The following is a 43,552-nucleotide window of genomic DNA, read 5'->3' as shown; positions in this document are numbered from 1 at the left end:
AGATCGGCTCAAACTGAAAAAATGAAATGACTGAGTCAGCCGAGAAGAATTTCCCCGCTTATTCGCACCTTCCCTAGGTTTTCAGGCAGAATGAAAGCTGGGGTAAGGTTAGCTAAAAAGACACACCAAAAAGCCAACCTCATTGAAGAAAAAGATGGCGTAGCTAAAACACCACTATTTAAAAAGAAAATTTATGAGCGTTACTCGCATTTGAGCAAGAGAAATTTCATCACCTATGGCCATAAGGCGGCGAATATAATGGGCTCTAATGCGATCAGAAAGCAATTAAAGCCTCTTTGGGGACGCCTTATTAATGAAATAAATGAAAAATAATATTTCATTCCTAAAAAATTATACGTTGACGGCGGCCAATCCCTTCACCGCCGCCATCAATCACTCCCCCAACCTCTCCGCCAGTCCGGAATAACGCTCGGTCTTTTTCCGCACGGCCTGTGCCAGCAGGGCGCGATCGCCGTAGAGATCGAGGCGCGCCTTGGCGCGGGTGATGCCGGTATAGACCAGCTCGCGGGTCAACAGCGGGCTGGAGCTGTCGGGCAGCACCAGCACGGTATGGGCAAACTCCGAGCCCTGGGATTTGTGGATGGTCATGGCATAGACCGTTTCGTGGGGCGGCAGCCGGCTGGGCAACAGCGCCCGCAGGGTGCCATCCGGCTGCTCAAACCAGACCTTGAGCCGGCCGGTTTCATCGGGCAGACAGAGCCCCATATCGCCGTTGTAGAGGCCAACCCCGTGGTCGTTGCGCACCACCATCACCGGGCGACCGGCATACCAGTCGCCGTCGCGGGCAATGAGGCCAGCCCGTGACAGGGCCAGTTCGAGCCGCTCGTTAAGCCCCAGCACCCCGAACGGGCCGTCGCGCAAAGCGCTGAGGATCTGGAAGCTGTTGAATGCCTTGAACACGGCGGCAGGCGCTTCCCCTGCGCGGGCCGCCTTCAGATAGCTGCCGTAACCGGCCACCCCCTGGGCAATCAGGGCGTCGTAAGCCTCCCCCGCCCAGGGGTGCAGGCTGATATCGGCAAAGCCCATGCCCCAGACTGATTCCACCGCCGTGGCATCGCCGCTGTTGCAGGCCCGCGCCAGCTGACCGATGCCGGAGTGCTGATCAAAGCGCCAGCTCTTGGCCAGCAGACAGAGGCTGTCACGTACCGGGGCGCCTGCGGGCGTGCCCTGCAAGCGGTAGCCGGTCTGGCGGGAGAGCCAGTCCGCCTGCGCCGGGCTGATGCCCTGTTCGATAAAGCTGCAGATATCGCCGAGCACGGCACCCGCCTCCACCGAGGCGAGCTGATCCTTGTCGCCAAGCAGGATCAGGCGGGCGTGGCTTGGCAGCGCATCGAGCAGGCGTGCCATCATCGGCAAATCGACCATGGAGGCCTCATCCACCACCAGCAAGTCGAGGTGCAACGGGTTGCCCGCGTGGTGGCGGAACTGGCTGCGCCCCGGGATAACCCCGAGCAGCCGGTGCAAGGTGCCCGCCTCGGTGGGGATCGCCTCGACCCACTCGGGGGGTAGATCGAGGGCCTGCAGGGCAGAGCCGATACTCTCGGTCAGGCGCGCCGCCGCCTTGCCGGTGGGGGCCACCAGCCGGATCGCCGGGGCCTTGTCTGCTTGCAGGCCGGTCTCCACCAGAATGGCGAGCAGTTTGGCGACCGTGGTGGTCTTGCCGGTACCGGGGCCACCGGAGATCACCGCAAAGGGGCGCGCCGCCGCGGTGGCCGCTGCCAGCTTCTGGCCGTTGCAGCAGAGCGCCTCGGGCACCAGCGTATCCAGCTTGCTCAAGTCGCTCGCCGCCTGAGCGCTGGCCAGCAGCGCCTCGATGGCGGGCCAATCCACCTCGCTCGGGAACACCAGATCGAGATACTTCAGGGTAAAGTGTCGGGCCGAGAAGTCGGGGGCGAGGCGGGCCTTGAGCAGCGCCCCGAACACCAGCCCGTAGTCGCGGGCAAACAGTCGCGACAGGGCTGGGGCAATCTCAGGCCATTCGGCGCGTTCACTCAGGGCGCGCAGATGGCGGGCCACCCCCAGTTCAAAATCGTGGTAGCGGGTAAGGTAGAGCCGCCCGTGCCACAGCCGCAGCGGCCAGCGCGGGGTGAGCCCCTCATCCTGCTCGGTGCCAACCAGCGAACTTGCCGCAAATAGGGCGGGCCAGCGGTCAGGATCCGCCAGATCCCCCAGCAGATCCCGGCTCTGCTGGGGATCCAGCCCGAACGGGCGCAGGGATCCAGCGATGAGCATCTCAAGTGGCAAACAGACATGGCCGCGCCCCAGCTCGAAGCAGGCGAGTGCAGCTCCCAGCACCAGCTCGGGGCTGCCGCCAAGATCGGCCACCAGCCTGGCAAATTGCAGATCCAGCTGGCGGATACGCCCAGCCAGCGCCAGTGCTTTTAACCGTTCAACCATCATTGCGCTGGTCGCAGTGCTGATCATGGTGCCGCTCATGCCTCTACCTCGTTTAATTCTGCTGATGAAACACTGCCAGAGCGATCACCGTTTCTAAACAACTCATCCAGCCCCAGCACCAGTTCACGGCTCGGGCGGGTATGGAAAATGCCCCCCTGCGGCATGCCGCGCAGGAACAGATAGAAAACGCCGCCAAAGTGCTGCTCGAAGTCGTAGCCCGGCAGGCGCAGGGTGAGCAGCCGGTGCAGCGCCAGCGAGTAGAGCTGGTATTGCAGGTCGTAGCGGTGCTCCGCCATCGCCCGATCCAGCGCCGGACGGCTGTAATCGGCCGGGCTCATGCCGAGGTGGTTCGATTTGTAGTCGAGCAGATACCAGCACCCCTGCCACTCGAACACCAGATCGATAAAGCCCTTGAGCATCCCCTGTACGGTGGCAAAGCTCAGCGGCTTGTTGCCCCGCGACAGCGGGTCGTGCTGCTGGCAGAGCGCGGTCAGCGCCGGTGCCGTCACCCGCCCCATGGGCAGGAAGAACTCCAGCTCCACCTGCTTGCGCTCGGCACTCAAGTCCCGTAGCCGCACCGGATCACCAAAGCCTGTTTCCAGCGGGGTATCGAGCACCGCCTCCACCTGCTGTTGCAGCACTGGTGCCCAGCTCTCGTCAAAACCATCCTGCGCCAACAGGGTGGCGATATGTTCTGCCAGCGGCTCGCCCGCGGCGCTCTGAAAGTCGATGGTCTCAAACAGACTGTGCAGCAGGGTGCCGGGGCGCGCCCCTTTCGGGAAGGTGAAGATGGAGGGCTGGGGCGCCTCTTCCGGTTGCTCGGAAGCCAATGCAGCCGCCTCGGTCACCACCTCATCATCGAAGCCGGGGTTGGCCAAGACCCCCTTGCTGTGACCGTGACCCTGCGCCGCCAGCCCGGAGTAGGAGCTGATCCACCAGTCCCGCTCAAGGGAGCCGCTAAAGTGGCGCACCAGCGGCTCGCCCAGCTGCTCCTCCTCTGGCTGCAGCGGGGCCGGACGGGTGAGCGAGGGCTCACCGACGGCCACCCCGGGCAGCGCCTGTGACAGCTCCGTCAGGGCGGTCGCCAGCGTCTGCGCATCCCCCTCTTCGCCCTTTTGCAGCAGGTAGCCGATGGCGGTGTGGTGCAGGTCGGTCTTCTCCGACTTGCCCGCCCCAGCCCGCACCGGCGCCAGTCCCAGCCAGGTGGCGTAGACGCCCCGGGTCAGCGCCACATAGAGCAGCCGCAAGTCTTCGGCAAGGCGCTCGCGGTCGGCCTCCGCCAAGGAACCCTCGGCGCCGGTCAGATCGAGAATGGTGCGATTGCCCGCCTCATCCGCCTCGTGATAGAGCGGGGTCTCGGCGGTTCTGTGGCTGCAGATAAAGGGCAGGAACACCAGCGGGTACTCCAGCCCCTTGGATTTGTGGATGGTGACGATCTGCACCAGCTTGCGCTCGGATTCGAGGCGCAGTACCTGCTCCGCATCCTGGCCGTTGGGGCGGCTCACCGCCTCCCCCAGCCAGCGCAGCAGGGCATATTCCCCATCCAGCTCGCTGCTCACCTGTTGCAGCAGTTCGCCAAGATGGAGGAAGTTGGTCAGCCGCCGCTCGCCATAGGGGCTCGCCAGCAGGGAGGAGGCGAGATTGCGCCGGTGCAGCAGGGCCCGCAGCATCGCCAGCACGCCGCGGCGATGCCAGATCTTGCGGTACTCCATAAACTCCTGCACTGCGCTCTCCCACGCCCGCTCGTCGCTGGCCAGCCCATCGAGCGCCTTGGCGTCGAGATCAAACAGCCCGGTCGCCAGCGCCGCCCGCAGGCTGCGCTCTTCGCTCGGGTTCTGGCAGGCGTGCAGGATCAGCAAAATCTCCCGCGCCTCCACCTGCTCCAGCACGCTCTCGCGGTTCGACAGATAGACGGAGGCGATGGCGAGGCGCGCCAGCTCCTGCTGCACCAGCTTGCCCTCGGCGCCGGTGCGCACCAGCACGGCGATATCCCCGGCCTTCACCGCCTTGTCACCGATCAATGCCTTGCCCTCGCGGGCCAGGGTCAGCAGGCGGTGGATCTCGGCGGCGGTGGCGCGGGCCATCTTGCTCTGGTAATCCCCCCGATTGAAGGTGGGCTGGCCGGTCAGCTGCCAGCAGTGGAGCACGGGCGCGGTGGCGCCACCCAGCAGCAGCGCCTTGCTCTTGCCCTGCGCCTCCACCGGCAGGAAGGGGATATCCGCCTCGTAGATAAAGGGATCTTTCGCCCGCTCGAACAGGCCGTTGACCGCCCCCACCAGCGCACTGCTGGAGCGCCAGTTGCGCCCGAGGGTGTAGTGGGCGCTCACATTTCGCCGCGCCTGAATGTAGGTAAAGATGTCGGCGCCGCGAAAGCCGTAGATGGCCTGCTTGGGGTCACCGATCATCAGCAGCGCCGTGTCTGTGTGGCCGCCGTAAAGCCGATGGAAGATGCGGTACTGCTGGGGGTCTGTATCCTGAAATTCGTCGATCATGGCCACCCGATAGGTGGCGCGAATGCGCTCACACAGCCGTTCGCCAAGGCCCGAACCAAGCGCCCCGTCGAGATCCTTGAGCAGGTCATCGAACGAGAGCTGATGGGCCTGCCGCTTGCTGGCCTGCATCCGGCTGCGCACCACCCTGGCCGCCCGTTGCAGGATAAGGTCGCGAATACCGGGACGGCTCGCCAGCAGCGCATCGATTTCGCTGAACAGCGGCAGGGTTGGTAACGCCTTCCCCTTGCTCAGCTTGGCCTCCAATGTTTCCTGGCCGAAGCGCTCGAGATCCTTGGGCAGGGTATAACCGCTGGTCGGATCCTGCGCCCAGTCCCCGATCTTGGCGAGCCAGCCTTCGTAGTTCTTGCCGGTATAGAGCTTGATTTGCCCCTCGGTCTGGCGGCGGATCTCGTCCCCTTGCGCCAGCCAGGCATCTTTCACAGCCCCGATGCGGGCCATGGCAGCCTGATGGCGGGCGGCGAGGGTCTCATCCCCCAAGGCCGGGTGTATCTCCAGCTCGCTATTGTCGAGCCAGCCGTTCATCTCCCGCAGCAGGGCGGCGGGGCTAGGCCAGAGCGCGCGCACCGAGCTCGCCAGGGTTTTATCCACCGGATAGAACTCGGCGCGCCAGTAGTCGCTCACCGCCTGCAGCCGAAGCTGGCTGTCGTCGGTCAAAAATTCGGTTTCAAAGAGGGCGCCCGACTCGAAGGCGTTCTGCTTGAGCATCCGCTGGCAGAAGCCGTGGATGGTAAAGACAGCCGCCTCGTCCATCTGCCGCTCGGCGGCCAGCAGGCGACGGGCCGCCAGCTCGTGATCCTCCACCTCTTCCAGCAACTGGGCCAGCAGGGTGTCACTGCTGTGACCGCGCATAAAGGCGAGGCGCGCCTCGTGGATGCGACCGCGGATCCGCCCGCGCAGCTCGGCGGTGGCCGCTTCGGTAAAGGTCACCACCAGGATCTCGGTCACAGAGAGTGGCCGTTCGTGGGCGCTCGGCTGACCGGCATCGGCCCCCTCTTCAATGAGCGGGCCGTGGCCCAGCAGCAGGCGCAGGTAGAGGCCGGCGATGGTGTAGGTCTTGCCGGTACCGGCGGAGGCTTCGATCAGTCGTTCACCATGGAGGGGAAAACGCAGGGTATTGAGCGGGTTAGCCATTATTTCAGCTCCTCCAGGGTCTTGAGCAGCGGGGTCAGGTGTTCGCGAGCCAGCGCCTGCAACTGCCCCAGCACCTCGTCATCGAGTTCGGGGAAGCAGCGGGCGACGTAAACGTCCTGCCCCTCCCCATTGATCATCCAGCCGCCGTTGAAACGGGTGAGTGCCGCCTTGTCGGCCGCCTCCGGCTTGTCGGGATCCTTCTCGATCGTCTTGAGCCAATCCCAGGCGGTGTTGGGGAAAAACGGCAGCGGCCGCTTCATCCCCTGCGCCCAGAGCGCCACCAGCGCCGCCAGCTTGGGGCGCGCCTCGTCGGCAGCGAGTACAGGCAGGCGCAGACTCTGTTTGGCATCGAACAGCAGGGTGTCGCCGGGGGCGCAGCTCAATGAGAGGCAGAGGTGCTGGATCCAGCCCAGCAGCAGATCCTTGCCGTTGAAGCTGCCGGGTTTGACCACCAGCAAGCGCCCCTTCTGGGTGTCGATCCACCCTTGCAGCTGGCCCTGAGTGAGGGAGATATCGATCTCCACCGCCTGCTTTTCTGACTCATTGGCAGCAACCCATGGCCGCAACCGATCCGCCAGCTTGCCCATCTCGGCATCCAGATCATCCAGCAGCAGGCTGCCGAACCACCCTTGCGGCAACAGGCCGGTGAGCTGTAACCGCTCGCGCCGCGCCGCACTATCACCCTCAGCCAAGTGAGCACCGAGTAGCAGATCTTTCAGCTGATAATGTTGCAGACCATCCAGCTCGAACGGCTCGCTGTCCTCGATGTTGGCTTCGTTGAGTTCAAACCACACCTTGAGGCGACGGTTGAGGAAATATTTGGTGGGCTGGCGATAGAAGCGCAGCAGCTCCGCCAGCTCCAGCCCCTGCTCCTTGCCCCATTCGGGAGGTAAGGGCAGCTCGCCGCTCTGGAAGTTGGCCGCGCCGCGCACCGGATTGAGGGCGGGCAGCCAGTCGGCGGCATAGGTAAAGAGGCGCGAACCCGCCTCCGGGTAGAAGTAGTTGCGGCTGTAGGGGGTGAGCGGATGCGCCACCATCAGGTGGTTGAGCAGCCGCTTGCCGGAGGTTTCGTCGTCCAGATCCTCATCCCCCGCCAGCACGAAGCCCTGCCGCACATAGTCGATCAGTTCCGCCAGCAGCACGGAGGGCACCTTGTCGCTGTTGTCCTGCGCGCTGAAGCCCTGATAGCTGATATAGAGCCCCTGCTGGGCACTCAAGAGCGCCTCGAGGAAGAGGTAGCGGTCATCATCGCGACGGGAGCGATCCCCGCGCCGCGACGCCACCGCCATCAGATCGAACCCCATGGGAGCCAAGGTGCGCGGGTAGACGCCGTCGTTCATGCCAAGCAGGCAGACCTGCTTGAAGGGGATGGAGCGCATCGGCATCAGGGTGCAGAAGTTGACCTGACCGGCGAGGAAGCGCTGGCTGGAGCGGGACTCCCCCAGCACGCTGCCGAGGTAATCCTGCAACAAGTCGGCGGTGATGGGCTGCTCGAAGCGGGCTTCGCCAAGCCGGGTCTGCCACTCGGCCAGCTGGCTGCGAATAAGCTGGAGCTGACGCTCTTCATCCTCGTCGGCCAGATAGAAGCGCTCCAGCAGCGCCAGCAGGCAGGCGTGCCACTCGGCCAGCGGCTGGGCCTGTTGCAGGCGGGGCAGGAATTCAGCCAGCGAATCGACAAACCAGGCGAGCTTGCCAAGCGCCAGACCCTGCTGACCCTCGATATCTGCATAGGGCAGGATGCCCGCCACCGGCTCGCCATCCCCCATGGCAAAGCCGAGCAGCATGCGGCGCAGGCCGAACAGCCAGCTGTTGCCAGAGAGGCGCGGCAGATCGAAGCGTTCGGGGTAGCCGTCGTCCAGCCCCCAGCGGATGCCGGTCTCCTGCACCCAGACCCGCAGCTGGTTGAATTCGTCGTCATCCAGCTCGAAGCGGCGTAGCACGGCGGGCACCTCGAGAATGGCGAGCAGCTCCCCCGCCCCCAAGCGGGCGTTGGGCAGCCTGAGCAGGGCGAGGAAGCTTTGCAGCAGCGGGCTCTCCTGACTCGCCGCCCGATCCGAGACCGCGAAGGGGATCTGCCCCCGCGCCCCATTCTTTTCTTTACCAAAGACGGCCTGAATGTAGGGGCCGTAGCTGTTCACGTCCGGCATCATCACCACCACATCTTTCGGGGTGAGGGAGGTGTCCTGCTCGAACAACGCCAGCAGCCGGTCGTGCAGCACCTCGAGTTCGCGCATCGGGCCGTGGCAGGCGTGGATCTGCAAGGATCCATCCGCCGGATCGATCGGGCTCTTGTGATGGCTGCTGTCGAGATCAAATTGCCCCGCGCCTCGTTCGGCCAGTTCCAGCACATCCTTCTGGACGGCGCGCAGCAGGCTGACATTGCCCTGCTCATCCACCTCGTCGATGTCGACGAAGGCCTCGATTTGCGGCACCTCCAGCTCCATCAGCTGGTGCAGGTAGTCGCGCCCCAGCTTGCCCATGGAGGCGAGCAGCGGGTTGGCGGGGCCCTGCAGAGTTTCAAGATCGGTGCCGGGTTTGAGCTTGTTCTCCAGCCGAGCCAGGGTCTTGCGATCGAGCAAATCCCCCCAGTAGTAGCGGCAAGGGTTGGTGACAAACAGGTGCACCTCCACCTCAGGCCGGCTGCCGAGGGCCAGCAGCGCCTCCACATAGCGGGGCGGCAGCGCCGAGATGCCAAACACGAAGACCCGCTGTGGCAGCTTGCCCGGTAGATCGGTGGTACGCGCCAGCTCGTGGATAAACTCCTCGTAGAGGTTGGCGCGGTGGTAACCGCTCGGGGAGAGCGCCAGGGTGCGGGCCACCAGCTCGCGCCACAGCTCCGGCTGCCAATCCTGACCGCTCACCCCGGCCAGCTCCTGGCTCAATCCTTCCCCCTCTTCCCAGCGGGCGATCCAGTCCGGCCGGTAGACCAGATACTGGTCAAACAGATCCGCTACCTTCTGGCAGAGCTGCCACAACCGAACTTGCTCGGGATCCTGGGCAGGATCCTGCTCATCCCCGCCCAGATAGGCGGCGAGCGGCACGAAGGCGGGCCTGCCGAGCAGAGCAGGCAATATGGTCATCAGCTGCCAGCTCATGGATCCCTTGTTGTAGGGGCTCTGGCGGGGCACGTCCGCCAGCACCCGGGTGAACATCTCCCAGATAAAGCTGGCGGGCAGCGGAAAGTCGATATTGGCGGCGATGCCGAAGGCCTTGGCCAGCTCCAGCTTGAGCCACTGGGCCATGCCAGGACTCTGCACCAGGACCTGCTCCCGATCGAAGGGGTGAGAGAGGGGTGCCTGCCTGATGCGGCTCACCAGCAGCTCCTTGAGCAGATCCAGCTGATTGGAGTGGTAGAGGGTAAACATGGACGACTCCCGCCAATTTCATGAAGAGGGGTGTGCGCCGGAAAAGACGAACCATTTCCGTCACTTCACACGAAATGGGATTGTCGGGGATCGGGGGATAAGATGCAAAAGGCGCTTGCCGCCGCTAGGCGGGCCTCGTCACAGTACCGGCATTCGCCCCCTGGCGGGCATAAAAAAGCCGGTGCTGCTGCACCGGCCAAAAGGCGTTGGAAAACTTGAACTATCAGGGTATTACCAGCACTTGCCGAGGCGGGCATCCAGGCTGAAGGCACCAGGACCGGCTGCCGCCAGCGCCAGGAAACCACCGGCCACCGAGAGATTCTTCATGAACATCAGCATCTGCATCTGTTCGGCAGGCTGATAGTGGAAGATGAAGGCGGCCATCAGGGTGAAACCGGCCAGCAGCACAGAGAGGCTGCGGGTAAAGAGACCCAGCACGATGGCGAGACCGCCACCCAGCTCCAGCAGGATCACCAGGGGCAGCATGAACCCGGGCACGCCCATGGCTTCCATGTAACCCTGGGTACCAGCGTAACCGCCGATCTTGCCCCAGCCTGCCATCACGAACATCAGCGCCAGCAGAACACGACCCGCCAGCAGTGCCACATCTTTCATCTTGTCCATCGTCAGATTCCTTTGATTACCCATCTTGGTAATAACAGTGTAAGAGCTAATTGTTAACTCATTCATTTCGCCGTGATTTATCTATCAGGGCAAGTCAAACAACAGGGCTTCACTCCCCTCGGCGGCGGTGAGCGTCCAGGACGCCTCATCGCGACTGAGCAGGCCGTCGCCGGGTCGGGCAGCCAGACCGTTGCCAGTCAGCTCCCCTGAAATCATATGCAGGTAACCATGACGCCCTTGCAATGCCCATTCGAGGGTTTCCCCTGCGGCAAGTTGCAGCCGCCAGATGCGGGCCTGCTGGCGGATCCTGAAGGATCCATCCTCCCCATCCGGTGACGCGACCAGCGTCAGCCCGGGCTGGGTGGCTATCTTCTTCTGCTGATAACCCGGGGTAGTGCCGACTTCGTTCGGCTCTATCCAGATCTGCAACAGGGAGAGGGGCTCGGTCTGCGAGGGGTTGTACTCGCTGTGCCGGATGCCGGACCCTGCGCTCATCAGCTGGAAATCCCCCGCCGGGATCTGCTCGGCATGGCCGAGGCTGTCCCTGTGCTCTATGGTGCCGCTCAGCACGCAGGTGAGGATCTCCATGTTGGCATGAGGGTGGGTAGCGAAGCCGCCACCCGGCGACACCAGATCCTGGTTGATGACCCGCAAGACGGAGTGCCCCATCCAGTCCGGGTCATAGTAGTGACCGAACGAGAAGCTGTGGCGTGCATCCAGCCAGCCGAAGTTGGCATGGCCCCGTTCTGCTGCGGCTCTCAATTTCATCATGGTGTGCTCCTCCAATACCTTTAAACGGTTGATTAGCGCTGGCGACCGTCACCCAGACCGAACGGGATGCGGTAGCTGCTGCTCTCGTTGCCCAGGCTGACCGTCAGGTTGCCCTGGGTGCGGCTCGGGATCTGTACCTGCTGGGTGCCCATCAGGTTGGCGTGAACGGAGGCCAGCAGATCGCCAGACTCATCGCGCACCTCCAGCATGGGGTTGGCCTTGCCAGCCATGGCGGCAGTCGCGTTCCAGTTCACGAACAGCACGCCCGGAGCGGCATTGATATCGGCCGGTACGGCAGCCTGGGCGAAACCTGCGGTCATCAGGCCTGCAACGGCCAGCATCTTGATTACGTTTTTCATGTTCATTCACTCTCTTGGTTTTTATGTCATTGCCAAGGCCGGTCTGGCCCGAATCAATGCATCCATGCAAGAGGTTATTCAAATAGTGTGTTGTTCTTTCACCTACAGCAGACATCGTTTTTGTGATGTCTCAGCCTGGAACTACCTTTTATTTGGCCGCTTGGCCTTCCTGCCTAAGCGTTGATTGAATATTAAAGTCACTTGCCCTAAGTTGTTAGCGAGATAATCTGGCAAACATGTTCAAAAAAATTGAAGGTTAGATATGGCCAAGGAATCGAACAAGGAGCGGGCGCTGACCCTGGAGGCGATCAGGGTGCTGGACGCCATAGACCGTCGTGGCAGCTTCGCGGCGGCGGCCGACGAGCTGGGCAAGGTGCCCTCGGCGCTGAGCTACACGGTGCAGAAGCTGGAAGACGAGCTGGACGCCATGCTGTTTGATCGCAGCGGCCACAGAACCAAATTTACCCCCGCCGGGCGCATGCTGCTGGAGCAGGGTCGTCTGCTGCTGGAGGCCGCCGAGCATCTGGTGGGAGAGACCCGGGCGCTGGCCCGGGGCTGGGAGACCGACATCACCATCGCCGTCGATGCCCTGGTGCCGCTGCAGGCGCTCTACCCCCTGGTGGAGCGGCTGGCCGAATTGACGGATACCCGGCTGCGGCTGCGGGCCGAGGTGCTGGCGGGCAGTTGGGAGTGTCTGGAAGATGGCCGCGCCGACCTGCTTATCTCCTCCCTCAATCCCGACATCACCCTGACCGGCATCAAGCACCAGTCCTTGCAGGAGGAGGTGATGCTCTACGTCGCCCACCCGGATCACCCCCTGCACGGGGAGCCCGAGCCCCTGGCGGACGAGACCCTGCGCCGCTACCGCGCCATCGCCATCGCCGACACGGCGCGGCGCAAGCCCGCCCTCACCTATCGTCTGCTGGACAAGCAGCCGCGCCTGACCGTCAGCACCATGGGGGAGAAGCGCGATGCCCTGCTGGCGGGCATCGGGGTCGGCACCATGCCCCTGAGCTGGATAGAAGAGGACATCAAGGCGGGGCGACTCAAGGTGATCGGCCCCGAGTATCGCCATCAGGTGCAGGTCGTGCTGGCGTGGCGGCGAGATACCATGGGCAAGGCCAAGAGCTGGCTGGTGCGGGAGATCCCCAAGCTGTTCCCCTGCAAGGGGGAATAGCTTCCAGGGAAGGCGGCGCAGGAGGTGCCAAAAAATGCGCCCCTTCCTTGACGGCGGGCTCAAATTCGGAGAAAAGAAAAAAAGCGGACCTCTTGCGAGTTCCGCTCAATGCCAGGAAAGAATAAAACCTTGCGGTTAAAAAAAACCCTTAAATTGGAAGCAAACAATCGTTTTCTCAACCAGGAAGGTATTGAATCCGATTCGTGTTGGATTATGTGCGATGTAATATGCATCACCAGCAAAATGTTGGAAGGTTGAAGGATATGCACCACCGAGTGTCATTATCTGCCACCTTGCACCACAACTGGTCAGGCCATTTCAGCCGTTATAACCGGGTTACTCTCCTCTGGTTTTTCTAGGTGTCAAAAACTGAGCCCAATACAGATAAATCACTCACTTTTTGACACGACTAAAAATGCAGATAAAGGAATAGTTGCATGACCTACAGCCAGACCCTGGCCAACCACATTCTCGACACCCTGAAGAAGACCCTGACCGACAAGGGGATCCGCTATCAGACCCTGGCGGAAGCCATGGGGGTCTCCATCGCCACCGTGAAGCGGATGATGAACAAACCCTCCCTGCCCTTCGACACCCTGCTGGAGATCTGCCATCTGGTGGGCCTCTCGTTCGAGGAGCTGCTGGATCGCACCCAGGATGCCCAGAGCCGCCGCGCCGTCTTCACCCAGGAGCAGGACGAGGCGTTTCACAAGGAGCCCGGCCTCTACGCCTTCCTCGCCAACATCTTCTGGCGCGACAAGACCCTCATCGATCTCAAGCGCGAATACGGCCTGACCGACGCATCCTGCTACCTCTATCTGCGCAAGCTGGAGAAGCTCGGCATATTGCAGCTCGGCATCGACAACAGCTACCACTTCCTCATCAGCGAGCGCATCAGCTTCGAACAGCACAGTCGCTTCGCCCGCCAGCAGGCACGCCAGGCCATGTCGGTGCTGGGGGACTATCTGGTGGAGAACATGCACAAGTCGAACAACTACATGGCGCTGTGCCAGCTCCACCTGGACGAGAGCGAAGCCATGGCCCTGATCGATCGCATGAAGGAGTACTGGCATCAGGAGCTCAAACTCAACCGCCCCGCCATCGGCCAGCGGGAGGGCAGCAAGACCTACACCATGTCGCTGCAACTGGCGGACTGCGGCTACCAGAGCTTCGACGACCTTATCCCCAATATCGACAACTGATCCCGGCGGATCCTGCGGGATCCGTCCGTTTTCGCTGGCTCGGTCGTTAGCCTTACATCGGCCATTCAGGCCCTCTTGCCGCCTTCGGATGCAGTGCCCGTCAGTGCTCTGGATATTCCCTAGTCAACGAGCCGGGTTTGCTGCAGTGTGCCTGAGAGCGGCTGCAAGACGCGCGTATCCAGACAGATACGGATCGCATCCTGCCGCCAGTGTTCGATATCGCAATCCACCAGCGCCCCCCGCTCGTCGTAGTTGACCCGCACCAGTCTTAGCACGGCACTCCCCTCCGCCAGATTGAGGGCCCGGGCTATCTCTCCGCGAGCCGCCGAGGGGGTGATCTCGAGGCTCGCCCCACCCTGGCCTATGCCATAGCGCTGCTGATAGAGCTCGGTGAGGGAGCTGGCCAGCGGTGCGCTGGCGATATCGGGAAAGCGGCTGGCCAGCAGGTGGTGACTGACGTGCAGCACGGGGCGGCCGTCGATCAGTCGCTGGCGGCGGATTTCATAAAGTGGAGTGAAGGGTTCCAGCCCCATCCGGCTGCACAGCTCGCTGCTGGCAAGCGCGCTGCCGTGGGCCAGCACCCGGGTTTCGGCCACGCGCTGCTGCTCACCGATCCACTGGTGAAAGTGGGTGTGGATGGCGGGATCGTAGGTGAGGCGGGGCGGCGCCACGAACCAGCCGCGCCGCTCGGCCCGGTAGATAAGACCATCCGCCTCGAGGCTGGAGAGCGCCTCCTTGATGGTGATGCGGGTGGTGGCGAAGCGCTCGCTCAGCGCCCGTTCGGCGGGCAACTGCTGCCCGGCCCCCAGCTGGCCGCTGCCAATATAGCGGCGCAGGGTCCGGCAAATCTGTTCGCACTTGGAGGGGCTGCGGCCATCGGTCAGCCCCTGTTCACTCAATCGCTCTGTCACTATCACGTCCCTGTCGGTCATTCCGGTGTGCGCCCCCTGGAGTAGACCAGCGGCTGTCGGTCCCGAGTTGTAACCGCTGTGGATGACAGCGCCATGACAGGACTATTGTCACGAAAACGCCATCAAAGCGCCCCGCCACCGTCATATTTCCCCTCTAGCATCCCTCTCGAACCTTAACTGACCTAGTCCAGAGGGATGGGATGATGAAAAGCGTGATCGCAAGTGCACTGGCCCTGGTGGCCATCAGCCAACCACTGTTTGCCGCCGACAATATCGCGGATCTCGAAAAGGCCGCCCGCGGCGAGGGGCAACTCAGCAGTATCGGCATGCCCGACAGCTGGGCCAACTGGAAGGATACCTGGCAGCAGCTGGGCAGCATCTACGGCATCAAGCATCAGGATACCGACATGAGCTCGGCGCAGGAGATCGCCAAGTTCGCCGCCGAGAAAGCCAATGCCACCGCCGACATCGGTGACGTGGGCGGCGCCTTCGGTCCGGTGGCGGTCAAGCAGGGTGTCACCCAGCCCTACAAACCCTCCACCTGGGCCGATATTCCGAACTGGGCCAAGGATGCTGACGGTCACTGGATGCTGGCCTATACCGGCACCATCGCCTTCCTGATCAACAAGGATCTGGTCAAGGCCGCCCCCACCAGCTGGCAATCCCTGCTGGGCGGTGACTACAAGGTGACCCTGGGTGACGTGGGCGTCGCTTCCCAGGCCAACAACGGCGTGCTGGCGGCGGCCTATGCCACCGGCGGCAGCGAGAAGAATCTGAAACCTGCGCTGGAGCTGTTCGGTCAGCTGGCCAAGCAGGGCCGTCTGTCGCTGAACGACCCCACCATCGCCAACATCGAGAAGGGCGAGGTGGAAGTGGGGGTGCTGTGGGACTTCAACGCCCTCAACTACCGCGACCAGATCGACCCCAAGAAGTTTGATGTGGTGATCCCGAGCGACGGCTCCGTCATCGCCGGTTACACCACCATCATCAACAAGTGGGCCAAGAATCCCAACGCCGCCAAGCTGGCCCGTGAATACATCCTCTCCGATGCCGGTCAGATCAACCTGGCCCGTGGCTACGCCCGCCCCATCCGCAGCAACGTGACCCTGCCGGATGACGTCAAGGCCAAGCTGCTGCCAGCCGAGCAGTATGCCAATGCCAAGCCGGTCAGCGACCATGCTGCCTGGGAGCAGAGCTCCAAAGCCCTGCCGCGCCAGTGGCAAGAAACCGTCATGATCAACATGCAGTAAGGGAATCCAGTGCAACACAAGGTGATAGTGGTACTTGTGGATGGTCTGGCAGCCGAGGTAGCCCACACCATGGGCTACCTCGGTGGCATGGTGGAGGCGGGGCGGGGCCTGCATACGACCCTGAATGCTGCCCTGCCCTCTCTCTCCCGACCCCTCTACGAGTGCATCCTGACCGGCGTGTCGCCGGTGGTGAGCGGCATCACCCACAACGGGGTGAATCGCCTCAGCCAGCATGACGCCATCTTCCATCTGGCCCGTGCCGCGGGGAAGCGCACCGCAGCGGCGGCCTACTACTGGGTGAGCGAACTCTACAACCAGAGCCCTTGGCTGGCGGCCCGGGATCGCTATACCCATGACGAGCAGCTGCCGATCCAGCACGGCTGTTTCTACTGGGATGACGCCTATCCCGACAGCCATCTGCTGATGGATGGCGAGTGGCTGCGCAGCCAGTACGACCCCGACTTTCTGCTGATCCACCCGATGGGGGTGGACGATGCTGGCCATAAATTTGGCCTCGATTCACGCCAGTACCGCAATCAGGCGCGCCGGATGGACAGCCTGCTGGCCGATCTGCTGCCCCAGTGGCTGGCAGAGGGGTATCAGGTGGTGATCACCTCGGATCACGGCATGAACAATGACCTGAGCCACGGTGGCACCCTGCCTGAAGAGCGCACCGTGCCGCTCTGGCTGTTTGGCGATGCCTTTATCGAGCGCTGGCCGGATGGGGTGGCGATCGCCCAGACCCAGCTATGCGCCCTGATGGCCGATCTGCTGGGCATCCCCCACGACAAGCCGGTGGCTCCCCCGCTGCTCAAGGCCGCCTTTATGCGCGAGGTGCACTGATGATGCCTGCAACCACCGAGATCCTCGTGGATCAACCCGTGGCAACCAAGCACAAGGTGCGCCGCCACTGGCTGCCAGCCCTGGTGCTGCTGCCGTTTATCCTCTTGATGATCCTGTTCCAGCTTGCCCCCATGGTGTGGGTGCTGGTGGGCAGCTTTCAGACCCCGGATGGCTGGGGCATCGACTACTACCGGGAGATTTTAAGCTCCCCCTTCTACATGCAATCCTTCGGCAACTCGTTGCGTATCGCCGGTATCGCCAGTCTGGCGGGGCTTGCCATCGGCACCCTCGGGGCCGCCGCGCTGCGCCACAGTGGCGAGCGGGTCAAACGGGTGCTGCTGGCCTTTGTCACCATGACCGGCAACTTCAGCGGGGTGCCGCTGGCGTTCGCCTTCATCATCGTGCTCGGTATCAACGGTGCCGTTACCCTGCTGCTGAAATCCTGGGGGCTGATCGACGGATTCAACCTCTACTCGGGTTCGGGCCTTATCCTCATCTACACCTACTTCCAGATCCCGCTCGCTCTGCTGCTGCTCTATCCGGCGTTCGATGCGCTGCAGGATGAGTGGCCGCAGGCCGCCGCACTGCTCGGGGCGAGCAAGGGGCAGTATGTGTGGCACGTGGCGCTGCCGGTGCTCACCCCTGCCCTGCTCGGCACCCTGATCATCCTGTTTGCCAATGCGGTGGGGGCCTATGCCTCCGCCTACGCCCTCACTACCGGCAACTTCAATCTGGTGACCATCCGGGTGGCCAGTCTGGTCTCTGGCGACATCTTCCTCGAGCCCAATATGGCGGCGGCGCTGGCGGTGATCCTGATGGTGCTGCTGGGGGTGGTGACGGCCGCCAACCAGTGGCTGCTGAAAAAGAGCTATGTGAACAAGGGGCAATCCCATGCATGATTTGACGCCGCGCTGGCCCAAGTGGGTGCTGGGGGGGCTGGTCGCCACCCTGCTGCTGCCGCTGCTGGCCACTTTTCTCTACTCCATCTCCACCCGCTGGGGGGCGACCCTGCTGCCGGACGGCTTCACCCTCGACTGGTATCTCAAACTGTGGGGTGATCCGCGCTTTCTGGCGGCGTTTGGCCGCAGCCTGCTGGTCTGTTTCGCCACCCTGCTGCTGGGGACTCTGGTGCTGGTGCCGACCGTGCTGGTGGTGGCCTACTACTTCCCCAAGCTGGATCCCTGGATGAACCTGCTGATCCTGCTCCCCTTCGCGGTGCCGCCTGTGGTCTCGTCGGTAGGGCTGCTGCAGATCTACGCCGATGGCCCGCTGCCGATTATCGGTACGCCGTGGATCCTGATCGGCACCTGGTTCACAGTGGTGCTCCCCTTTATGTACCGGGCGCTGGCCAACAGTTTGCAGGGCGTGCCGCTCAAGGATCTGATGGATGCCGCCCACCTTCTGGGGGCAAGTAGTCGGCGCGCCTTTCTGCTGGTGGTGATCCCCTGCCTGCGCAAGGGATTGCTGGCGGCGCTGTTTCTCTCCCTCTCCTTCCTGCTCGGCGAGTTCGTGTTTGCCAACATGCTGGTGGGCACCCGTTACGAGACACTGCAGGTCTACCTCTACAACATGCGCGCCACCTCGGGCCACTTCACCAGTGCGCTGGTGATGAGCTATTTCCTGCTGACCCTGCTGCTCACCTGGGCGGCCAACAGATTTCATCGGTGATCCAAGATGTTTCATTTAGAAGTCAATCAGTTGCACAAATCCTACGGCGATACTCCTGTGTTCGAGGGGATCGAATTCGGCATCCGCAAGGGGGAGCTGGTGACCCTGCTCGGCCCCTCCGGCTGCGGCAAGTCGACCCTGCTGCGGGCGCTGGCCGGGCTCACTCCGGTGGATGGCGGTCAGGTGCGGGTGGCCGGTGAGGACATTACCTGGCAGGCGCCCCAGAAGCGGGGCATCGGCATGGTGTTCCAGAGCTATGCGCTCTTCCCCAACATGACGGTGTGGGACAACGTCGCCTTCGGCCTCAAGATGAAGCCCCAGCCGGGGCGCGAGCTGGCGGCCAGCGTGAAAGAGGCGCTGGAGCTGGTGGAGCTGACCGGCTTCGAGCGCCGCTATCCGGGCGAGCTCTCTGGCGGCCAGCGCCAGCGGGTGGCGCTGGCGCGCGCCCTGGTGGTGCGGCCACGGATCCTGCTGCTGGACGAGCCGCTCTCGGCGCTGGATGCCCGCATCCGCCGCAGCCTGCGCCAGCAGATCCGCGAGATCCAGCAGCGCCTTGAACTCACCACCATCTTCGTGACCCACGATCAGGAGGAGGCGCTCACCCTGTCGGATCGGATCTTCCTGATGAACAAGGGATCCATCGTCCAGAGCGGCACGCCGGAGCAGATCTACACCCGTCCCGCCAGCGAGTTCGTGGCGGGCTTTATCGGCAACTACAACCTGCTTGGCGCAGAGCAGGGCAAGTCCCTGTTCGGCCCCCGTTTTCAGGGCAAGCTGGCGCTGCGGCCGGAGTCCATCACCCTGCTGCCCGCCGGGGCGACCAGCAGCGAACCCAGCCTGCCCGGCATCATTCGTCAGCAGCAGTTGCTCGGCAACGTGATCCGCTATCAGGTGGAGTGCGAGGCGGGGCTGTTGACGGTGGATTGCCTCAACCGCTCTGCCAGTGATCTGCTGGCCACCGGCAGTGCCGTGACCCTGGCGGTGGCTCGGGATCAACTCTGTGAGGTAGCATGACGCCGCATTTCATTTCCATTTTCACTGCGAGGAGCGCTCATGGCACTGGCACTGTTTGATCTGGACGAGACCCTGATCGCGGGGGATTCCGCCAGCCTCTGGCTGGAGTACATGGTGGCCCAGGAGCTGGCCCCGGCGGGCATGGTGGCCGAAGAGCAGGGGATGATGTCCCTCTACCATCAGGGCAAGATGGACATGCACCAGTACATGGCTTTCACCCTGCAGCCGCTGGCGGGCAAGTCGCGCCAGTGGCTCAGCCAGCAGTGCCACCACTTTGCCGAGCAGGTGCTGCGTGAACGGCTCTACCCCGAGGGACTGGCGCGTATCGAATGGCATCGGGAGCGGGGCGACGAGCTGGTGCTCATCTCCGCCTCCGGCGAGCATCTGGTGGCCCCCATGGCGCAGATGCTGGGGATGGATCACTGCGTGGCCATACTGCTCGATGAGGAGGAGGGAATGTTGACCGGCCAGACCCGCGGCACCCTGAGTTTTCGCGAGGGCAAGGTGGCCCGCATCAACCAGCTCTTTGCCGGAAAGGAACACCTCTGGCAGGGGAGCTTTGGTTACAGCGACTCCCACAACGATCTGCCCCTGCTGCGGGCGGTGAGCCATCCCCATGCGGTCAATCCGGCCCCCGCGCTGCGCCAGTGCGCCTCTGAGCTGGGCTGGCCCCTGTGGACATGGCAGCGGCTCCCTTGAACTGCTGAATGAAGAAGAGGCCCTCAGGCCTCTTCTTTGCTCAGTACCCCATCGTCTTCCGGCGGCACCTCGTTCTGTGCCGAGGGAGCGATTCCCCCCAGATAGATGCGGTTCTTGCCATCCCGTTTGGCGCGATACACCTCGGCATCGACGATATCGAGCAATTCCTTGGCATCCAGGCCGGGGGCGCTCGCCACCAGACCACCGCTGAAGGTGATCCCGAGGCCGGGCTCGCGCCAGTCCAGCGACGCGACCCCAATCCTGTACTGCTCCAGCAGCATCTGACAGAAGTGAATATCCGGGTTGGCCAGCAACACCACCAGCTCCTCGCCACCATAGCGGCAGACCCAGCCGTGATCCTCCAGCAGCTTGGCGCCAAGGTTGGCCACCCGCTTGAGCACTACGTCCCCGGTCTGGTGACCATAGGTATCGTTGACCCGCTTGAAATCATCCAGATCGATCATGGCCAGACAGAACGGCTGGTGCTCAAGCAGCAGGCGATTGACTCGCTCGTCAAAAAAGCGACGGTTGTAAAGGCCGGTCAACTTGTCGAGGTTCGCCTGCTGGCGCACCTCGTGGTAATCCTTGCTCACCTCCGCCAGCTCGGCATAGACATGCCTGAGTTCGTGCATGCCCCCATGGGGCACCTCGTCAGGCTGCATTCGGCTGGCGCGGATCATGGTGGAGATCTCGTCCAGCATGCGCCTGAAGTAACGGGACCAGACCAGCGCCAACACCATGTAGAGCACGCTGGCCAGCAGCACCACCCCGAGCACGTTGAGCAAGGCCCGAGCCACCACGGCCTGGATGCTCGACGCCGGCTGCACGCTGATCAGCACCCAGTTCCGATCAGGCAAGTGGCTGTAGGCCACAAACTGCCGGGAATCCTGATCCAGGAAGATGCCATCCTCCCGACTGAAACGGGAGAGCCAGCTCGGGTGGGTCATGGACTTGAGCAGTTGGGAAGGATCGGGGTGAGCCAGCACCTTGCCGGACTGATTGACGATCATCTGGTAACCACTGTTCAATTGCCGGTTCAGCTGGGCGGAGAAGGGGGCCAGTACGGCATCGACCGCGAACACCCCGCGCACCCTGCCCTCCTTGTCGGTCAGTGCCCGCGCCAGAGCGATGACCAGATTGCCGTTGGTGTAGTCGTAATAGGGCTCGGTCCAGACCATCTTGCCCACATGCTGGCTGGCCAACTGATACCAGGGGCGCTCCCGGGGATCGAAGCCGGCATCCGCCTGCCATTCGGGATAGATCAACATCTGGCGTTCGGCGGTGCCGACATAGATATAGATGAGGTCTGCCATCACCCCCTTGTAGAGCTGCCACTCCTTCAGGTAGGTTTCGGCATGGTTCAGCCGGGGGCCGCTGATGTCCTCCACCTTCACCTGGTTGTAGATGAGGGTGAACTCGCGCTCCATCTCGTGTAGATAGGGTTCGATGAAGACGTGACGCAACTGGTGGTTGGTGGCGAGCAGGCGCTGTTGCAACTCGTGTTGCAGGCTGCGCTCCATGTGCAGGTAGTAGATGGCACCCAGCATCAGCACGGGGATGAATAGCAGCAGCAGGCCCAGACGCATCCGGGCAACCAGGGACCAGGTTTTTTTGGAGACTGCTCGCTTATCCAACCCTGACTCCTGCTATCCCCTGAGGTCGTGTAGTGTCAGAATATCAGCCCCGCCCGATGGCGTCCAAAAGGAAGCTTGCCATGTGGCCAACGAGAAGGAACAGGCTCGGATGTTGAACCCGGAACTGCTGACCGCGCTCCATTATTGCGCCGTGATCACCCTGACCGGCGCCATCACCTCGGAGTACTTTCTGTTCCGGCGTGGCATGTCCATCGAACAGGTGCGCAAGCTGCTGCTGGCGGACAGCCTGGCGGCGCTGGCGCTGCTGCTCATCTTCATCACCGGCGTGCTCATGGTGCTCGCCCACCCGCTGCAACCGGCGGCCCTGCTGGCCAATCCCGGCTATCGCACCAAGCTGCTGCTGTTCTTCGCCATGACCCTCAGCTTCGGCTACCCCAGCCGGCTGTTTCATCACTGGCGCCGCTCTCTGCGTCAGGGACGCGCGCCCATCGTCTCCATCCAGCAGCAGTTCTGGGTGATCTGGATCCTTCGGGGCAACCTGCTGCTGCTCGCCCTGCTGCCCCTGCTCGCCAGGCTGGCAAGCGACTGAGCACCGACGCCCCTCCCTCATCCAGGGACCACGCCGGATCACAAATCACCGGCGACAAAGCCCCCCGCAGGCGGGTATCGTACTGACAGGGGCCAGAGTGCTCCCTTGACTGCTCTCTCAGGGATGAATCCGTATGCGTTCAAACATGATGTTATTGATGGCCGCCGCCATCTGGGGGCTGGGCTTCGTCGCCCAGCGCCTGGGGATGGATCACATGGGGCCTTTCACCTTCAACGGCCTGCGCTTCCTGCTCGGCGCCCTCTCCCTGCTGCCGCTGCTGTGGTGGCTCAAATCGCGTCAGCCCAGGCCGCAACCAGGCTCACCATCCGGTGATCGCCGCCTGCTGCTGGTCGGCGGCCTGATCGCCGGGGGCGTATTGTTCAGCGCCGCCTCCCTGCAACAGGTGGGGCTGCTCTACACCACGGCCGCCAAGGCGGGCTTCATCACGGGTCTCTACATCATACTGGTGCCCGTCATCGGCCTGGCACTGCGCCACAAGACCGGGGCCAACACCTGGGTAGGCGCCCTCATCGCCATGGCCGGCCTCTACTACCTCAGCGTCACCGAAGAGTTCACCATAGGCTACGGCGATCTGTTGCAGGTGATCGGCGCCCTGTTCTGGGCCATTCACCTGCTGGTGCTCGATCACTACTCGAACCGGGTCGCCCCCATTCGCCTCGCGGGAGTGCAATTCGTGGTGTGCGGCCTGCTCAGTCTTGGCACGGCCTTTGTCATCGAAACTCCGACCCTCGGCGGCGCCATGGCGGGCTGGCAGGCCCTGCTCTACGCGGGTCTGGTCTCGGTCGGCATCGGCTACACCCTGCAGGTGGTCGGCCAGCGCGGTGCCCACCCGGCCCACGCCGCCATCATCCTGAGTCTGGAGACGGTGTTCGCCGCCATCGGCGGGGTACTGCTGCTGGGAGAGCATCTGGACGAGAGGGCCATCGTTGGTTGCGCCCTGATGCTGGCGGGCATGCTCATCTCCCAGATCCGGCTGCGCTGGTGGTGGAAGTCCCGCCGAAACAAGGTGTCCAGCCAGCCCTGATGTAGGCATGGCGCCATCCCCCCCCAATACAACGAGGCGCCCAAGGGCGCCTCGTTTCATTGCCACGCGCTTATCGCACGCTGGAGCAGAAGCTCACGTCATCCTGCAGGGGATCATTGCTCATGCTGTGATAGAGCTCGAAACAGGGGCCGTCGCCGAACGCCAGCCCGGCGGAAACGATGTCGCCTATGTGCTCCTGCCAGCGCGGCCCGTACTGGTTGCGATCCGTGATGAGGTAGCGGGACTGGGCGTAACGCCCGGCTGGGATGAGCTGGGTCTCCACCTCCCCCGCCCCCTGGGTCCCCACCGGCACTGTGATGCCGATGTCGGTACGGCACTGGGTCGGTGGCGTCACCTCGGGGTTGTCGTGGTAGATGAAGATCCACTCCCCCTGCTCGAGCCCGCGGGTAGCGGCCCACTGGTGCAGGCGGTTGCAGACGGCGTCATACCCTTCGCCATAGGGGCCGGTGACCCGGACATAGGCCAGAGTACGGGCGTCCATCTCGATGGTTTTCATGGTGTTGCTCCTTGCTGATGAGTGACCCTCAGCATAAGGATCCGGCTGCGCAAATGCGTGTCCATCCTTGCTCATCAGGTGTCCATTCTTGCTCTTGTCACGGCGAAACGCTCCCGGGGTGCAGCCATAGTGACGACGAAACGCCTTGGCAAAGGCCTGGGAGCTGGCCAGGCCAGCCCCCAGCGCGATGGCGGTGACGCTGGCGTCGGTGTAGCAGAGCTGCCAGGCCGCCCGCTGCATCCGCAGCCGCCGGCACATCTCCCCTGGCGCCTCCCCCACCACGGCGGTGAACACCCGATGGAAATGATAGAGGGAGAGGCAGGCGCGGCTCGCCAGCTCCTCGATGGAGAGATCCGGCTCCTGTTCGAGCGCCCGCAGCACGGGAGTCAGGCGCTCGCGATAGTCGATCATGAGCGCACCCTGGCCATATAGAACACATCCACATAGCGCCCCTGCCGGAAGGCATAGTCGCGGGCCCGTCCCTCTTCCACAAAGCCGAATTTGCGATAAAGCGCCAACGCAGCTTCGTTATCGACGAAAACCGTCAGTTCAATCCGGTGCAGGTTGAGCCAGTTATCGGCCAGATCCAGTGCCGCAGCCATCAGTGCGGAGCCAACCCCCTTGCCCGCCCAGTCATCCCGCACCCCCATGCCAATACCTGCCACATGCTTGCGTCTGGGATTGGGCTCCACATGCAATGCTATCTGGCCCACCAGCCCCCCATCTACCTCCGCCACCAAGGCGACTACATCACTGCTCTCCAACCGCTTCTGCCACTGGCTAAGGGGAGGCGTGGGCAGGTGCAGAGTGCCCGCCTGAGCATTGGGCAGGGCGTAGAGATCCCGCAAGGCGGGGGCATCGGTGGGTTCGGCATGACGGATAGTAATCTGCATATGAGGCTCCTTCTCGAAACCCCTATCATGCAATATCCGGCGCGGTTACACATCCCCCCGCACCCATTTGTCTTGCCTATCAAAGGGCTAGGAAAAGCCCATTGGCCCGTCACTGTGCAGATCCGTAGGCTGACCCCCTATCAACAAGGAGAGACATTCATGACCGACAAGACCCTGCACAGCGCCAACGGTGCCCCCGTCGTCGACAACAACAACAGCCTCACCGCCGGCCCCCGCGGCCCGGTGCTGATGCAAGACATCTGGTTGATGGAGAAACTCGCCCACTTCGATCGCGAGCGCATTCCCGAGCGGGTGGTTCATGCCAAGGGTTCGGGCGCCTACGGCACCTTCACCGTCACCCACGACATCAGCCAATTCAGCAAGGCCGACCTGTTCAGCGCCGTCGGCAAGCAGACGCCGGTCTTCCTGCGCTTCTCCACCGTGGCTGGCGAGAAGGGGGCCGCCGACGCCGAGCGCGACGTGCGCGGCTTCGCCCTCAAGTTCTACACCGAGCAGGGCAACTGGGATCTGGTGGGCAACAACACCCCCGTCTTCTTCATCCGCGATCCGCTGAAATTCCCCGACTTCATCCACACCCAGAAGCGGGATCCGCGCACCAACCTGCGCAGCGCCACCGCCGCCTGGGACTTCTGGTCACGCCATCCGGAATCCCTGCATCAGGTCACCATACTGTTCAGCGATCGCGGCATCCCCAAGAGCCTGCAGGAGATGAACGGCTACGGCAGCCACACCTTCAGCTTCATCAACTCGGCCAACGAGCGCTTCTGGGTCAAGTTCCACTTCAAGACCGAGCAGGGCCACAGCTTCTACACAGATGAAGAGGCGGCCAATGCCGTCGGTCAGGATAGAGAGACCAGTCAGGCGGATCTGTTCAATGCCATCGAGCGGGGCGACTTCCCGCGCTGGAAGGTCTGTGTGCAGGTGATGCCGGAGGCCGACGCCCAGACTTACAAAATTCACCCGTTCGACCTCACCAAGGTGTGGCCGCACAGCGACTACCCGCTGATCCCGGTGGGGGTGCTGGAGCTCAACCAGAACCCGGACAACTACTTCGCCCACGTGGAGCAGGCCGCCTTCACCCCGGCCAACGTGGTACCCGGCATCGGCTTCTCGCCGGATCGCATGCTGCAGGGACGGCTCTTCTCCTACGGTGACACCCAGCGCTATCGCCTCGGCGTCAACCACGGCCTGCTGCCGGTCAACGCTCCGCGCTGCCCGTTCCACCACGGTGCCCATCGCGACGGCGCCATGCGGGCGGACAGCAATGGCGGCGCCAGCCCCAACTACCAGCCGAACCGCTTCGGTACCCAGCAACCGAGCGAGCAGCACGAACCGGCGCTGAGTCTGGAAGGGGCCGCCCTGCACTACGACTTCCGTGACCATGACAGCGATTACTACAGCCAGCCGGGGGATCTCTTCCGCCTGATGGACGAGGGGCAGCGTTCACGGCTCGCCGCCAACCTGGCCCGCTCCCTCATCAATGTGGAGGATGACGCCATCGTCACGGCCCAGCTCAAGCACTTCGAGCAGGCCGACCCCGAGTACGCCAAACGGGTCGAACTGGCACTGGCCGCCTTGCAGCGCTAAGCCGCAAGCAGGCAATATCTGCAAACGCAAAACGGGGGCCTGATGGCCCCCGTTGTCGTGATGCTGACGGTGATAAATAAAAAACGGAGCCCGAGGCTCCGTTTTTTCAATGCCGTATCCATCCCGGACGCAGCGCCTTCGCGCTCTTCCCGCTCCCTTACCAACAAGGGTTTGAACCACCAGCTCACTACGGCAACGACGTTGTGCATTGGCAGAGCGGAACCATTATCCACCCAAGGTGATGAATAAAAACGGAGCCCGAAGCTCCGTTTTTCAATGCAGTATCAATCCCGGACGGAACGCGCTTCGCGCTCTTCCCGCTCCCTTGCCAACAAGCGTTTGTACCACCAGCTACTGCGACGACGTTGTGCATTGGAAGAGCGACGAGCCATTTCTTAGGTTCCAGCCAAGAGAAGAAAGGAGTTGCATTATGCGACAGGGATCACGCCCGTGTCTGTAGCTGGATCAAGAAAAGGCTCACTGACCCACCCTGATCGTCTCCCTGCTGGTCGCCCCCTCGTCGACCGGCCCATACATGGCGGGTTCGCGCCAGGCCAGGGGTCCGTTGCTCTCCTGGTCGTTTTGCGGGCCGCACTCCAGCCAGAGATCCCCCTGTTGGATGCGAGATCCGAGGGAATATTTCTGATCCTGATACCAGCAGACCCGCTCGGGCAATGAGCCCAGGGGCAGCACCAGATCTGTGCCCACCGAATGGCTGAGGGGGTTCGATGCCGGGGCCGCCAGCACGGGGAGCAGGCCGCCGAGGGCAAACAGACAAAACGCGGTTCGGATCATGGGTGACACCTGTGACAACGAGAGAGTGATCCCCTAAAGCGACCACAGGTGTCGCCGACTTGACCAATAAATGTCGGCTCATCTGGCATTCCGGAAGCAATATGATAGCCTGCCAGCGCCCGCCGATCCCATGGGTGAGAAACCGGGCCAGTTCGGGTCATGCTGTCGGGAAAAGACAGCATATAACCTCATTAATCAAATAATTACTTGGATATGTTGTCGATGCGTATCATGCCGTTGCTCCAGGCCGCCTGCCTGAGCCTGATGTTGTCCGCCTGTGTGGCCCCCTTGCTGATGATGAGTCCCACCAGCCAGCTGATGTGGGCCCTGCTCAAACCCCTGGTCGGATTCGATCCGAACGAAGCCAACCTGTTCGAACAGCCGCTGATCAAGGACAGGATGACCGCCATGCTGGGACCCAACTACGACAGCACCATGCAGTTGCTCAAGACGGCCAACGAATTGCAGCAGGAGGGGCCGCTGTTTTACGTGGTCTCCCGCTACGCCCCGGTACCGGATGTAGCCAAACAGGCCGGCATGGTGTGGAACGCCGACACCAACCAGCTCTCCGTCATGTTGCAAAAGGGAGACGGCGCGACTCAGGTGTTTGGCGAGAACCTGACGGCGGCGACCCCGACCTGGCCGAGCACCATGCAGGAGTGGCAGGCCGGCAACCCCACCGCCACCGCGCTCAGCGGCGTCGGGCAGGCGATGACGGGGTCCGGCACCTCCCTGCTGGGCAACATGGTGGGCAGCCTGCAGCAGAGCGCGACCCAGGCGATCTCCAGCTCCGCCAGCCAGGCGGTCAACGGCGCCACCAGCGCAGCGACCCAGCAGGTGAACAAGAGCGTCACCGGCACCCTGCAGCAGGCCAACCAGGCCGTGACGGATTCTGCCAAGCGGGCCGTGAGCGACTCAGCCACACAGGCTGCCAGCAGCGCCACCACGGCGCAGCAGCAAGCGAGCAAAGCCCTCAGCGACTCAGCCAAACAGGCCGCCAGCAGCGCCACCACGGCGCAGCAGCAAGCGAACAAGACCGTCAGCGACGCCTCCGCCACGGTGCAGCCGCAGGCGGACAAGGTCGTCAGCAATGCGGTCAGCACTGTGCACAAACAGGCCGACGCGGGAGCAGACAAGGCGATCAAGCAGAGCGATCAGGCCAGGGCGGATGCCGAGGCCGAGCTGGAGAAGCTGCTCAACTAAGAGGGCGAACCCGTTCACCATGCAAACAGGCCATCCGAGGATGGCCTGTTGTTTATCTGCGAATGGGCAGGGGAGCCTTAAAAGTGGCGATCCTGCTCGGTGGGCTTTGCCACCTTGTCTTCGCTGTGTTCGATGGCCGTGCGGATAAGATCGACGCCAGCCCGGATGATCAGCACCCCCATGTTGACCAGCTTGACGCAGACCCACATGAAGGTGATGAGCAGGATCAGCTTGAGCACTGTCTGGAAGGCTTCCAGGAAGTTCTGCTCCAGCTGGGCGGTGAGGCCATTGGCGCTGCTCATCAGCCAGGTGTAGACCTCGCGCACGAAGGGGATACGGCTCGGCATCTCCAGCACGTCCAGCGCCGCAGGCAGGGCCTGGAAGATGACGATGCTGCCAAACAGTATCAGGATGACGCCGATGGCAATCCCCAGGAAGAAACCGAACTGTCGCATGAAGGGCCCCAAGATGTGTTGAATGAGAAGAACAATAGCCGCCAATACTAGGGACTGCCCGGGCAGACGGCAATCCTTCCGCCCCAGATCGCACCGTCCGCTCCCCTGGCTGACGCCCCCTCGTCGGGAAGTCATTGCCCAAGTACCTGATTTCTGTGACCCTTGTCCCCATCTCCTTGCCATGGGCCCATCATGATCCGAACCGCCTTCTTCCTGATCCTGCTCTTTGGCACCCTCTGCGCCCCCCTGCACGCCGCCGAGTCGCCCCCCTCGGCGGGCGCCTGCGTGATCCGCCACCAGCAGCAGCTGCTGCTGGTGCAAGACAGGATCTCCTCCCGCTATAGCCTGAGTGGCGGCTACATCGACGCGGGGGAGACCCCGGCCCAGGCGGCACTGCGGGAGCTGTACGAGGAGACGGGGCTGCGAGGGCGCGTCACCGCCGAGCTGGGGCGCTGGCAGAGGGCGCAGGTGTTCGCCTGCCAGACCCTCTCCCCCATCCAGGCCCAGACCGGCTCCGGCTTCGTCTCCATACTGCGGGCCCCCAACCTCGGCGGCGAGATCCTCAATGCCAGGCTGATCGATGCCACCCAGCTGCCCCAGGATCAGCGTCGTTTCCCGGCGCAGCTGGACTGGCTGGCTCCCCGGCTGGCCGACGTCCCCGAGAGCCAGGTGCAGTGGGTCACCGACTTCAGCGCCGGGGCCAGCGCCCTGCACCAGGCCGAGCTGCCGCCGATCCAGCGCCTGCAGCAGTGGCTGGGGCCGGACGCCACCTGGCTCCTGGCCGGCAACCTGCTGGGCTCCGCCCCCTTCCAGCTGGCCCTGCTGCCCTTCCTGCTCCCCCTGCTGGGCTGGCCAAGGGTGCGCAGCCTGCTGTTTGCCATGGTGCTGCTCACCCTGGTGGTCAACCTGCTCAAGGAGGGGATAGCCTGGCCCAGGCCCTTCCACCTCGACCCCCAGCTGGCGCAGCGCAGCGCCCAGGGCTTTGGCATGCCGAGCGGCCACGTCGCCTCGACCCTGCTCTACTGGGGCCTGCTGCTCACCAGCCTGCCGGCCCTCAGACCCTGGCAGGGGGGCGTGCTGGCGCTGCTGCTGGCCGGGCTGGCCGGAGTGGCGCGGGTCTGGCTGGGGGTGCACTTCTTCTCGGATGTGGTGGCAGGCCTCGCGCTGGGCACCCTGCTGCTGGCGCTGCGCGCGCCCCTGGCTGCACTGGCTGCGCGCCAGTTCCCCTGGGGAATTCTGCTTCTGGTCAGCACCCTGGCCGCCTGGCACACCCAGTCCACCACCCTGGGGGGGCTCGCCATGTTCACCCTGGGGCTCGCATCGGGTAATCTGCTACAACTCGAACGGCACCCGACTCCCGCCCTCCGTGCGGCACTGCTGGCCCTGGCCGGCGGCCTGGTCATCGCCGGGCTGCTGCTCGTGGTGCCCATGCTCACCAGCAGCTCCCTGCTGATCCTGGCCGGAAACGGGTTACTCTATGGCGGCCTGGGGTTCTGGCTGAGTTCCGGGCTCTGGTGGCTGCTCTCCGTCGTCCCGACCGGTTCCCCTCCCGGGAGCCCTACCCCTCGTTAATGGGAATGTCATGAATATGAAAAAAGTGGATTTGGCCAAGATCACCCTGGGCGTGCTGTTCCTCAGCCTGCTCATCATCTCGTGTTTCATGGTGCTGCGCCCCTTCCTGCCCGCCCTGGTGTGGGCCACCATGATCACCATCGCCACCTGGCCGCTGATGCAGATGGCCCAGCGCCTGCTGTGGGGCAAGCGTACCCTGGCGGCCCTGCTGATGAGCGTCATCCTGCTGCTGATGTTCGTCATCCCCCTGTTCATGGCGCTGGCCAACGTGGCGGAGAAGGCCCCCATGCTCATCGATCTCGGCACCGAGCTGAGCCACTCGCCGCCCCCCGAGCTGCTCTGGCTGCAACAGCTGCCCCTGGTCGGTGACAGGCTGTACGAGTTCTGGCAGCAGATCCTGGCGAGCGGTGGTCAGGTGCTGTTCGCCAAGCTGGCCCCCTACTTCGGCCAGACCGCCCGCTGGCTGGCGGCCCAGGCGGGCAACCTCGGCCTGCTGTTCGTTCACTTCCTGCTGACCGTGGCCATCTGCGGCCTGCTCTACCACTCTGGCGAGAAGGCCGCGGACGGCATTCGCCGCTTCGCCCACCGCCTGGCGGGCCAGCGCGGCGACAATGCCGTGGTGCTCGCCTCCCAGGCCATCCGCGCCGTCGCCATGGGGGTGGTGGTGACCGCCCTGGTGCAATCCTCGGTGGCCGGGATAGGCCTGCTCATCGCCGGCATTCCCTACACCATGATCCTGGTGGTGCTGATGTTCCTGCTGATCGTCGCCCAGATAGGCCCCTTCCCGGTGCTGCTGGCCAGCGTGGGCTACCTCTACTGGAGCGGTGATACCACCTGGGGCACCTTCCTGCTGGTCTGGTCCCTGCTGGCGGGTACCATGGACAACTTCCTGCGCCCCTTCCTCATCAAGCGCGGTGCCGATCTGCCCCTCATCCTGATCCTGGTCGGTGTCATCGGCGGCCTGCTGGCGCTCGGCATCATAGGGCTCTTCATCGGTCCCGTGGTGCTGGCGGTGGGCTACACCCTGCTGGATGCCTGGATAAAAGAGGGGGAGCAAACGCCCGTCCTGGAGGCACCCGCATCGCCCCCGGCGGAGTGACCCGCCCGCAAGAGAAGCAAGACGCCGCCCACTGGGCGGCGTCTTTTTTTGGACAGTTTGGGCCCGGTCTGTGCCCACATAGAACCAAAGTTCGAATCGTCTCGTCAAAACACGAACCAGGGTTCGAATCTGCCCCCTCCCTCCCCTAGGCTCCCCGGGCCCCTGCCGCCACAATGCCTGCTCCATTGGAGGAGGAGACAAGATGAACGAACTGAGAGCAAAGCGGGCCCTGATCAGCGGCGGGGCCAGCGGCATAGGGCTGGCCATCGCCGAGGCCCTGGCCAGCCAGGGGGTGGAGCTGATCCTGGCTTCCCGCCGCCAGTCCCTGCTGGAGCAGGAGGCCGCGCGTCTGAGCGCCACATACGGGGTGAGGGTACTACCGCTCGCGCTGGATGTCAGCGACGGCGCCCAGGTTCGCGCCTGCCATGCCGAGGCCCGGGAGCGGCTAGGCCCCATCGATTTGCTGGTCAATAACAGCGGGGTCGGCAGCGACTACCTGGTGCAGGATCTGCCGGAGTCGGAGTGGGACAGGGTCATGGACACCTGCGCCAAGGGGACCTTTCTGCTGACCCAGGCCTGCCTGCCGGACATGCTGGCCCATCGTCACGGCACCATCATCAACATCGCCTCCCAGGCCGCCAGGCACGGCTATGCCAGGGCCAGCGTCTATTGCGCCGCCAAGTTTGCCGTGCTGGGGTTCGCCAAGGCGCTGCGGGAAGAGGTGCAGCATCAGGGCATCCGGGTTCATACCCTCTGCCCCGGTCTGGTCCAGGTGCCGCCCCCGGCCTGCCCCGGGGAGCGCAAGCCCGGCTGGTTGCAGGTGGAGGATCTGGCAGAGGCCGTGCTCTACACCCTGCGCCAGGGTGCCCATGTCCAGCTCGATGAGATCGGCATGACGGGGATCTGAGCGGGGCGCGCCATAGAACGGCAATAATGACAAGGGGCGCCGAGGCGCCCCTTGTGACATTTAACTCTGGTAAAACAGTCATGACAGAACATCAGGCAGGCTGGTGCAGGGTGATGCAGTGAATGCCACCGCCCCCTGCCGCTACCGGGTCTATGTCTATCTGCACTATCTTGCGCCCAGGATAGAGCCGGGCCAGCAGATCCCGGCAATGGCGGTCAGCCTTGGCATCGCCGAACTGGGGGGCGATCACGGCGCCGTTGATGGGCAGATAGTTGATGTAACCGGCGGCAAAGTCCGGGCTGCGGCTGAACTTGTTGTCCCGCCCGCCCAGGGGCGGCGGCAGCTGATGCAGCTCCAGCTTGTTGCCATCGGCGTCCGTCGCCTGCTGCAGTATGGCCAGGTGCTGACGGGTCACCTTGTAGTCGTAGGAGTCGGGATCATTGTCCATGTTGATCACCACCACCCCGGGGCGCACGAAGCGGGCGTAAAAGTCCACGTGGGCGTCCGTGATGTCGCGCCCCTTGATCCCCGGCAGCCAGATGATCTTGCGCAGCCCCAGGTTGGCCTTGAGCTCTGCCTCCACCTGCGTCTTGGTGAGGCCGGGGTTGCGGTTGCTGTTGATCCAGCTGCTCTCGGTCATGATGGCGGTGCCGTTGCCATCCACCTCGATGCCTCCCCCCTCGCCGATGATCTCGCTCTGCACGTAATAGGCATCCGCCTGGCGGCTCACCAGAGAGGCGATTCTGGCGTCATGGCTGTGCTCCTGCTTGTCCCCCCAGCCGTTGAAGTTGAAGTCCACCAGCCCCAGCTCCCCCTGCTCATCCTGCACGAAGACGCCGCCGGTATCCCGCAGCCAGATGTCGTCCATCACGGCGTGGACGAAGTGAGTGTTGCGCTCGCCGCACAGCTGGCGCGCCAGATCCTCGTCATCCTGGTGGCAGAGCACGTTGACCCGGGTGTAGGGCGCCATGGCCTGCACCAGCCGGCCTATGGTGGCCTGCACCTCCTTGTAGTTGCGACCCCAGATCTCGCTGGTGGCACCGAAGGCCACCCACACCAGGGCCTGGGGGGAGGACTCCTCCGGCATGTGGTAGCGGCCGGCGGCACTGGTCTCGCTGGCGGCGAAGGCCGAGCGGGCGCCGGGCAGGCTGCCGAACCCGGCAATGGCGCCGAGGGCGACCAGTTGTTTCAATACGTGGCGTCGGGAAAACATCTTTCTACTCCTGGGGTTCAGAGGCTGCTCTTGAAACGAGTCCAGGCTCGCATCCGGGCACGCATCTGGGATTGTGCTATATCCTGACCCGGAATGAGCAGCTGGTAGCTGGCTTCGTCCAGGTAGATATCCGGGTTGGCCGTCATGGTGGCATCCACCATGGGTCTGGCCTTGGCACTGGCGGTCGGATAGCCGGTGCTGTTGGTGATGGCCGCCATGTTGGCAGGGCGCATCACGAAGTTGATGAAGGCGTAGGCATAGTCAGGATGGAGCGCATCCACCGGGATCGCCATGGTATCCATCCAGACGGTGCTCCCCTCCTTCGGCAATCTGTACTCGAAGTCGACCTCCTTGCCCGCCTCGGCGGCTGCGCGCCTGGCCTGGGTCATGTCGCCGCTGTAACCCAGCGACAGGCAGAGATCGCCGTTAACCAGCTGGGTCACCGGCTGGGACTGGAACTTGCGAATATGGGGCTTGAGCCCCTTGAGCAGCGCCAGCGCGGCATCCAGATCCTCGGCCTTGCCACTGTGGGGATCCCGCCCCAGGTAGTGCAGCACCACAGCCAGCACCTCGTCGGGGGAGTCGATGATGGAGATGCCGCAGTCGGCAAATTTTGCCGCCAGCTCGGGCTTGAACAGCAGATCGAGACTGCCCACCGGGGCATCCGCCATCCGCTGCCGGATCATGGCTGCGTTGTAGGTGAGCCCTATGGTGCCCCAGGTGTAAGGCACCACCGCATCCCGTGAATGGGGATAGGCTTGCTGCAGGCGCCGCAAGCCGGGCTCTATCTCCGCCAGGTGCTGCAACCTGCCCTGATCCAGCGGTTGCAGGCTGCCCGCCCGCATCAGCCGCTCCGCCACCGTATCGCCGGGAAAGATGAGGTCATAACCGCTGCGACCGGCCATCAGCTTGGCCTCCAGGGTCTCGCTGCTGTCCATGACGTCATAGATGACCCGGATCCCTGTCTCTCTGGTAAAGGCACTGAGGGTATCGGGGGCGAAGTAGTCCGCCCAGTTGTAGAGCCGCAACACCTTCTCCTCTCCTGTTGCCGCATCGGCCTCCCCGGCCTCGGCCGAGAGGCTCAGCAGCAGGGCCAGGCAGCCCATCCACCTTGGTGTCTTCCTTATCATGATGTGGTTACTCCCTGTGATTGGCCGCCGCCGTGCAACGCTCAGCCCCGCAGCGGCCAGGCGGGCTGCTGCTGGGTGATGCAGTGGATACCGCCGCCGCCGTGGGCCAACCGGTTTATCGAGACCGGCAGCACCTCCCTTTGCGGGAAGGCGCCTTGCAGCACAGCCGCTGCCTCCCGGTCGCTCGCCACCCCGTAGGCGGGCATGATGACGGCGCCGTTGGCGAGGTAGAAGTTGGTGTAGGAGGCACAGAAGACTTCGGCCTTGGTGTCTATGGCCTCGCTCGCGTCGTACAGATCCTGCAACTCGAAGGTACGCCCTCTGGCATCCGTGGCCAGGGCCAGGGCCCGGCGGTTCTCCCGCACCACGAGGCCGTAGGTCGAGGTGGCATCCCGGGTGGCATCCACCAGCAGTTGGCCGGGGCGACTGAAGGCACAGACCCCGTCCACATGGCCGTCCGTCATGTCGCCGGTGACATGGTCGGGATCCCCCGGCAGCCAGATGGTCTTCTCGATGCCGAGCAGGCGGCTGAAGATCCGCTCGATCTCCCCCTTGCTGATGCCCGGGTTGCGGTTGCTGTTGAGCAGCACGGATTCCGTGGTGATCAGGGTGCCTTCGCCGTCCACGTGGATGGCGCCCCCCTCGTTGGCCAGAAAGCTGCCGATACACTCCAGCTCCAGACTGTTGAGGATGCGCCGCGCCAACCCCTCGTCCAGACCGTGAACCGACTTGCCGCCCCAGGCGTTGAAGCGCCAGCTCACCCCGGCAGTGCCGAGTTCGGGGTGACAGATAAAGGTGGGGCCGGAGTCGCGGCACCAGCTGTCATCCACCGGAATGGGGACCAGGGTGACCCGCTGGTCACAGAGGGCGCGCGCATCGGTCAGCGCGGAAGGGTCGACCGCCAGCCTGACCGGTTCGAACCGGACGATGGCGTTGACCACCCGGGCGAAGTCCTGTTGCACCTCGGCCAGGGTGACGCCCCAGCCGGATTCCCACAGCGCCTTGTTGTGGGGCCAGACCATCCAGGTCGCGGCGTGCTGGCACCATTCGGCGGGCATGAACCAGCCCTTTGCCACTATTCCCTGTTCCCGCATATTCCCTCTCTGATTAGGTACTATTAAGGTTGCTGACGATGGGAATAGACTATCCCCCCATAACACGGCGAACAAACGATCGATTTTCAGTGCAAGTGATAAGTGGAGCTAATCAATGATGTTCAAGCACTGGCCCCCGCTCAACGTGCTGCGGGGCTTCGAGGCGGCGGCTCGCCTCGGCAGTTTTCACCAAGCGGCGCAGGAGCTGCACCTCACCCAGTCTGCCATCAGCCAGCAGATCCGCTCCCTGGAGGAGCTGCTGGGCCAGCCGCTGTTCCACCGGCAGGGGCGCTCGGTCACGCTGACCGATGCGGGGCAGGATCTGCTGGAGACCACCCAGAGCGTGCTGCTGCAACTGGCGGTGGGGATCCAGCGCCTCGAGCAGTACCGCAAGCCGAACCAACTGGTGCTCAACACCAGCAGCGCCATCGCCCGCCACTGGCTGCTGCCCCGGCTGGGGACGTTTCATCGCCAGCACCCCGACATCGATCTCTGGCTGTTCACCAGCGACGAGGTGCCCGACCTGGCGGAGCAGACCATAGATCTCGCCCTGCGCTGGGATCTCGCCCCCCAGGCCCAATGCCGCCACCAGCCACTGCAGGAGGACAGGTTGCTGCCGGTGGCCGCCCCTGCCGTGCTGGCCCAACCGGCGGCAGAGCGCACCATCCTGCACGGTGAACGGGAGCTGGACTGGCACCACTGGACCCTCAAAGGGGGGGAAGATCTGCAACTGCAGACCCGGGGGCTCAACTTCTCCGATCCCGGCCTGCTGCTGGAGGCGGCCAGCGCCGGGCTCGGCGTGGCGCTGGTGAGCGAGCGACTCTCCCAGCCGGCCAGGGAGCAGGGGCAGTTGCTGCCGCTCTCCGCGTTCAGGGTCAAGGGGCCCCAGTGGAGCCTGCTGGTCCACCAGGAGAGCGAAGGGATGCCGGAGTGCCGCGCCTTCTGCCACTGGCTCGGCCAGCAATTTGCCGAGGGGGTGGCGGGCGATGATCGGGATACCATTGCCGCCCTCTGAGGCAGGTCACTGAATCTGGCGGATGGACATGGTTAAATGGTCGGTCTCTCTCTTGCCGGATCTTGCATGTGACTCTGCCATCTGACCATTTTCCATCCCAGCTCCGGCCAGAGCATCTATTTGCCCGCTGGCTGTGCGCTTGCCGGATAGGACAGTGACAATGCCAATGCCATCTGACCGTTTTCCGCCCCAGCCCTGGCCTGACTATCTGCAGGCCTCCTGGTTGCGCTGCGCCCACCAGACCAGCGCCACCCTCTGGCATCCGCCCCACAGCGCCAAGGGGCAGACCTTGCAGAGCCTGCGTCAGCGCAAGCGGGAGTTGCTCACCACTGGCGAGATGGCCCTCGAGGATCTCTACGAATTCATGGAGGGGCGTCCCTGCGCCCTGCTGCTTACCGACGAAAGCGGCTGTCTGCTGGCCCGCACCGGCCATCGCGAGACACTGGCAGAACTCGAAGCGCTGGGCTTTGGTCCTGGCGCCTTCTTCAGCGAGGGGCGCATCGGCACCAATGCCATCAATCTGGCGGCGCTGGAGGGCGTGCCGCTCTGCGTCAGCGGCCCCCAGCACTTCAACCAGACCCTGCACCCCTGGCACAGCTGCGCCAGCCCGGTCTACAACAGCAACGGCCGTCAGGTCGCCATCATGGCCCTGGTCTGCCGGGTGGAGGAGGCAACGGTCGGGGATCTGGCGCTCACCGTCAGCGCCGGGCGCGAGCTGGCCCATCTGCTGCAGATGGAGACCCTGATGCAGGAGTCCCAGCACCATCTGAGCGAGCTCTACGCCCTGCTCGACGGCATGGATGACGGCGTGCTGGCCTGGGATCCCCAGGGCCGGTTGCGCTACCTCAACGCCCTGGCGGCCAGCCGGCTGCGACTCGACCCGGATCTCTGCCTCGGCCAGCCCCTCGATCGCCACCTGCTGTTGCCCAGGCGCCTGCAGCTCGCCATCGAGGAGAGGGCCCCCCTGAGCCACGTGGAGGTAACGCTGGAGCGCACCGGCACGGGAGAGTTCATCGACGCCCTGGTGAGCCTCAAGCCACTGCCCGGTCCCGACGGGGTCGGCTTTATCGCCCTGCTCCACCCCGCCGACAGGCTGCGCGCCATCCATCGGCTGCGCCAGACGGTGCCCGAGTTGTCGGCGCTGGTGGGGGAGTCGAGCGCCATGCGCAAGCTGCTGCGTTACGCCCGGCAGGCGGCCCAGAGTCAGGGGCCTATTCTGCTGCGCGGCGAGGAGGAGGTGGGCAAGGCCCAGCTGGCGGAGGCCATCCACTTTGGCAGCGAACGGGCCGCCGGGCCGCTTATTACCCTCAACTGCAAGGCGCTGCCGAACGAGAGGATGGCACTGGAGCTGATGGGTTCCGACGAGGCGGGACAGGAGCGGGCCGGCAAGTTCGAGCTGGCCCACGGTGGCACCCTGGTGCTTGAACAGGTGGAGTGCCTATCTGCCCCCATGCAGGCGGCGTTGCTGCAACTGCTCAAGACCGGTCGCATCCAGCGTTTCGATTCGGCCCGCATACTCCCGCTCAAGGTGCGGATCATCGCCACCAGCAGCGCACCTCTGGAGCAACTGGTGCAGGAGGGGCTGTTTGGCCGCCAGCTGCTCTATGCGCTACAGGCGTGCGAGCTCTGGCTGCCGGGGCTGCGGGAGCGCGCAGCCGATCTGCCGGGCCTGATCAGCCAGCAGCTGGCGGCGCAGGGGCGCGAGCCGGTGCGCCAGTTCAGCCCCGCGGCCCTCGACTGCCTGCCGCCTATCACTGGCCCGGCAATCTGGGGGAGCTGCGCAGCGCGGTCGAGCATGCGCTGCTCCATGCCGGTCAGGGTTTGATCCCGCCGGAGGCGCTGCCCTCCGCCATTCGGCACGGCCATCAGCGGGTGGCGGACGAGGTGGTGGGGCAACCGCTGCTCACGCTGGCGGAGCTGGAACGCCAAGCCATCTTGCGCTGCGCCCACGCCTGCAAGGGACAGGTGAGCCAGATGGCCCGGCATCTTGGCATCAGTCGCACCACCCTGTGGCGGCGGCTTAAGCTGCTCGAGATCGATCCTGCGGACTACCACGGATAGCTGTGATGGGTGAAGCGCTGGCGCGCAAGAAGCCCCAAGCATTAAAAAGACAAGGCCCCGCACTGGCGGGGCCTTGACCGTATGATGTGAACCTCAGTCGCCGAAGCGCTCCGCTGCCAGCTGCTGGAAGCAGGCCAAGGCGGCCTCGGCATCCTCCCCGCGCGCCAGCAGGGTGAGCCGGTCTCCCTGACGCACGTTGAGCATGGTCACCCGGGTCAGGCTGCGGGGGTTGGCCTCTTTATCCTCTTTTTTCAGCCTGAGTTCCGCGGCAAAGGGTTTGAGTGCCGCCACCAGGCGGGCGGCGGGGCGCACGTGCAGGCCGTGGGGGTTATCCACCACCACCTCGCAGCGCAGCCAGCCGTCGTCGGCAATGGGTGCTGTATCCGTGGCGGTCTGCGCCGGGCTGGCAGGCAGCATCGCCTGTTTCGGGCCCAGCGCACCGAGCGCCTCGGCAGCCACCTCATCCAGCGTCAGGCCGGAACCGGCCGCCACCACGGCGGCCAGGGTGCCCTCGACCAGCGGGGCCGGGCAGAGCCGCACCCGAGCGCTCAGCTCCGGGGGCAACAGCTCGAGGGCGGTCTCGGCACTGAGCAGGGCGCTGCCCAAATCCATCAGTACCAGCACGCCGCTACCATCGTCCGCTTCTTCTATCGCACTCATCACGGCGATGGCATCTGTGCCTATGGGGTGGTCAGGATCATCGACCCCGGCCGCCAGCAACAGCCGTGCCGGGCTGCCCAGCTGGTCGGCCAGCGCTTTCAATCCGGCCGCCAGCATGGCGCTGTGAGAGACCACTACGATTCCGATCATGTCACAACCTCGCTCTGTCACGCAGGGCGGTCAGCAGCAGCAGGGTCGAGGTGGCCCCGGCATCCTGATGGCCTATGCTGCGCTCTCCCAGATAGCTGGCGCGCCCCTTGCGGGCCTGCATCTGTATGGTGGCCTCGGTACCGGCGGCGGCGGCCGCTGCAGCCTTGTCAAGCGCATCGTTGAGCGGCAGCTCTTGCTGCTGAGCCTGTTGTAGGGCGGCCAGTGCTGGCCACCAGGCGTCGCACATGGTCTTGTCGCCCGGCTCGGCACGGCCGCGGGAGACGATCCCCTCGACTCCGTCGCTCAGCATTTTGCACAGCTGGCTGAGGCTCAGGCTCTGGCAGGCATCGGTGCTGGCCGCCGCCCGGATAAAGAAGGTGCCGTAGAGCGGGCCGCTGGCACCGCCGACCGAGGAGAGCAAGGTCATGCCGGTGGTTTTCAGCACCTGACCGATATCCTTGTCCGCCACTGCAGGCAGCTTCTCGGCCACCTTGGTGAAGCCGCGCTGCATGTTGAGGCCGTGGTCGCCGTCACCGATGTCGGTATCCAGCGCCGTGAGGTAGTCACGCTGCTCGGCAAAGATGTGCTCGCAGTCGAGCAGCCAATTGACGATCTGATGTTTGCTTAGCATGAGAATAAAGGCTCCTTAGCAGCCGCGACGCAAGGCTGGGGTGTGAACGGGGGCATCCCACAGGGTCATCAGCTCATCATCCACCTTGAGCAGAGTGATGGAGATGCCGGTCATGTCGAGGGAGGTGCAGTAGGGGCCAATCAGGTTGCGCACCAGATGGATGCCCGCCTCTTCGCACAGGGTGGCGAGGCGGCCATAGACGCCATAGAGCTCGGAGATGGGTGTTCCGCCGAGGCTGTTGACCAGGGCGATGACCCGATCGCCCGCATTCAGCGGCTCGATAAAGGTGTGCTCTTCCTGCCAGCTGCCGGAGGCTCTGTCCCAGTGGCGCAGGGTGCGGCCATAGGGGGTGTTGTCCGCCAGCTCGCTGAACATGTCGTCCACCAGGGTATTGAGGTCGGTGAAGGGGCGGCGCGCTATGCCCGGCTCGCCGTGGATGCCCACGCCGAATTCCATCTCGTTGTCCGCCAGGGTGAAGGAGGGCTTGCCGGCGGCAGGCACTGTGCAGGCTTGCATGGCGACACCTATGGTGCGGCTCTGGTTGTTGATGCGGCGGGCCAGCGCTTCGCAGCGGCTCAGGTCATAGCCCGCTTCGGCGGCGGCACCGACCAGTTTCTCGCACAGCACTGTGGTAGCAACGCCACGGCGACCGGCGGTATAGAGGCTGTCTTTGACTGCTACATCGTCATCGATCAGCGAGAAGCCGACCTTGACCCCGTCGCCGTGCAGCAGTTCGACCGCGGTCTCGAAGTTGAGCACGTCGCCGGTGTAGTTCTTTACCAGGAACAGCACGCCCGCGCCGCCATCAACGGCCTGACCGCACTCGTACATCTGATCCGGGGTCGGGGAGGTAAAGATCTCGCCGGGGCAGGCACCATCCAGCATCCCTTTGCCCACCAGACCGCCGTGCATCGGCTCGTGGCCGCTGCCACCGCCGGAGACCAGCGCCACCTTGCCCATCACGGGGGAGTCGGCGCGGGTGATGTAGTGGGGTTCGATACGTACCTTGAGCTCGGGGTGGGCGGCAGCCATCCCCATCAGTTGTTCACGGACCACGGCATCGACGGCATTGATCAGTTTCTTCATGGCTCACTCCTTGGCTTGCCACCGCACGGGTAGGCAGATGGTTGATGAAGCCAGTCTAACGGGATAAATCGGGAGAAAAATGACGGCCTGTTCGGTTCGGATTTGAAACAGCAGAGGGGGTATCAGCGTTTCAATCTGAAACGATGCGGGGCAAACGGGCGGGAAACTGTTAGCGGCCTCACAGCCATGAAAAAGGGCCCCGCGGGGCCCTTCACTATAACCGGAATAAACGGACGGGTTAGATGGCCCAGCCACCGGCATAGAAGATCACCAGCGCCAGGGCGATGATGACGGTGCCGATGTTCAGCTTCTTCCACTCGGCAGCGAAGATGCGGCCAACGACCAGCGCCACGAAGCCCAGCATGATGCCGGTGACTATGTTGCAGGTCAGCACGATGAAGACGGCACACAGCATGCCGGCGAGGGCATCGACCGAATCGCTGAAGTCCAGCTTGGTGACGTTGCCCAGCATCAGCAGACCGACGTACATCAGCGCCGGTGCGGTGGCGTAAGCCGGTACCAGATAGCTCAGCGGCGAGAGGAAGATCATCAGCAGGAAGAGCACGCCGACCAGCGCAGCGGTCAGGCCGGTCTTGCCACCGGCGGCGGTACCTGCGGCGGATTCGATGTAGACGGCCGCCGGAGCACCACCCACCACGCCAGCCACCATGCTGCTGACGGAGTCGGCAGTCAGGGCCTTGCCGCCGCTGATGATATGGCCACGTTCGTTGATAAGGCCCGCCTGACCGGCTACAGCACGGATGGTGCCGGTGGCGTCAAACACGGCTGTCATCACCAGTGCCAGCACGGTGGGAATCACCACCGGATTGAGGGCGCCCAGCAGATCCATGCTGCCTACCAGAGAACCTTTCTCACCGGTCAGGCTCGGCATGGCGAAGAAGCCCTGCCAGGTCACTTTCGGGTCGAAGATGAGGCCGAGGATGGAGATGGCGATGATCACCATCAGGATACCGCCCGGCACCTTGCGACGCTCCAGACCGAAGATGGCAGCCAGACCCAGCACAGTCATGATGACAGGGAAGGAGGTCACTTCCCCCAGCTGAACCGGCAGACCGGCTCCTTCGTTCTTGATCACCATGCCAACGCCGTTGGTGGCGATCAGCAGCAGGAACAGACCTATACCGATGCCGGTGCCGTGGGCGATGCCGGAGGGAAGGTTATCCAGGATCCACTGGCGCACGCCGGTGATGCTGATCAGGGTAAACAGCACACCCATCAGGAAGATGGCGCCCAGCGCGACCGGAATGCTCAGTCCCTGACCCAGTACCAGACTGAACGCGGTAAAGGCGGTGAGGGAGATGGCGCAACCGATGGCCATTGGCAGCTTGGCCCACAGGCCCATCAGCAGGGAGCCGAAGGCGGCGATCAAACAGGTTGCCACGAAGACGGGGCCCTGCTCAAAACCGGCGGCACCCAGCATGTTCGGCACTACTATGATGCTGTAGACCATGGCCAGGAAGGTGGTCAAACCGGCCAGCAACTCCTGGCGGACAGTGCTGCCACGCTGGGTGATGGAGAAATAGGAGTCCAGAAACCCGCTATTGCCGGTGCGGGCCGTCATTTCTTGCGTTGCCATAACTCATCCTGAATGTGTGAAGGAAATCGTTTGCGTGATGGCGCGCAAAATAGCAAGAATTTGGCTAGATTGCAGCGGATCAGGCACCATTTTCCCGAACTTTTCCATTTAAAGCCTCATTGGAAGCCTCAACTTCCACATGGGAAGCGCCCCTCCAGCTTCTACACTCTTAGCTAGCCCCCCATCAGCCGGAGACAAGCCCATGCACACAGGCAACCTGCTTGGCCAGATCCCCTCCCCCCTGCCCAACGAGGTGTTCACCGACCTGGTCAGCACCAATCACTTTCGCATCGAGCGCATCCTCTCCCAGGGACAACAAACCCCCACGGGGGAATGGTTCGATCAGGACGAACACGAGTGGGTAGCGCTGATGCAAGGCGAAGCCATCCTGGTCTTCATCACACCGGATACCGGGGTCCAGGAGCGCGTCCACCTTGGGCCTGGGGATTACATCAACATTCCGGCGCACCTTCAGCACAGGGTGGAGTGGACCCACCCTACCGAGACGACCGTCTGGCTCTGCATCTACTACTAGGGGAGTCCATTTTTCGCCGTGTTAAGGCACAACGAGAGAAGCCCAGTCGACAGATTGGGCTTCTTGGGATGCTGAATGCACATAGCAAAAAGGCCTTCCCGTGAGGGAAGGCCTTTCAAATTAGTGGCGGAGCGGACGGGACTCGAACCCGCGACCC

General features: G+C 63.7%; 37 protein-coding genes and 1 pseudogene. 19 read left to right on the top strand and 19 right to left on the bottom strand.

Going from position 1 to position 43,552, the window contains the following annotated elements; all coding sequences use genetic code 11:
• Positions 1-90 precede the first annotated feature (90 nt).
• Positions 91-333 (top strand): hypothetical protein, encoded by a 243-nt coding sequence (locus tag PG898_RS18595; RefSeq protein WP_182786792.1) that lies wholly within the window; start codon positions 91-93, stop codon positions 331-333.
• A 60-nt stretch (positions 334-393) separates the two neighbouring features.
• Here PG898_RS18595 and recD read toward each other — a convergent pair whose 3' ends face one another.
• From recD to PG898_RS18565, 6 genes are all read right to left on the bottom strand, one after another.
• Entirely contained in the window at positions 394-2,457 is a 2,064-nt protein-coding gene (gene recD, locus PG898_RS18590) for an exodeoxyribonuclease V subunit alpha (RefSeq protein WP_270824795.1), read from the bottom strand.
• Positions 2,454-6,062, bottom strand: coding sequence for an exodeoxyribonuclease V subunit beta (gene recB, locus PG898_RS18585; RefSeq protein ID WP_270824796.1), 3,609 nt, complete (start codon positions 6,060-6,062; stop codon positions 2,454-2,456). The genes recD and recB overlap by 4 nt, the downstream gene beginning before the upstream one ends.
• Positions 6,062-9,427 carry an exodeoxyribonuclease V subunit gamma gene (gene recC / locus PG898_RS18580; protein ID WP_270824797.1) on the bottom strand — a complete coding sequence of 1,122 codons (3,366 nt, stop codon included), beginning with the start codon at positions 9,425-9,427 and terminating at the stop codon, positions 6,062-6,064. The genes recB and recC overlap by 1 nt, the downstream gene beginning before the upstream one ends.
• Positions 9,428-9,658: 231 nt before the next feature.
• Complete coding sequence (locus PG898_RS18575) at positions 9,659-10,051, bottom strand: DoxX family protein (protein WP_005330093.1); 393 nt, start codon at positions 10,049-10,051, stop codon at positions 9,659-9,661.
• A gap of 84 nt (positions 10,052-10,135) precedes the next feature.
• The gene (locus PG898_RS18570) at positions 10,136-10,822 is read right to left on the bottom strand and encodes a pirin family protein (RefSeq protein WP_270824798.1); all 687 of its coding nucleotides are present in this window, start codon (positions 10,820-10,822) and stop codon (positions 10,136-10,138) included.
• A 32-nt stretch (positions 10,823-10,854) separates the two neighbouring features.
• On the bottom strand, positions 10,855-11,187 hold the full coding sequence (locus PG898_RS18565) for a hypothetical protein (protein WP_005330089.1): 333 nt from the start codon (positions 11,185-11,187) through the stop codon (positions 10,855-10,857).
• A 256-nt stretch (positions 11,188-11,443) separates the two neighbouring features.
• Here PG898_RS18565 and PG898_RS18560 point away from each other — a divergent pair, with 256 nt between their 5' ends.
• Both PG898_RS18560 and PG898_RS18555 read left to right on the top strand, forming a co-directional pair.
• Positions 11,444-12,358, top strand: coding sequence for a LysR family transcriptional regulator (locus tag PG898_RS18560; protein ID WP_042648071.1), 915 nt, complete (start codon positions 11,444-11,446; stop codon positions 12,356-12,358).
• Positions 12,359-12,795: 437 nt separating this feature from the next.
• Complete coding sequence (locus PG898_RS18555; protein WP_005330085.1) at positions 12,796-13,560, top strand: helix-turn-helix domain-containing protein; 765 nt, start codon at positions 12,796-12,798, stop codon at positions 13,558-13,560.
• Between the two features lie 119 nt (positions 13,561-13,679).
• Here the strand turns inward: PG898_RS18555 and PG898_RS18550 are convergent, their stop codons facing one another.
• Positions 13,680-14,492, bottom strand: coding sequence for a UTRA domain-containing protein (locus tag PG898_RS18550; RefSeq protein WP_270824799.1), 813 nt, complete (start codon positions 14,490-14,492; stop codon positions 13,680-13,682).
• Positions 14,493-14,674: 182 nt separating this feature from the next.
• Here PG898_RS18550 and PG898_RS18545 point away from each other — a divergent pair, with 182 nt between their 5' ends.
• The 6 genes from PG898_RS18545 to PG898_RS18520 are packed head-to-tail and all read left to right on the top strand — an operon-like array spanning position 14,675 to position 19,945.
• Positions 14,675-15,721, top strand: a complete 1,047-nt coding sequence (locus PG898_RS18545) for an ABC transporter substrate-binding protein (RefSeq protein WP_270824800.1) — start codon at positions 14,675-14,677, stop codon at positions 15,719-15,721.
• Between the two features lie 9 nt (positions 15,722-15,730).
• Positions 15,731-16,564, top strand: coding sequence for an alkaline phosphatase family protein (locus tag PG898_RS18540; RefSeq protein ID WP_270824801.1), 834 nt, complete (start codon positions 15,731-15,733; stop codon positions 16,562-16,564).
• Positions 16,564-17,463, top strand: coding sequence for an ABC transporter permease (locus PG898_RS18535; protein WP_270824802.1), 900 nt, complete (start codon positions 16,564-16,566; stop codon positions 17,461-17,463). The genes PG898_RS18540 and PG898_RS18535 overlap by 1 nt, the downstream gene beginning before the upstream one ends.
• The gene (locus PG898_RS18530; RefSeq protein ID WP_042655595.1) at positions 17,456-18,232 is read left to right on the top strand and encodes an ABC transporter permease; all 777 of its coding nucleotides are present in this window, start codon (positions 17,456-17,458) and stop codon (positions 18,230-18,232) included. Before PG898_RS18535 ends, PG898_RS18530 begins: the two co-directional genes overlap by 8 nt.
• Before the next feature lie 6 nt (positions 18,233-18,238).
• Entirely contained in the window at positions 18,239-19,246 is a 1,008-nt protein-coding gene (locus tag PG898_RS18525; protein WP_270824803.1) for an ABC transporter ATP-binding protein, read from the top strand.
• Between the two features lie 39 nt (positions 19,247-19,285).
• On the top strand, positions 19,286-19,945 hold the full coding sequence (locus PG898_RS18520) for an HAD family hydrolase (RefSeq protein ID WP_270824806.1): 660 nt from the start codon (positions 19,286-19,288) through the stop codon (positions 19,943-19,945).
• 23 nt (positions 19,946-19,968) lie between these two features.
• Here PG898_RS18520 and PG898_RS18515 read toward each other — a convergent pair whose 3' ends face one another.
• On the bottom strand, positions 19,969-21,579 hold the full coding sequence (locus PG898_RS18515; RefSeq protein ID WP_270824807.1) for a sensor domain-containing diguanylate cyclase: 1,611 nt from the start codon (positions 21,577-21,579) through the stop codon (positions 19,969-19,971).
• Between the two features lie 109 nt (positions 21,580-21,688).
• Here PG898_RS18515 and PG898_RS18510 point away from each other — a divergent pair, with 109 nt between their 5' ends.
• Together PG898_RS18510 and PG898_RS18505 are read left to right on the top strand one after the other, a co-directional pair.
• Positions 21,689-22,129 carry a DUF2214 family protein gene (locus PG898_RS18510; RefSeq protein WP_161506813.1) on the top strand — a complete coding sequence of 147 codons (441 nt, stop codon included), beginning with the start codon at positions 21,689-21,691 and terminating at the stop codon, positions 22,127-22,129.
• Positions 22,130-22,262: 133 nt separating this feature from the next.
• Positions 22,263-23,174, top strand: coding sequence for a DMT family transporter (locus tag PG898_RS18505; protein ID WP_218410196.1), 912 nt, complete (start codon positions 22,263-22,265; stop codon positions 23,172-23,174).
• Between the two features lie 70 nt (positions 23,175-23,244).
• Here PG898_RS18505 and PG898_RS18500 read toward each other — a convergent pair whose 3' ends face one another.
• On the bottom strand, positions 23,245-24,102 hold the full coding sequence (locus PG898_RS18500) for an AraC family transcriptional regulator (RefSeq protein WP_161506812.1): 858 nt from the start codon (positions 24,100-24,102) through the stop codon (positions 23,245-23,247).
• Positions 24,099-24,584, bottom strand: a complete 486-nt coding sequence (locus tag PG898_RS18495; RefSeq protein ID WP_270824808.1) for a GNAT family N-acetyltransferase — start codon at positions 24,582-24,584, stop codon at positions 24,099-24,101. Before PG898_RS18495 ends, PG898_RS18500 begins: the two co-directional genes overlap by 4 nt.
• Before the next feature lie 159 nt (positions 24,585-24,743).
• Between PG898_RS18495 and PG898_RS18490 the strand changes: the two genes are divergently transcribed.
• A complete protein-coding gene (locus tag PG898_RS18490) occupies positions 24,744-26,192 on the top strand; it encodes a catalase (RefSeq protein ID WP_270824809.1) in 1,449 nt (482 codons plus the stop codon).
• Between the two features lie 477 nt (positions 26,193-26,669).
• Here the strand turns inward: PG898_RS18490 and PG898_RS18485 are convergent, their stop codons facing one another.
• The gene (locus PG898_RS18485) at positions 26,670-26,987 is read right to left on the bottom strand and encodes a YnjH family protein (RefSeq protein ID WP_270824810.1); all 318 of its coding nucleotides are present in this window, start codon (positions 26,985-26,987) and stop codon (positions 26,670-26,672) included.
• Between the two features lie 222 nt (positions 26,988-27,209).
• Here PG898_RS18485 and PG898_RS18480 point away from each other — a divergent pair, with 222 nt between their 5' ends.
• Entirely contained in the window at positions 27,210-28,190 is a 981-nt protein-coding gene (locus PG898_RS18480) for a hypothetical protein (RefSeq protein ID WP_270824811.1), read from the top strand.
• 77 nt (positions 28,191-28,267) lie between these two features.
• Here PG898_RS18480 and PG898_RS18475 read toward each other — a convergent pair whose 3' ends face one another.
• Complete coding sequence (locus PG898_RS18475) at positions 28,268-28,645, bottom strand: hypothetical protein (protein ID WP_005330064.1); 378 nt, start codon at positions 28,643-28,645, stop codon at positions 28,268-28,270.
• A 192-nt stretch (positions 28,646-28,837) separates the two neighbouring features.
• Between PG898_RS18475 and PG898_RS18470 the strand changes: the two genes are divergently transcribed.
• The 3 genes from PG898_RS18470 (at position 28,838) to PG898_RS18460 (ending at position 32,223) form a co-directional block, all read left to right on the top strand.
• Complete coding sequence (locus PG898_RS18470) at positions 28,838-30,217, top strand: bifunctional NUDIX hydrolase/phosphatase PAP2 family protein (protein ID WP_270824812.1); 1,380 nt, start codon at positions 28,838-28,840, stop codon at positions 30,215-30,217.
• Positions 30,218-30,227: 10 nt separating this feature from the next.
• A complete protein-coding gene (gene ydiK / locus PG898_RS18465; RefSeq protein ID WP_270824813.1) occupies positions 30,228-31,316 on the top strand; it encodes an AI-2E family transporter YdiK in 1,089 nt (362 codons plus the stop codon).
• A gap of 202 nt (positions 31,317-31,518) precedes the next feature.
• Positions 31,519-32,223: an SDR family oxidoreductase gene (locus PG898_RS18460; RefSeq protein WP_270824814.1), complete on the top strand. Its 705-nt coding sequence runs from the start codon at positions 31,519-31,521 to the stop codon at positions 32,221-32,223.
• Positions 32,224-32,314: 91 nt separating this feature from the next.
• On the opposite strand, the gene PG898_RS18455 is transcribed toward PG898_RS18460, so the two are convergent.
• The 3 genes from PG898_RS18455 to PG898_RS18445 are packed head-to-tail and all read right to left on the bottom strand — an operon-like array spanning position 32,315 to position 35,660.
• Positions 32,315-33,436 (bottom strand): agmatine deiminase family protein, encoded by a 1,122-nt coding sequence (locus PG898_RS18455; protein ID WP_270824815.1) that lies wholly within the window; start codon positions 33,434-33,436, stop codon positions 32,315-32,317.
• A gap of 17 nt (positions 33,437-33,453) precedes the next feature.
• The gene (locus PG898_RS18450; protein ID WP_270824816.1) at positions 33,454-34,566 is read right to left on the bottom strand and encodes an extracellular solute-binding protein; all 1,113 of its coding nucleotides are present in this window, start codon (positions 34,564-34,566) and stop codon (positions 33,454-33,456) included.
• Positions 34,567-34,607: 41 nt separating this feature from the next.
• Positions 34,608-35,660 (bottom strand): agmatine deiminase family protein, encoded by a 1,053-nt coding sequence (locus PG898_RS18445; protein WP_270824817.1) that lies wholly within the window; start codon positions 35,658-35,660, stop codon positions 34,608-34,610.
• A 115-nt stretch (positions 35,661-35,775) separates the two neighbouring features.
• Here PG898_RS18445 and PG898_RS18440 point away from each other — a divergent pair, with 115 nt between their 5' ends.
• Both PG898_RS18440 and dhaR read left to right on the top strand, forming a co-directional pair.
• Complete coding sequence (locus PG898_RS18440; RefSeq protein ID WP_270824818.1) at positions 35,776-36,675, top strand: LysR substrate-binding domain-containing protein; 900 nt, start codon at positions 35,776-35,778, stop codon at positions 36,673-36,675.
• A 166-nt stretch (positions 36,676-36,841) separates the two neighbouring features.
• Positions 36,842-38,736, top strand: a pseudogene (gene dhaR, locus PG898_RS18435) (dihydroxyacetone kinase operon transcriptional regulator DhaR).
• A 93-nt stretch (positions 38,737-38,829) separates the two neighbouring features.
• Here the strand turns inward: dhaR and dhaM are convergent.
• The 4 genes from dhaM to PG898_RS18415 form a co-directional block, all read right to left on the bottom strand.
• The gene (gene dhaM, locus PG898_RS18430) at positions 38,830-39,546 is read right to left on the bottom strand and encodes a dihydroxyacetone kinase phosphoryl donor subunit DhaM (RefSeq protein ID WP_270824819.1); all 717 of its coding nucleotides are present in this window, start codon (positions 39,544-39,546) and stop codon (positions 38,830-38,832) included.
• A 1-nt stretch (position 39,547) separates the two neighbouring features.
• A complete protein-coding gene (gene dhaL / locus PG898_RS18425) occupies positions 39,548-40,177 on the bottom strand; it encodes a dihydroxyacetone kinase subunit DhaL (RefSeq protein ID WP_270824820.1) in 630 nt (209 codons plus the stop codon).
• Positions 40,178-40,192: 15 nt separating this feature from the next.
• Positions 40,193-41,263 (bottom strand): dihydroxyacetone kinase subunit DhaK, encoded by a 1,071-nt coding sequence (dhaK, locus tag PG898_RS18420; protein ID WP_270824821.1) that lies wholly within the window; start codon positions 41,261-41,263, stop codon positions 40,193-40,195.
• Between the two features lie 238 nt (positions 41,264-41,501).
• Entirely contained in the window at positions 41,502-42,860 is a 1,359-nt protein-coding gene (locus tag PG898_RS18415; protein ID WP_270824822.1) for an NCS2 family permease, read from the bottom strand.
• A gap of 202 nt (positions 42,861-43,062) precedes the next feature.
• Here PG898_RS18415 and PG898_RS18410 point away from each other — a divergent pair, with 202 nt between their 5' ends.
• Positions 43,063-43,395, top strand: coding sequence for a cupin domain-containing protein (locus PG898_RS18410; protein WP_043130806.1), 333 nt, complete (start codon positions 43,063-43,065; stop codon positions 43,393-43,395).
• The last annotated feature ends 157 nt before the right edge of the window (positions 43,396-43,552 follow it).

Source organism: Aeromonas sp. QDB31 (assembly GCF_027707605.1).
GTDB classification, from domain to species: Bacteria; Pseudomonadota; Gammaproteobacteria; order Enterobacterales; family Aeromonadaceae; genus Aeromonas; species Aeromonas media.
This window is presented reverse-complemented; position numbering and strand designations above follow the sequence as displayed.

What these genes read in the sequence shown, in the direction of transcription:
- recC (WP_270824797.1), bottom strand. Translation starts at nt 9,427, where the DNA reads ATGTTTACCCTCTACCACTCCAATCAGCTGGATCTGCTCAAGGAGCTG.
- PG898_RS18555 (WP_005330085.1), top strand. Translation starts at nt 12,796, where the DNA reads ATGACCTACAGCCAGACCCTGGCCAACCACATTCTCGACACCCTGAAG.
- PG898_RS18485 (WP_270824810.1), bottom strand. Translation starts at nt 26,987, where the DNA reads ATGATCCGAACCGCGTTTTGTCTGTTTGCCCTCGGCGGCCTGCTCCCC.
- PG898_RS18480 (WP_270824811.1), top strand. Translation starts at nt 27,210, where the DNA reads ATGCGTATCATGCCGTTGCTCCAGGCCGCCTGCCTGAGCCTGATGTTG.
- ydiK (WP_270824813.1), top strand. Translation starts at nt 30,228, where the DNA reads ATGAATATGAAAAAAGTGGATTTGGCCAAGATCACCCTGGGCGTGCTG.
- PG898_RS18510 (WP_161506813.1), top strand. Translation starts at nt 21,689, where the DNA reads ATGTTGAACCCGGAACTGCTGACCGCGCTCCATTATTGCGCCGTGATC.
- PG898_RS18500 (WP_161506812.1), bottom strand. Translation starts at nt 24,102, where the DNA reads ATGATCGACTATCGCGAGCGCCTGACTCCCGTGCTGCGGGCGCTCGAA.
- PG898_RS18530 (WP_042655595.1), top strand. Translation starts at nt 17,456, where the DNA reads ATGCATGATTTGACGCCGCGCTGGCCCAAGTGGGTGCTGGGGGGGCTG.
- PG898_RS18525 (WP_270824803.1), top strand. Translation starts at nt 18,239, where the DNA reads ATGTTTCATTTAGAAGTCAATCAGTTGCACAAATCCTACGGCGATACT.
- PG898_RS18570 (WP_270824798.1), bottom strand. Translation starts at nt 10,822, where the DNA reads ATGATGAAATTGAGAGCCGCAGCAGAACGGGGCCATGCCAACTTCGGC.
- PG898_RS18495 (WP_270824808.1), bottom strand. Translation starts at nt 24,584, where the DNA reads ATGCAGATTACTATCCGTCATGCCGAACCCACCGATGCCCCCGCCTTG.
- PG898_RS18445 (WP_270824817.1), bottom strand. Translation starts at nt 35,660, where the DNA reads ATGCGGGAACAGGGAATAGTGGCAAAGGGCTGGTTCATGCCCGCCGAA.
- PG898_RS18535 (WP_270824802.1), top strand. Translation starts at nt 16,564, where the DNA reads ATGATGCCTGCAACCACCGAGATCCTCGTGGATCAACCCGTGGCAACC.
- PG898_RS18575 (WP_005330093.1), bottom strand. Translation starts at nt 10,051, where the DNA reads ATGGACAAGATGAAAGATGTGGCACTGCTGGCGGGTCGTGTTCTGCTG.
- PG898_RS18490 (WP_270824809.1), top strand. Translation starts at nt 24,744, where the DNA reads ATGACCGACAAGACCCTGCACAGCGCCAACGGTGCCCCCGTCGTCGAC.
- PG898_RS18520 (WP_270824806.1), top strand. Translation starts at nt 19,286, where the DNA reads ATGGCACTGGCACTGTTTGATCTGGACGAGACCCTGATCGCGGGGGAT.
- PG898_RS18455 (WP_270824815.1), bottom strand. Translation starts at nt 33,436, where the DNA reads ATGTTTTCCCGACGCCACGTATTGAAACAACTGGTCGCCCTCGGCGCC.
- dhaK (WP_270824821.1), bottom strand. Translation starts at nt 41,263, where the DNA reads ATGAAGAAACTGATCAATGCCGTCGATGCCGTGGTCCGTGAACAACTG.
- PG898_RS18440 (WP_270824818.1), top strand. Translation starts at nt 35,776, where the DNA reads ATGATGTTCAAGCACTGGCCCCCGCTCAACGTGCTGCGGGGCTTCGAG.
- recB (WP_270824796.1), bottom strand. Translation starts at nt 6,062, where the DNA reads ATGGCTAACCCGCTCAATACCCTGCGTTTTCCCCTCCATGGTGAACGA.
- PG898_RS18550 (WP_270824799.1), bottom strand. Translation starts at nt 14,492, where the DNA reads ATGACCGACAGGGACGTGATAGTGACAGAGCGATTGAGTGAACAGGGG.
- PG898_RS18505 (WP_218410196.1), top strand. Translation starts at nt 22,263, where the DNA reads ATGCGTTCAAACATGATGTTATTGATGGCCGCCGCCATCTGGGGGCTG.
- PG898_RS18560 (WP_042648071.1), top strand. Translation starts at nt 11,444, where the DNA reads ATGGCCAAGGAATCGAACAAGGAGCGGGCGCTGACCCTGGAGGCGATC.
- PG898_RS18470 (WP_270824812.1), top strand. Translation starts at nt 28,838, where the DNA reads ATGATCCGAACCGCCTTCTTCCTGATCCTGCTCTTTGGCACCCTCTGC.
- recD (WP_270824795.1), bottom strand. Translation starts at nt 2,457, where the DNA reads ATGAGCGGCACCATGATCAGCACTGCGACCAGCGCAATGATGGTTGAA.
- PG898_RS18475 (WP_005330064.1), bottom strand. Translation starts at nt 28,645, where the DNA reads ATGCGACAGTTCGGTTTCTTCCTGGGGATTGCCATCGGCGTCATCCTG.
- PG898_RS18415 (WP_270824822.1), bottom strand. Translation starts at nt 42,860, where the DNA reads ATGGCAACGCAAGAAATGACGGCCCGCACCGGCAATAGCGGGTTTCTG.
- PG898_RS18410 (WP_043130806.1), top strand. Translation starts at nt 43,063, where the DNA reads ATGCACACAGGCAACCTGCTTGGCCAGATCCCCTCCCCCCTGCCCAAC.
- PG898_RS18595 (WP_182786792.1), top strand. Translation starts at nt 91, where the DNA reads ATGAAAGCTGGGGTAAGGTTAGCTAAAAAGACACACCAAAAAGCCAAC.
- PG898_RS18450 (WP_270824816.1), bottom strand. Translation starts at nt 34,566, where the DNA reads ATGATAAGGAAGACACCAAGGTGGATGGGCTGCCTGGCCCTGCTGCTG.
- dhaL (WP_270824820.1), bottom strand. Translation starts at nt 40,177, where the DNA reads ATGCTAAGCAAACATCAGATCGTCAATTGGCTGCTCGACTGCGAGCAC.
- dhaM (WP_270824819.1), bottom strand. Translation starts at nt 39,546, where the DNA reads ATGATCGGAATCGTAGTGGTCTCTCACAGCGCCATGCTGGCGGCCGGA.
- PG898_RS18565 (WP_005330089.1), bottom strand. Translation starts at nt 11,187, where the DNA reads ATGAACATGAAAAACGTAATCAAGATGCTGGCCGTTGCAGGCCTGATG.
- PG898_RS18460 (WP_270824814.1), top strand. Translation starts at nt 31,519, where the DNA reads ATGAACGAACTGAGAGCAAAGCGGGCCCTGATCAGCGGCGGGGCCAGC.
- PG898_RS18545 (WP_270824800.1), top strand. Translation starts at nt 14,675, where the DNA reads ATGAAAAGCGTGATCGCAAGTGCACTGGCCCTGGTGGCCATCAGCCAA.